General features: G+C 39.3%; 48 protein-coding genes (2 of these 48 cut by a window edge). 25 read left to right on the top strand and 23 right to left on the bottom strand.

Going from position 1 to position 57,671, the window contains the following annotated elements; genetic code table 11:
* Positions 1 to 271, top strand: the end of a protein-coding gene (locus QOL76_RS12945; RefSeq protein WP_283413390.1) for a sulfite exporter TauE/SafE family protein. The gene continues 485 nt to the left of window position 1, outside the view; 271 of the gene's 756 nt are visible here — the last part of the coding sequence; its start codon lies off the left edge, out of view; its stop codon occupies positions 269 to 271.
* Positions 272 to 399: 128 nt separating this feature from the next.
* Here the strand turns inward: QOL76_RS12945 and QOL76_RS12940 are convergent, their stop codons facing one another.
* Positions 400 to 1,233: a prohibitin family protein gene (locus QOL76_RS12940; protein ID WP_283413389.1), complete on the bottom strand. Its 834-nt coding sequence runs from the start codon at positions 1,231 to 1,233 to the stop codon at positions 400 to 402.
* Positions 1,234 to 1,692: 459 nt separating this feature from the next.
* Here QOL76_RS12940 and QOL76_RS12935 point away from each other — a divergent pair, with 459 nt between their 5' ends.
* The 3 genes from QOL76_RS12935 (at position 1,693) to QOL76_RS12925 (ending at position 3,461) form a co-directional block, all read left to right on the top strand.
* A complete protein-coding gene (locus tag QOL76_RS12935; protein WP_283413388.1) occupies positions 1,693 to 2,181 on the top strand; it encodes an Hsp20/alpha crystallin family protein in 489 nt (162 codons plus the stop codon).
* A 126-nt stretch (positions 2,182 to 2,307) separates the two neighbouring features.
* Positions 2,308 to 2,523 carry a hypothetical protein gene (locus QOL76_RS12930; RefSeq protein ID WP_283413387.1) on the top strand — a complete coding sequence of 72 codons (216 nt, stop codon included), beginning with the start codon at positions 2,308 to 2,310 and terminating at the stop codon, positions 2,521 to 2,523.
* 272 nt (positions 2,524 to 2,795) lie between these two features.
* On the top strand, positions 2,796 to 3,461 hold the full coding sequence (locus QOL76_RS12925; RefSeq protein WP_283413386.1) for a M48 family metalloprotease: 666 nt from the start codon (positions 2,796 to 2,798) through the stop codon (positions 3,459 to 3,461).
* Here the strand turns inward: QOL76_RS12925 and QOL76_RS12920 are convergent.
* Positions 3,445 to 4,965, bottom strand: a complete 1,521-nt coding sequence (locus tag QOL76_RS12920; RefSeq protein WP_283413385.1) for a GH3 family acyl-acid amido synthetase — start codon at positions 4,963 to 4,965, stop codon at positions 3,445 to 3,447. The genes QOL76_RS12925 and QOL76_RS12920 overlap by 17 nt on opposite strands.
* Positions 4,966 to 5,218: 253 nt before the next feature.
* On the opposite strand from QOL76_RS12920, the gene QOL76_RS12915 reads away from it, so the two are divergent.
* A complete protein-coding gene (locus QOL76_RS12915) occupies positions 5,219 to 7,264 on the top strand; it encodes a glutamine--tRNA ligase/YqeY domain fusion protein (RefSeq protein ID WP_283413384.1) in 2,046 nt (681 codons plus the stop codon).
* 134 nt (positions 7,265 to 7,398) lie between these two features.
* Here QOL76_RS12915 and QOL76_RS12910 read toward each other — a convergent pair whose 3' ends face one another.
* Positions 7,399 to 10,242, bottom strand: coding sequence for a M16 family metallopeptidase (locus QOL76_RS12910; RefSeq protein WP_283413383.1), 2,844 nt, complete (start codon positions 10,240 to 10,242; stop codon positions 7,399 to 7,401).
* Positions 10,243 to 10,363: 121 nt separating this feature from the next.
* On the bottom strand, positions 10,364 to 10,618 hold the full coding sequence (locus QOL76_RS12905) for a hypothetical protein (protein ID WP_283413382.1): 255 nt from the start codon (positions 10,616 to 10,618) through the stop codon (positions 10,364 to 10,366).
* 196 nt (positions 10,619 to 10,814) lie between these two features.
* On the opposite strand from QOL76_RS12905, the gene QOL76_RS12900 reads away from it, so the two are divergent.
* Entirely contained in the window at positions 10,815 to 12,257 is a 1,443-nt protein-coding gene (locus QOL76_RS12900; protein ID WP_283413381.1) for a M20 family peptidase, read from the top strand.
* A gap of 264 nt (positions 12,258 to 12,521) precedes the next feature.
* Here QOL76_RS12900 and QOL76_RS12895 read toward each other — a convergent pair whose 3' ends face one another.
* A complete protein-coding gene (locus QOL76_RS12895) occupies positions 12,522 to 15,344 on the bottom strand; it encodes an RlpA-like double-psi beta-barrel domain-containing protein (RefSeq protein ID WP_283413380.1) in 2,823 nt (940 codons plus the stop codon).
* A gap of 219 nt (positions 15,345 to 15,563) precedes the next feature.
* On the bottom strand, positions 15,564 to 17,591 hold the full coding sequence (locus QOL76_RS12890) for a M13 family metallopeptidase (RefSeq protein WP_283413379.1): 2,028 nt from the start codon (positions 17,589 to 17,591) through the stop codon (positions 15,564 to 15,566).
* A gap of 166 nt (positions 17,592 to 17,757) precedes the next feature.
* Between QOL76_RS12890 and QOL76_RS12885 the strand changes: the two genes are divergently transcribed.
* Positions 17,758 to 18,669: an oxidoreductase gene (locus QOL76_RS12885; protein ID WP_283413378.1), complete on the top strand. Its 912-nt coding sequence runs from the start codon at positions 17,758 to 17,760 to the stop codon at positions 18,667 to 18,669.
* A gap of 25 nt (positions 18,670 to 18,694) precedes the next feature.
* Here the strand turns inward: QOL76_RS12885 and QOL76_RS12880 are convergent, their stop codons facing one another.
* The 5 genes from QOL76_RS12880 to QOL76_RS12860 form a co-directional block, all read right to left on the bottom strand.
* Complete coding sequence (locus QOL76_RS12880) at positions 18,695 to 19,912, bottom strand: ChbG/HpnK family deacetylase (RefSeq protein ID WP_283413377.1); 1,218 nt, start codon at positions 19,910 to 19,912, stop codon at positions 18,695 to 18,697.
* Entirely contained in the window at positions 19,912 to 21,063 is a 1,152-nt protein-coding gene (locus QOL76_RS12875; protein WP_283413376.1) for a hypothetical protein, read from the bottom strand. Before QOL76_RS12875 ends, QOL76_RS12880 begins: the two co-directional genes overlap by 1 nt.
* Before the next feature lie 298 nt (positions 21,064 to 21,361).
* Positions 21,362 to 22,894 carry a glucuronyl esterase domain-containing protein gene (locus QOL76_RS12870; RefSeq protein WP_283413375.1) on the bottom strand — a complete coding sequence of 511 codons (1,533 nt, stop codon included), beginning with the start codon at positions 22,892 to 22,894 and terminating at the stop codon, positions 21,362 to 21,364.
* A gap of 26 nt (positions 22,895 to 22,920) precedes the next feature.
* Complete coding sequence (locus QOL76_RS12865; RefSeq protein WP_283413374.1) at positions 22,921 to 23,727, bottom strand: polysaccharide deacetylase family protein; 807 nt, start codon at positions 23,725 to 23,727, stop codon at positions 22,921 to 22,923.
* A gap of 178 nt (positions 23,728 to 23,905) precedes the next feature.
* Complete coding sequence (locus tag QOL76_RS12860) at positions 23,906 to 24,379, bottom strand: hypothetical protein (protein ID WP_283413373.1); 474 nt, start codon at positions 24,377 to 24,379, stop codon at positions 23,906 to 23,908.
* Between the two features lie 198 nt (positions 24,380 to 24,577).
* On the opposite strand from QOL76_RS12860, the gene QOL76_RS12855 reads away from it, so the two are divergent.
* The 3 genes from QOL76_RS12855 (at position 24,578) to QOL76_RS12845 (ending at position 26,983) form a co-directional block, all read left to right on the top strand.
* On the top strand, positions 24,578 to 25,687 hold the full coding sequence (locus QOL76_RS12855; protein ID WP_283413372.1) for an XdhC family protein: 1,110 nt from the start codon (positions 24,578 to 24,580) through the stop codon (positions 25,685 to 25,687).
* A 4-nt stretch (positions 25,688 to 25,691) separates the two neighbouring features.
* Entirely contained in the window at positions 25,692 to 26,273 is a 582-nt protein-coding gene (locus QOL76_RS12850; RefSeq protein ID WP_283413371.1) for a nucleotidyltransferase family protein, read from the top strand.
* A gap of 170 nt (positions 26,274 to 26,443) precedes the next feature.
* A complete protein-coding gene (locus tag QOL76_RS12845; protein ID WP_283413370.1) occupies positions 26,444 to 26,983 on the top strand; it encodes a hypothetical protein in 540 nt (179 codons plus the stop codon).
* Between the two features lie 115 nt (positions 26,984 to 27,098).
* On the opposite strand, the gene QOL76_RS12840 is transcribed toward QOL76_RS12845, so the two are convergent.
* Positions 27,099 to 28,241, bottom strand: coding sequence for a cysteine desulfurase family protein (locus tag QOL76_RS12840; protein ID WP_283413369.1), 1,143 nt, complete (start codon positions 28,239 to 28,241; stop codon positions 27,099 to 27,101).
* Between the two features lie 105 nt (positions 28,242 to 28,346).
* Between QOL76_RS12840 and QOL76_RS12835 the strand changes: the two genes are divergently transcribed.
* Positions 28,347 to 28,691, top strand: a complete 345-nt coding sequence (locus QOL76_RS12835; RefSeq protein WP_283413368.1) for a hypothetical protein — start codon at positions 28,347 to 28,349, stop codon at positions 28,689 to 28,691.
* 238 nt (positions 28,692 to 28,929) lie between these two features.
* Here the strand turns inward: QOL76_RS12835 and QOL76_RS12830 are convergent, their stop codons facing one another.
* Complete coding sequence (locus QOL76_RS12830) at positions 28,930 to 31,095, bottom strand: xanthine dehydrogenase family protein molybdopterin-binding subunit (RefSeq protein WP_283413367.1); 2,166 nt, start codon at positions 31,093 to 31,095, stop codon at positions 28,930 to 28,932.
* Positions 31,096 to 31,097: 2 nt separating this feature from the next.
* Positions 31,098 to 31,556, bottom strand: coding sequence for a (2Fe-2S)-binding protein (locus QOL76_RS12825; protein ID WP_283413366.1), 459 nt, complete (start codon positions 31,554 to 31,556; stop codon positions 31,098 to 31,100).
* A gap of 285 nt (positions 31,557 to 31,841) precedes the next feature.
* Here QOL76_RS12825 and QOL76_RS12820 point away from each other — a divergent pair, with 285 nt between their 5' ends.
* From QOL76_RS12820 to QOL76_RS12805, 4 genes are all read left to right on the top strand, one after another.
* Entirely contained in the window at positions 31,842 to 32,978 is a 1,137-nt protein-coding gene (locus QOL76_RS12820) for an MBL fold metallo-hydrolase (RefSeq protein WP_283413365.1), read from the top strand.
* A 146-nt stretch (positions 32,979 to 33,124) separates the two neighbouring features.
* Complete coding sequence (locus tag QOL76_RS12815; RefSeq protein ID WP_283413364.1) at positions 33,125 to 34,273, top strand: Gfo/Idh/MocA family protein; 1,149 nt, start codon at positions 33,125 to 33,127, stop codon at positions 34,271 to 34,273.
* A 164-nt stretch (positions 34,274 to 34,437) separates the two neighbouring features.
* Complete coding sequence (locus QOL76_RS12810) at positions 34,438 to 34,944, top strand: DUF2911 domain-containing protein (protein WP_283413363.1); 507 nt, start codon at positions 34,438 to 34,440, stop codon at positions 34,942 to 34,944.
* A 517-nt stretch (positions 34,945 to 35,461) separates the two neighbouring features.
* On the top strand, positions 35,462 to 36,178 hold the full coding sequence (locus QOL76_RS12805; protein ID WP_283413362.1) for a spheroidene monooxygenase: 717 nt from the start codon (positions 35,462 to 35,464) through the stop codon (positions 36,176 to 36,178).
* Positions 36,179 to 36,218: 40 nt separating this feature from the next.
* Here the strand turns inward: QOL76_RS12805 and QOL76_RS12800 are convergent, their stop codons facing one another.
* The gene (locus tag QOL76_RS12800; protein WP_283413361.1) at positions 36,219 to 37,841 is read right to left on the bottom strand and encodes a M28 family metallopeptidase; all 1,623 of its coding nucleotides are present in this window, start codon (positions 37,839 to 37,841) and stop codon (positions 36,219 to 36,221) included.
* Between the two features lie 175 nt (positions 37,842 to 38,016).
* On the opposite strand from QOL76_RS12800, the gene hrpB reads away from it, so the two are divergent.
* Complete coding sequence (hrpB, locus tag QOL76_RS12795) at positions 38,017 to 40,503, top strand: ATP-dependent helicase HrpB (RefSeq protein ID WP_283413360.1); 2,487 nt, start codon at positions 38,017 to 38,019, stop codon at positions 40,501 to 40,503.
* A 2-nt stretch (positions 40,504 to 40,505) separates the two neighbouring features.
* Here the strand turns inward: hrpB and QOL76_RS12790 are convergent, their stop codons facing one another.
* Both QOL76_RS12790 and QOL76_RS12785 read right to left on the bottom strand, forming a co-directional pair.
* Positions 40,506 to 41,138 carry a hypothetical protein gene (locus tag QOL76_RS12790; RefSeq protein ID WP_283413359.1) on the bottom strand — a complete coding sequence of 211 codons (633 nt, stop codon included), beginning with the start codon at positions 41,136 to 41,138 and terminating at the stop codon, positions 40,506 to 40,508.
* 51 nt (positions 41,139 to 41,189) lie between these two features.
* The gene (locus tag QOL76_RS12785) at positions 41,190 to 41,717 is read right to left on the bottom strand and encodes a HEAT repeat domain-containing protein (protein WP_283413358.1); all 528 of its coding nucleotides are present in this window, start codon (positions 41,715 to 41,717) and stop codon (positions 41,190 to 41,192) included.
* Positions 41,718 to 41,765: 48 nt separating this feature from the next.
* Between QOL76_RS12785 and QOL76_RS12780 the strand changes: the two genes are divergently transcribed.
* The 4 genes from QOL76_RS12780 to QOL76_RS12765 all read left to right on the top strand — a co-directional run bounded on the left by QOL76_RS12780 (position 41,766) and on the right by QOL76_RS12765 (position 45,586).
* Complete coding sequence (locus tag QOL76_RS12780) at positions 41,766 to 42,476, top strand: hypothetical protein (protein ID WP_283413357.1); 711 nt, start codon at positions 41,766 to 41,768, stop codon at positions 42,474 to 42,476.
* Positions 42,477 to 42,723: 247 nt separating this feature from the next.
* Positions 42,724 to 44,172, top strand: a complete 1,449-nt coding sequence (locus QOL76_RS12775) for an alpha-L-fucosidase (RefSeq protein ID WP_283413356.1) — start codon at positions 42,724 to 42,726, stop codon at positions 44,170 to 44,172.
* Between the two features lies 1 nt (position 44,173).
* A complete protein-coding gene (locus QOL76_RS12770; RefSeq protein WP_283413355.1) occupies positions 44,174 to 44,668 on the top strand; it encodes a GNAT family N-acetyltransferase in 495 nt (164 codons plus the stop codon).
* Positions 44,669 to 44,734: 66 nt separating this feature from the next.
* Entirely contained in the window at positions 44,735 to 45,586 is an 852-nt protein-coding gene (locus QOL76_RS12765) for an alpha/beta hydrolase (RefSeq protein ID WP_283413354.1), read from the top strand.
* Positions 45,587 to 45,847: 261 nt separating this feature from the next.
* On the opposite strand, the gene QOL76_RS12760 is transcribed toward QOL76_RS12765, so the two are convergent.
* The 3 genes from QOL76_RS12760 to QOL76_RS12750 form a co-directional block, all read right to left on the bottom strand.
* Entirely contained in the window at positions 45,848 to 46,228 is a 381-nt protein-coding gene (locus tag QOL76_RS12760; RefSeq protein WP_283413353.1) for a TM2 domain-containing protein, read from the bottom strand.
* Positions 46,221 to 46,526: a DUF2752 domain-containing protein gene (locus QOL76_RS12755; RefSeq protein WP_283413352.1), complete on the bottom strand. Its 306-nt coding sequence runs from the start codon at positions 46,524 to 46,526 to the stop codon at positions 46,221 to 46,223. Before QOL76_RS12755 ends, QOL76_RS12760 begins: the two co-directional genes overlap by 8 nt.
* 109 nt (positions 46,527 to 46,635) lie before the next feature.
* Complete coding sequence (locus QOL76_RS12750; protein WP_283413351.1) at positions 46,636 to 47,715, bottom strand: oxygenase MpaB family protein; 1,080 nt, start codon at positions 47,713 to 47,715, stop codon at positions 46,636 to 46,638.
* A 50-nt stretch (positions 47,716 to 47,765) separates the two neighbouring features.
* On the opposite strand from QOL76_RS12750, the gene QOL76_RS12745 reads away from it, so the two are divergent.
* Both QOL76_RS12745 and QOL76_RS12740 read left to right on the top strand, forming a co-directional pair.
* Positions 47,766 to 48,644, top strand: coding sequence for a TolB-like translocation protein (locus QOL76_RS12745; protein ID WP_283413350.1), 879 nt, complete (start codon positions 47,766 to 47,768; stop codon positions 48,642 to 48,644).
* A 9-nt stretch (positions 48,645 to 48,653) separates the two neighbouring features.
* Positions 48,654 to 49,565, top strand: a complete 912-nt coding sequence (locus QOL76_RS12740) for an SMP-30/gluconolactonase/LRE family protein (protein ID WP_283413349.1) — start codon at positions 48,654 to 48,656, stop codon at positions 49,563 to 49,565.
* 113 nt (positions 49,566 to 49,678) lie between these two features.
* Here the strand turns inward: QOL76_RS12740 and QOL76_RS12735 are convergent, their stop codons facing one another.
* The 3 genes from QOL76_RS12735 to QOL76_RS12725 all read right to left on the bottom strand — a co-directional run bounded on the left by QOL76_RS12735 (position 49,679) and on the right by QOL76_RS12725 (position 54,404).
* On the bottom strand, positions 49,679 to 51,016 hold the full coding sequence (locus QOL76_RS12735) for a DUF4374 domain-containing protein (protein ID WP_283413348.1): 1,338 nt from the start codon (positions 51,014 to 51,016) through the stop codon (positions 49,679 to 49,681).
* A 36-nt stretch (positions 51,017 to 51,052) separates the two neighbouring features.
* Positions 51,053 to 53,476, bottom strand: coding sequence for a TonB-dependent receptor (locus QOL76_RS12730; protein WP_283413347.1), 2,424 nt, complete (start codon positions 53,474 to 53,476; stop codon positions 51,053 to 51,055).
* 220 nt (positions 53,477 to 53,696) lie between these two features.
* A complete protein-coding gene (locus QOL76_RS12725; protein ID WP_283413346.1) occupies positions 53,697 to 54,404 on the bottom strand; it encodes a DsbA family oxidoreductase in 708 nt (235 codons plus the stop codon).
* Between the two features lie 244 nt (positions 54,405 to 54,648).
* On the opposite strand from QOL76_RS12725, the gene QOL76_RS12720 reads away from it, so the two are divergent.
* The 3 genes from QOL76_RS12720 to QOL76_RS12710 all read left to right on the top strand — a co-directional run.
* Positions 54,649 to 55,908, top strand: a complete 1,260-nt coding sequence (locus QOL76_RS12720) for an aminotransferase class V-fold PLP-dependent enzyme (protein WP_283413345.1) — start codon at positions 54,649 to 54,651, stop codon at positions 55,906 to 55,908.
* 418 nt (positions 55,909 to 56,326) lie between these two features.
* Entirely contained in the window at positions 56,327 to 57,010 is a 684-nt protein-coding gene (locus tag QOL76_RS12715) for a GNAT family N-acetyltransferase (RefSeq protein WP_283413464.1), read from the top strand.
* Positions 57,011 to 57,047: 37 nt separating this feature from the next.
* A protein-coding gene (locus tag QOL76_RS12710; RefSeq protein ID WP_283413344.1) for an argininosuccinate synthase crosses the window boundary here: on the top strand, positions 57,048 to 57,671 show its 5' portion. 570 nt of this gene lie beyond the right edge of the window; only the first 624 of its 1,194 coding nucleotides appear in the window; the start codon lies at positions 57,048 to 57,050; its stop codon lies beyond the right edge, outside the window.

The following is a 57,671-nucleotide window of genomic DNA, read 5'->3' as shown; positions in this document are numbered from 1 at the left end:
CTTTTTGGCTATGCGTCTGCCAAAAAACCATTTTATAGGTACAGCAGCTTGGCTTTTTCTGATTATCAATGTGTTCAAATTGCCTTTTCATATTTTCTTCTGGGATACTATTTCAGAGGCAACTCTACTCCTGGATCTGAAATTGATACCGGCAATTATCCTAGGATTTGTACTGGGAATAAAACTAATAAAGATGATCGATGAAGCCTTTTTCAGAAAGATGATACTGATTTTAACAGCTTTGGGCGCGGTTATTATATTGTTTAAATAAATTGGATTTAACTCAGCCTTGGATAAAAAAACTACCGAATGAAACCACCCGGTAGCCTTGAGTAACTATTCACCACAACTGGTTAAATCTATAAACTTCTCATCAGTCCTCTTTTTCCAATTTTTTATTTAGTTTCTTTTCGCTGCCTCTCCTACTCCAATTAATGGAATAGCACCAGCTCCGGTAACCTCAGGCAGGATACCATTCCACTTTTCAATTGCTTTAAGATTGGCCTCTATCTTTCTCAACTCAATCAAATCAGGGGATATATTCATTTTCTGCAATCTTAAAGCCTCCGCCTCTGCAGTAGCTGCAGCAATGGTTTGCTCTGCTTCTACCTTGATTCTGTCTAAGTCCCGCTTAGCTTTCAAGGCATTTTGCTCTGCTGTCTGCTTTGCCTCTATTGCATCGGTAAATGTCTGGCTAAAGCTGAAATTAATTATTGAGAATGCATCTACGGCTATTTTAGATTCTAGTAAACGAGTAGTCAAAGCCTCTCTCATTTCTGAGCTAACCGCTGGCCTTTTTGTAATTAATTCTTCGGCAGTATAACGGGCTGAGACCGCTTTCATTACCTCTTGAATGGCAGGATCTATGATTCTATCTTTGAATTGAACTCCAATTGTCTGATAAACTAAATTTGCCTCCTCAGGAATTACATGGTAATTCAAAGCTACCGACATATCTACATCCTGAAGGTCTGAGGAAGAGGAAGCGGCATCAGTTGTTGCTTTTTGGATTTTGACATCCATAATCTCTATAGTCTGAACCACAGGGATTTTAAAGTGAATACCCTCACTTAATACTTGGTCTTGTACTGCTCCAAAGTTCAAAACTATTCCACGCTCTCCAGCACCAATCTGCACCCACGGTTTTAAAATAAATAGTATGATCACCACTATTCCAGCAATAACTAATTTCCTAATGGGTCTTTTTTCAATTACACTGTTAAATTCACTCATATTTTGATTATTTAAGTTTTATTCCTTTTCTCACACACACAAAGAATAACCTATTCCTTACTTGGCTCCTTAATATCCACCCATTCTTCCAGATTTTAGAATTAAACTTGATAAGATTCATATTCTTGGATATAAATAAAATTCCGTTCAACTATTTCCGGTATTCTGGATTGATTATTCCCTTATAAAATACTTAACTACATTCTTTCTTGTGTCCTCTACCTCTATGGTAAAAGAAAAATGTCAGAATGAAGGATTGCAGAATGAAAAACTGACATTATATACTACCATATAATCGCTATTTCTGACATTTTTTCGGGAAAAGTGACAACGTTCATCCTTCAAAACGCTTGGCATTTAACTTGTTTTTATGTGCTCGAATCGCGATTCAATTTGTTAATTTCTTGATTCTGCATCTTGTTGTAAAACTCAACAGGATCAGCCATCAAGTAAGTGTATTTGTTAAACCTTAAAAACGTAAAAGCAATGAACACATTAATGAAAAGAAACGGTTATAGCCCTGTTACTAGTATTTTTGATGACTTTCCTTCTAGAGGGCTTTTTGATTGGCTAGATGCAGCTGGTATTGGAAGAGATACCCGACAAAATACGCTCCCTAGTGTAAATATCATCGAAACCGGAAATGATTTCAAAGTTGAAATGGCTGTTCCAGGAATGAAAAAAGAAGATTTCAAGGTTGAGCTGGATAATAATACCTTGAGCATTCAGGCTGAAATTTCTTCGGAATCGGAGGATAACTTTAACGAACCGGCACGGTATGCACGCAAAGAGTTCAGTTATCAATCTTTTAGACGAACATTTTATTTGCCAAATACGGTAGAAAATGAAAAGATTGAAGCTACCTACCAAGACGGGATTCTTTGCTTAATTATCCCTAAACGTGAAGAAGCGAAAAAGAAGCCGGTTAAAACAATACAGATATCTTAAATGGGGATTGGGCAACCTTAATCGAGATTGCCCTACCCTAGTTTACCGGACTCGGTAGTCTAATAAAAATTAAATATTCCTCTGTTATAACTAACATGTTGTTTTAATTTCAAAAATTAGTCTAAGATGAAAAAAGGATCATTTCTTAACTACTATAAGACCATCCTTGAAAAAGTAAGCTTTGATGTCCATCTGTTGGAAAAGGAATATAAAAAAGCACAGTCTATTCTTGATGGATCTGAATCCAAAGAGTTGGATTATTGGCTAATCACTAGTGGGTTAGAGCATAAAATCAAAGGCTATCCACTTCACAATAGGAAAACTGATCGAGTTGTAGATTAGAATGATGGTTATTATACAGGTCCTGTCAGATATAATCAGGACATAAAACCCAATTATCATAATTACTAATTTCTGGGATTCGGTTTCCCTCTTGGCTTTCTCGGCCTGTGCTGCTGCAGGCCGAAGCTAATGAGGCTCATTTTATGGAAGCTCATTTTTTCGCTAGAATATCCATGCGACTGAGACGGGTTTGTTACCATAACAAAAATTAGTATAAAAAACCATTACAATTGATAATCCTCCTCTGGAACGTTCTTTGATGCACCTTTGCTATGCAACACAAAAAGAAAGTTTTAGCAGGAGCATTAGCTATTATAGTTTTGGGTGTAATTACCTTCAAATCTCTTCAAACCCCTACCCTTCAATCAGACACTCCCAATTTTTCTCCAGGCATTCATGCTAATATCAAGAATGTTTTTCTTGATGTATGGCAGGAATACAAAGAACTCCACAACTATGGTTTTGATGTGATCCAGAGCAGTCTTAGTAGCTCTACTATGCAGGCTCAGCCAGTGATTAATCTCAGTGATATTTTTGGAAAAAATCGACAGTATAAGTTAGATGTAGCCGAAAAAGTACTTGATTCAGACGATCTCTACATTGCAGATTTACCTGAGAATGTTTTACGTGGTTGGTTTGCGCATGAGCTTGGCCATATAGTCGATTATGAAAATCACTCTAACGCTGGTATGATCGCATATGGTATCCGATATGTTTTGTCAGACAAATATAAACGTGAGCGTGAACATGAAGCGGATAGCATAGCTATTCGACATGGCTTCCGAAAAGATGTGATTGCAGCTAAGAAATATATTCTTGAGAATGATTTTATTTCCCCAGATTATCAAGACCAGATCAAAAGGTATTATATGTCAATCCGTGGTGCCGAACTTTGTCCAGATGAGCTTGTGCCTGTATTGCCTAAGGTTGAGATATAAACTCAAGTAAGGAATTCATTTTTTCGCTTGTCATTACTTTCGGAGTTTTGGTTTGTCCACCTTTCTTACTCGTAGATGCTAAATAATTGGTGTATTGATCTTTTGATATCACTTTTACATTGATTCCCTTAAGCGCTTTGGAACGGGCTACAGCATAATTTTTATTAGCTGCTTTCAATATCTCATCCAATTTCTCAGCTAACGCATCCGATTTCACCTCACCTACTAGCACCCACTGATGAATGTATTCACCATCTTCATTTTTAACAGCAGCCACCATGTACTCGTTTATAGAGGTCTTATTTTTTTCAGCTAATTCTAAAATAGCTTTGTCCATTTTTTCTTCCGAAAGCTGAGATCCAACTACATTTAGAAAGAATTTCGTTCTTCCTGTGATTTTAATTTGTGGTGGAGTTAGGCTTTCAAATCGGATCACATCTCCTATAGCATATCGCCAGGCTCCAGCACAGGAACTCAAAATCAACACGTATTCTTTTCCGATTTCTACCTCATCTATCCCCAATACTAATGGGTCGCTCAATAGATCCCCCGTCTCGTTTATTCCTCGTTCATCGAAGGGGATAAATTCAAAAAAGTAGCCGTGAGTTAAAGCCAATTTCATCGCCATTGTCTCTGGCTTACATGTGTAGGCGATAAATCCCTCTGATGCCAAGTAGGTATCCAAAACCTTAATTGGTGTTTTGCAAACCGCTTCAAAGTCTTCTCTGTAAGTCTCGAATGCAACTCCTCCGGAGGCATACACTTGAAAGTTTGGCCAGATCTCATGTATGGTATTTAGTTGATGTCGCTCTATAATCCGCTGTAGCATCAGTAATACCCAGGATGGAATTCCAGCAATTGCTCCAATATTCCATTCGGGAGCTTGTTCAGCAATTGCATTTACGCGTTGATCCCAATCAGAAATAGCTGCTATGTCTTTTCCCGGTCTGTAGAAAATGTCGTACCAATCGGGGAAATTACTCACATTGATTCCAGAGATTTCTCCCTCTTTGAAACCCTTTTCATTTTCATCCAAATTTGCAGAACTACTCAACATTAAGACTTCAGATTCGAAAAGCGATTCGGGGAAATCAAATTCATGAAGAGAGTTGATCATAGAAGATCCTACTGACCTCATGGAGGACATGAATTCCTTGGTTATAGGTATTCTCTTGCTACTTTTCCCAGTAGTGCCACTGCTACGTGCAAAGAAATCTGGTTTGCCTGGCCAAGTGATATCATTCAATCGCTCTTGCCTCACCCACCATTGCTCATGCATTGTCTGATAATTGAATATTGGGACTTCTTTTCTAAATGCTGAGACTGGATCATCTGATTTCAGAATATCTTCAAATCCATAATACTTCCCAAAGGCAGTATTTTTAGCTTGGTTTAAGAGTTCTTTCAGCTGCTTCTCTTGAGAAATCCTTGGACTATCCTCTCCTAAAGTAAGTTTTGATGTTATTTCTAATCCGGCTTTTACAAGCTTTCCTATGATGGCCATGTTCGTTTATTTTTCAGAGGAAATAAACAAACAGTATGCCTCGGTTGCTAATGAAAAATAAGCAGGCACATCATAGTTCATTTAAGTATTACGATTTTTGTTTTACGGATTCTGGTCATATAGGGCCTGCTATTTACATTTTGTAATCTTTCAAATTTAAATTCATTAGAACTTTACCACTTTCCCACCTCTCTCGTTTTCATTAATTGCTTTTCAAGTCATTTGCCTTAATTTTGAAATTCAATTTTCACCCATGACAGAAGAAAAAGAATCACTCAATTTCATAGAACAACTCATTGCTGACGATCTAGCAGCAGGCTTTTCTCCGGAGAAACTTCGTTTTCGCTTTCCACCTGAGCCGAATGGGTATTTACATATAGGCCATGCTGCTTCTATTTGCCTGAATTTTGGATTGGGAGAAATGCATAATGCTCCTGTTAATCTTCGGTTTGATGATACTAATCCAAGTAAGGAAGAACAGGAATATGTAGATGCAATCAAGCGTGATATTCAATGGCTTGGATTTCAATGGGCTACAGAATGTTATTCTTCAGACTACTTTCAACAGCTATATGACTGGGCGGTTCAACTGATCAAAGAAGGGAAAGCCTATGTGGATCAACAGTCTGCAGAAGCTATGGCCGAGCAAAAAGGAACGCCTACAACTCCAGGAGTGGCTGGTCCTTTTCGTGATCGATCAGTTGAGGAAAATCTAGATTTATTTGAAAGAATGAAGGCTGGAGAATTTGAGCAAGGTAGCTATGTTCTTCGTGCGAAAATTGATATGGCCTCTTCCAATATGTTGATGCGGGACCCTATTCTTTATAGGATTGTGAGGAAAGCGCACCATCGTACTGGCACTGAATGGTGTATTTATCCAATGTATGATTGGGCTCACGGTGAGTCTGATTACGTAGAGCAGATTTCCCACTCTCTTTGTACGTTGGAATTCAAAATGCACCGGGAGCTGTACGACTGGTTCTTGGATCAAATCTATGACCCTACCAAACTGAGACCAAAGCAGAGAGAATTTGCCCGAAGAAATCTCAGTTATACAGTCATGAGCAAGAGAAAGCTTCTTGAATTGGTTCAAACCAAAACTGTAACCGGATGGGATGACCCTCGTATGCCGACTATCTCTGGTCTACGAAGAAGAGGCTATACGCCTGAATCTATCCGTAAATTCTCTGATGTTTCCGGAATTTCCAAGCGTGATTCTGTAACAGATGTTTCTCTGTTGGAATTTTGCATTCGAGAGGATTTGAATAAAACTGCAACTCGAGTGATGGGGGTTTTAGATCCCGTGAAGTTAGTAATCACCAATTATCCAGCTGGGAAAACTGAAATACTTTCCGCTGAAAATAATCCGGAAAATCCAAATTCAGGAACTCATGATTTACCATTTAGTGGTGAATTATATATAGAAAGAGAAGATTTCAAAGAAGAAGCAGGAAGTAAGTTTTTCCGCTTGACTTTGGGAAATGAGGTACGATTGAAAAGTGCCTACATCATCAAAGGTGAGTCAGTAGTTAAAGATGCTGCGGGCAATATTACTGAGATTCATTGTACTGCTGACTTGGATTCAAGATCTGGATCTGGAACTGAAGCTAGCACGAGAAAAGTAAAAGGGACGCTTCACTGGGTATCTATACAGCATGCAATAAAAGCGGAAGTTAGAGAATACGATAGACTGTTTTTGGACGAAGCTCCAGACAGTCATGAGGACAGGAATTTTATGGAATTCGTAAATCCAGACTCTCTCAAAGTAATCAAAGAGGCCTATCTAGAACCTTTTCTTAAGGATGCAAACCTTGATGATAAGTTTCAGTTTCAGAGACTTGGTTACTTTACTTTGGATAAGGAATCTTCTTCAGAAAGCCTTGTTTTTAATAAAACGGTAGGTTTGAGGGATTCATGGGCAAAACAGGCTCCGGTAGCTGCTGCACCGCCAAATCAACCCGTAAAACAGCAGAACAATGCAGGCGGACAGGCTCAAGGGCAGCGCTCTGCTATCAATGAGATTCAGAAAATCTCCAAGAAATACACGAATCTATCCGGTGATAAGCTTGCCGCAGCTAGAGCAGATATTGCGAAATTGGCTGAGGAAGTGAGCTATGAAGAATTGGCTCCCCTATTCAACACAGCTGCTAAGAAAGTTGGGACTCGAATAGGAGCAATGATTACATTGGGTGTCCTGTTAGCCCATGGACAGGAGAGAAATGCTGAAATTGATGCTTTTATAGAAGCCGGCTTGTCAGATGGAAATGAAGAATTGGTTGCTGAAGCGAAGAAAATTTAAAATTAATTTCTGATAGACTTTGCAGTGTCGAAGTGTAGGTAAAAAAATCGCTCGTCGTGAAAATTCGACGAGCGATTTTTTTGTTAATCTACAGGTGAAGAATGGTCAGGTTTGCAACCATGGCAACTACGTTCCTACTTATCCACGCCCATTGACACCTTCTCTGCATTAATAAGAATTGGCTTCCCAAAGCCTAGTTTTTCAAGACCAGCAAATTGTGTTTTGGCATCGCCTACGATCAGCCAAATCATCTTGTTTGGGTCAAGGTACATTTCTGATAATTCCTGAATTCTCTCCACAGTCAGTTCATTCACTATTTTCTCTCTATCCTTCATGTAGCCTGGATCCCATCCAAACTCACTGATATTCTCTAGCATATTCAGTTTTGCCCCAGTCGTCTCAAAAGCTCGAGCATTGCTTTTGATCATAAAGCTTTGAGTAGTTTCCAGATCTTGAGAAGTGTAAGTTGAAGGATAATCTGATAGTATATCTTTTACTAATTGAGCAGACTCATACGTAACGTTGCTTCGCACACCGCTAGTAATAGTAAATGGAGCGGCCACTTTTCCACCGGAAAATGAAGATCTAATTCCATAAGTATATCCTTTGCCTTCACGTAGTTCCTGAGTTAGTCTGGAAGCAAATCCTCCTCCTCCCAAGATGTAATTCATTACCACCGCAGGGTAATAATCTGGATGGGTTGAAGTCATCGCTGGATACCCGAACTGTAGCATTGATTGCTTTGCATCAGGGATGTCATAAAAATAAACCTGTGCATTTTCTGGCCTTGAGGGAGCATCATAAGCAGGAATACTCACGTCCTTACTTTCCCAGGCAGTTATCATATCCTGAAGTGATGCAATGATTTTCACTTTCCCTAAATCACCAACAACATGCATTCGGGTTACGGATGGAGAAATATAGTTATCATAATAGGTTTTCAGATCATTTAGAGTTATCGACTCCACAGATTTAATGTTTCCTAAAATGTTTTGAGAACGAATATTACCCTCTCCATAGATCAACTTATTAAATTCATTTTGGGCTACCATGTTGGGGCTTGCCTCCAGCTGTCGGATACGGCTGATGGTAGATTGTTTTGCCAATTCAAATTCCAGTGAGTCCCATCTTGGTTCCAGAATGATTTCCTTTACTAATTCCATCACCTGATCGTAGTTTCTACTTAATGTATTTACGGCTATAGTTGTATTCTCTGTAGTTGCATATACATTCACTGAGGCTCCTAATTGATCTATCGCGTCTTCCAATTCAGCAGTTGTCTTGGTTTGGGTACCCTTTGTCATCAACTGTGCCAAAAGATTGGCCACTCCTACTTGATTAGGATCGTCCAATAATTGCCCTCCATCAATTATCATATTAAATTGAACCAATGGAACTTCATGGTTTTCAATACCATATACCTGTAAGCCATTAGCAAGTGAATCCTCCCAAACTGAAGGAATGGTCACCTCAGGTGTTTTGCCATATGGAGGCTCAACTGACCTATCAAAAGTGGATGGTGCACGCTCGTATTCAGCTTGAATCGACGGATCAAAGCTTTCTTCTGCACCCTGTACGATTTGCTCTTCTACTACTTCAGCTTTCTTAGATCCTTGGAGTCCAGCTTCTAAGTTTCCTTTGGGCACAAAGCTGGTAGCTATGTAATTCTTACCGTAAATGTATTTTTTGAAAACCCGCGTCACGTCTTCTGTATTCACCGATAAAATGTTTTGAATATCCTGATTGATAAAGCCAGGATCTTTAGCGAAAATATTGTATTGAGTCAACTGTACTCCTTTACCTAAAACACTTGAAAGTCCATTGTAGAACCGTGTTTCCTGTCCAGCTTTTATTCGTGCTAGGTCTTTTTCTGAGATGCCCTCTTTTTCAAATTTGGCGAAAGCCATTTCTATGGCGGCAGCTACTTCATCCAAATCTTTGTCAGCATATGCGCGAACAGCAAGTTGCGCTTGTCCAGCCAATTCTGAAGTTCTATTGTACATCCTGACATTAGATGTTAGTTTTTTATCATCTACCAAAACTACATTGAGTGGAGCCTCTTTTCCATTGGATAGATAATCAGTAAGCACATCCAGAGCATAGGAGTCTGCATGATATTGCTCCACTGTAGGCCAAGTCATGGTCAGTTCAGGAAGGCGGGCAAAATTATCTTCATGGTAAAGTTTTTGGATGGTCTCTACTTTCCCTGGTCTTGGTGTAAGTGGGGCTATATCTTCACCAGCGGCTATTTCATCAAAATATTTTTTCACCCATTCTTTCGCTTGTTTTGGGTCAAAATCACCAGCAATTGTAAGCGTAACGTTATTTGGAACGTACCATCTTCTAAAAAACTCTTTTACGTCTTCCAATTTCGCATTCTGCAAATCTTCTAATGAGCCGATTACCTGCCAATTGTAAGGGTGATCTTCAGGATATAGATTCTTGTCAATCACATAAGAAGTATGGCCGTAGGGTTGGTTGTCCACGCCCTGCCTTTTTTCATTTTTCACCACCTGCTTCTCTTTGGCCAAAACAGGATCAGTTACAGTATTGATAAACCAACCTAGTTTGTCTGCTTCTGCCCATATCATTTTTTCCAATGCATCATTCGGAACAGTCTGAAGGTAATTCGTTCTGTCTCGACTCGTTGAACCGTTTGCTCCAGAGCCTCCTATTCTAGCTGTCATTTTATCCAATCCACCTTTACCTAAGTTTTCTGATTCTAGAAAAAGCAGGTGCTCGAAAAGATGCGCAAAGCCAGTTCGACCCTCTTTTTCACGAGCGGACCCCACGTGAGCAGTGAGTGAAACAGCCACCACTGGATCTGATTTATCAATGTGAAAAATCACCTCGAGACCATTGTCTAGCTTGAATTTTTCAAATTCTACATTAAACTCCTGAGGAGCTTTTTCAGACTTTTTGCTACAGGCAGTGCTAAGGATAACAAGTAGAACAAGTGAGGTGATTCTTTTTAACATAGATAGGGAGGTTTTCTTACAGCTAAATAATAGAAATATTAACTCGAATCCACTAGTTGTGTGTTGATCGGCAAAATTCACCTAAAACATATATTAGTTATATGGTATTTTACAGCTAATCTTAGAGACCAACTCTACTTTCAGAATAGAGATCATAGACTGCTATCAATCCTTCGGAACCTCTAGCATCGGGGTATAATTCATAATTTCCTATTTCATCTCTAGTTTCCACAAAGACGGGATTGTACTTTTCATCATATACATTCCATACAATCAGCAAAAAATGGTAGCTGATTTTACTAGTTCTACCCTCTTCCAACCAGGATTCAAACTCTTCTTCAGTGATTGATTTGGGATAATCAGGACCGTCAAACATAAGTGTAATTCAAATGATTTCTGTGTTCAGTTTTGCTGTGCAAGTAGGCTAAAGATCTTAAAATATCCAGAATAGATTCTGATTATCTGAATGTGAGATTGTAACCCCGTGCATTTTAGGATTAAATTCAATTTAAGAGAATTCAGTCTACTTTCTTATATTCAACCTATTATCCCAAATCTCAACACTATTTCACATGAAGAAAATCGGAAAAATATTTTTAGGACTATTTGTATTGGTAATCCTTCTCGGTGCCATTTTGATTTTTAATGCACTTAGGATGGAGTCTAAACAGGTAGAACCACAGCCTATTCAGGTAGTCGAAATTTCAGAAAATGTTTTTCAAAATTTATCGAAGGCCATACGATTTAAGACGATATCTTTCAGTGAAGAGGCCATCCCTGATTCTGCAGCATTTAGCGGTTTTCATGCTTTTTTGGCGGAAACTTTCCCATTGGTGCATGAGGCAATGTCGCTTACTAAAATCAGTGAATACAGCCTCCTTTATACTTGGGAAGGTGCTGACCCTACAAAAAAACCAATTATTTTGATGTCACATCAAGATGTAGTACCGGTAGATGTGCCTACATTAAATATGTGGGAAGCGGGACCATTTGAAGGTAAAATCACGGAAGATCATATTATTGGCCGTGGTACTATGGACGACAAATCATCTCTTATTGCTTTATTAGAAAGCGCCGAGATACTTATTAAAGAAGGTTTTGTCCCAAACCAAACGATTTATTTTGCTTTTGGTCACGATGAGGAAGTTGGTGGAACAAATGGTGCAGCTAAAATTGCCGATTATTTAGAAGAGAAAGGAATTCGTGCTGCCTTCACCCTAGATGAAGGAGGAATGATAGCTGAAGGAATGGTTCCGGGAATTGATCAGCCTGTATCTATGATCAATGTTGCAGAAAAGGGATTTGCATCTTTTCGATTAATTGTCGAGACAAATGGAGGTCATAGTTCTGCTCCGCCACGAGAGAACACGATTGGTATGCTTGCTCAAGCTATTGTAGACTTAGAAAATAATCAACGACCATACAGATTAGTAGATCCTGTTCGATACCAACTCGAATATTTAGGCCCTGAGATGCCATTTGCTCAGAAAGTTGCCTTTGCTAATCTATGGCTATTGAAAGGGCCTATTTTGGAAGCGCTAAATTCACATACCACCACAGCTGCCACTATCATCGATGGAGGAGTTAAAAATAATGTGATTCCAACAGTTGCAGAGGCTACTATCAATTTTAGAATTCTTCAGGGAGAAACAATTGAGTCGGTTCAGAAACATATAGAGAGTACCATCAGTGATAAAGTTCGAGTAGAGAAATCAGGCTTTTTAACTAATCCATCCCCTTCTTCGCGAATTGATTCAGATTCCTATAAACTTTTGGAAGCTACAGTTCGGTCTGTCTTTCCTGAAACGGTGGTGGTACCTGGTTTAATTGGTGGTGGAACTGACGCTCGATATTTTTATAAGATTTCTGAGGATGTGTACAGATATTACCCGCTCCGTATTACTTCAGAGTCTATGACAAGATTTCATGGAATTGATGAGAAAATATCAAAAGAGAACTACAAAGAAATTATTCAGTTTACCTATCAATTGATGAAAAAGTTCAATGAGAGCTAATTATACAATGAATATACGCGATAGTGCCATTCACCTTAGATTCTTTGCTTATATGGCCGGAAGAACGATAACCGATGGCTCCCGCACTGGTGGGAGAGGCTGAAGCGGCCCCAATTCTTAAGTTTAAGATATCCTTTTTTGCTTTTGACTCCATACTGGCACAATAGCGGATATACATATAATATAAAACTAGAATAGGGAAGTTTGAAATTATAGTTGGTCTCTTTAAACCGTTCAACTCTATTTTAAAGGAGTTTACTACTATTATTGAAAAATTACCCAAGCATCTCCATTTGCTGGGACAATTACTTCAACTTCAACTTCGTATTCTCTGTTCAGAGTTAGTTCTTTTACAGAACCATCACTACCAGTTATTTTGGTTTTATCACTCAAGCCAGCGTAGTATAGGGGTACTGTAATCTTCTTTGTGATTTCATGATCTGTAGGGTTATATACTGCCAACATTCCTTTTTCCTCCCCAGAGGGATTTACATTTAGCCAATAATCCAGGTCGATACCATTTGCTCTTTTCAAATGAATAATATCCCCTTCTAATACAGCGCGATGCTTTTTATACCATTCCACTCTCTTTTTCACCATCATTTTGGTTTCCTCGGTATCATAAAGCCTAGGTCCTCGGTAGCATGCTTGTACACCAGCTCCAAGATTTGATGCTATCATCATTTCATAATGTGCCAAATGCTCATTTAAAGGTTCGATAGTGGCAGCTGCTCCTCCGCCTTGGTATTCTGTCAAGGGTACAAACATCCATCCCATTGTTGACGTTTTCTCCCAAGTGCCGTCAAAGATATTCTGACGGGCATGAATCAACTGTTCGTTTCTCGGCAGGCTCCAATTCACCTCCCGATATCCCATGGCAATTTTACTACCACCAGTCATGAAATAATAATCCGGAATATTGAGATAAATTCCTTTTCCACGGCTCCATTTATAGAAGTCGGAAATGACTTGATATTGATTCCATCTACTATCTGCCAGTCCTTTATGTCCGGGATGATCTTCAGATATACAAATATCTCCAGGATAGGAGCCGTCATGTTCCAAAAGTGTGAAGCCCGATTTCTCATAAAAATTGTAGAGTTTTTGGAAATATTCCTGTCCCCAATCACTTCCTATGCATGGGGAATTCCCAAAAGTTGGGCGCTTTCCTTCAGGCATAACCACATCAGTTTCTGCACCTATGCTTCGTGAAGCAAATAAAGAATAACCACCAATCTCCACGCCTTTTCCCTTGGCGTAATCCGCATACCTCTTCATTTCCGCAAGGTATTCATCACTATCGTCTTCAATGTTAAAGCCACTACCGAATGTCAGAATTACCATTTCAAAACCTACCTCTGAAGCTTGGTCAATCGCATTTTTAACTCCTTCCCAATCCGCAAACCTGGCATGCATCATCAATGGGTTTTCGGTAGTCCAAGGCGCCAGCGTTTTATACATTTTGCGCAGCGCCAAACCTTGCCTCTCTCTTTCATAGCTGTCATGAGGCAATACAAAAGTTCGGAAGGAGGTGAATTCATCTCCTGACTTTAAGTCTTGATCTGGACCAAATTCAGGGCTTACCTTTAGCAATGCTGGAGTCTGCCTGAGGTAATTTACCTGACTACTGTATTCTGGGTCTGGTAGCCATTTTACTACATGAGAATTGGCGTCTCTGGCCGTCATACTAGAAAAAGCAAAGTCAGTTTCCACATGGATATTAGGCTCGTGGAAAACGGTGTTTTCACGCATTTCCACTAGGGATTCGTACTCCACAGCTGCAATTATTTCGCTGGTAAAATCTCCAATATTTATTGTTTTTCCACTCGAATTTTTGACTGAAATCCATTTCCCAAAAACCGGAATACCATCATATAACTCATAATGTACCGAAACTGTCAAATCTCCAGGTTGTAATTTAGGTACAATAGTGGTGTCAATGTCCCCATACAAAGCGAAGTCAACCACCTGCAGTCGAACTAATTCGCCTAATTCTTTATCATCCTTCCCTTCACCACTTCCATTGGTTTTTCCAATACGCACACTCATCGGTGAGGTAGAGAAAGCAGGTAATTCCCCTATAGTTAACCAATCGCCTTTTTTGGGTTTAGCTTCGCAAAAAACCGCTTCATCAGTTATTCTAAAGCGAAGTGACCAAGCAGTAGATATACCTTGTTTAGATCTTCCTCCAGCAGCTTGGATATGCTTTTCTCCATCCCAAAGCCCAAACATCGGAATCCCATCGTCATATGAATTATCGCCTGGCCTTAAATAAAATTTGATGGTTTTATCGGCCCAAACTAAGCTGATTCCTGGTCCAAATTCCTCTGCTTGATCAGTTCCTGTATTGAAAGTCGCCTCTATAATTCTTGTACTTTGGTCTATTTTTCGTTCTACATAGACAGATGAATTTTGTAGCGTATAGATCTCTCCTAATTTTCCTTCATTTTCGAAGGAGGATCTAGCATGAGAAGTAGATTCATACCTAGTCCAGCCTTTATCCAAACTATTGAAATTAGTTTCATAAATAGTTTTCCTCCCCAAATCACTTGGTAAAGGGCTGCCGGAAAGTAACAGTTGATTGGTTTCTGGTAGATCAAAATCCAATCGAAGGTGAATACCCTTTGGAGGCCAAGGAGCATTATGATCCCCATATCTAATTTTCGCCCATTCAAATGGCATTTCAGTATCTAAAATCTCGTATCCAGAGAATTGCATTGCAGTAGAATTATTGCTGAGATCAGCTATCCATTCTTTCTTTAGAAATGCATAATTAGGCTGTCCCTTTAAGCCACCTACTTCATAGTTAACTCCGTCTATTGTTATTTCAGCTTCGGGCTTTACCCCTCTTAAAAATGACTCTCCACTGTATAAATTGTCCAAGCTTATAGTTGCTGCGTTTGGGGAGATTTTGATCACACGCTTCACCAAACCATTAGAAAGCTCAAGCCTATCACCTGACTCAATTAGTTTGGCTGTATAAGAGCTATTATCTATTAGCCAGTCAGTTTGAGCCACTGAACAAAACGAAAAAAGTAAAGCTTGAAGTAGGAAAATACTTTGGAGAATTTTGGTTTTAATATTCATCTGAAAACAATAGTGTTTAGGCAAATAAAGTAAGGCCTTCTGAATTCCAATAGAATTTGTTAGAAAGATATCCATGAAAATAAAAATTTTACAAAAGTATTCTGTCTAACGGTTCTTCTAGGTTCTTTAATCTTGAGTCATATTTATATCCCTAAAAAAATAGAACCCATACGAGATATGGGTTCTATAGGTATTCTGCCAAACGTTCTTTTAGGTCATTTACCAGATTTTAATTCTTTCTGCTTCTGATTTATAATTCAAATCACCTGGTTGAATATTAAATGCAGTGTAGAACGGATCAAAATTCATCAACGGTCCATTTACGCGCCAAACAGCAGGCGAGTGCGAATTTGTATTAACATAAGTTCTCAAAAACTCATCCCTAGTCTTCACTCTCCAGATTCTGGCGATGGAAAGGCAAAATCGCTGATCAGGAGTATATCCATCGATTTTAGTAGTATCCTGACCTTGTTCTGTCAACTTAAAGGCTTCATAAGCAATGTATAAAGCCCCGTTATCAGCGGTATTTTCTCCAATAGTCATTGCACCTTTCACATGTATAGAATCCAAGACGGTGAACGTGTCATAGCGCTCGATCAATTGCTGCGTTTTGCCTTTGAACTTCTCATAATCCTCCGCAGTCCACCAGTTTTTCACATTGCCATCCTTATCATATTGCGCTCCCTGATCATCAAAAGCATGGGTTAGCTCATGTCCAATTACCATTCCGATTCCACCGTAGTTAATCGCATCATCAGCATACAGATCAAAGTAGGGATATTGTAAGATTCCTGCCGGAAAAACGATTTCATTCAAAGAAGGATTGTAATACGCTGTTACAGTAGAAGGAGTCGTACCCCACTCGAGCTTATTTGGAGCCTTGCCGAATTTATCCAATTGATAACGACTCTGATCCTTACGAAGAGCAAGTACATTTTCAAAATATTTGGATGGATCTATGGTCACATCATATTCTCTCCATTCGTCTGGATAGCCTATTTTTTTAGTGATCGCATACAGCTTTTCTTTCGCCTGAGTTTTGGTGCTGTCACTCATCCAGTCCAATTGATTAATTCTACTTTCAAAAGCCTTTTGAAGATTATTGACCAAATCAAGAACCCGCTTTTTGGCATCTTCATTGAAATAACGTTTCACATACAGTTGGCCTAATGCAAACCCTAATTGTCTATCCACTTTTTGTACCATTTGCTGAGCTCTGGTCAATTGGGTTGACTGACCATTGATTACTTTTTGATAATCAAATGAAGCATCTTCAAATGGCTTACTTAACACCTCGGCAAAGGAATCCAGAGTATGAGCTTTGACATAAATCTTCCAATCCGAAAGAGGAACTGCTTTTAGCATTTTATCCAAAGTCGCATAGTAAACTGGCTGACGAACATCTACCGAATCTGCATCTAGTCCTAGCTGCTCAAGCATGGTACTCCACCCAATTGTCGGTTGTTTTTGATTCAGTTCAGTTACGGACATTTTATGGTAATTTTCTTTTACAATTCTTCGTTCGATTCGTGTTTTGTGAGATTGAGCCAACTGTTTTTCAATTTCATACACCTTTTCCGCATTCCTCTGAGCTTCAGTCGTTTCACTTCCAGTTAATTCGAAAAGTGTCGAAACATAATCCAAATAAGCTTTTTGGATAGCAATCGTAGAAGAATCTGTATTGAAGTAATAGTCCCGATCGGGTAAACCCAGTCCAGTTTGGCTAAAATGTGCTATGTTAATACTGCTATTTTCGGCATCCGGAGAAATTCCAAGACTAATGATAGATTCGCTGTTTGATTTGATTTCATCAGTTACAAAACTTAACAAAGAAGGCAAGTCTGAAATTGCCTCAATTTCATCAAGAATAGGATTTATAGGTTCAAAACCCCGCTGATTTATCGCCGCAGTATCCATACCTGAAGCGTAAAAATCACCAACCTTCTGTTCTATACTTCCAGCTGGATTTTTGGATTTGGACACTTCTTCCAATATGTTTTCAAGAAGTTTTTTTTGAGGAATATTCAAAAAAGAATACGAACCTACACCAGATTGGTCATCAGCAATTTTGGCAGAATCGTACCAGATCCCATTTACGTGCATAAAGAAATTATCTCCTGGCTTTATAGAAGGATCTATTCCAGCTACGCTCACAAATTCACGTTTAGGGGGATTCTCAACAGCTTCTTGCTGGGAGCATGCTGCTAATAGCATCAAAAATGCTGAGGCATAAAGTAAATTTTTCATATTTTGTTTGGTGGTGTTTTTGAAAAGATAAATGAAAAAACTGAGTTGGCAAATCTGAACTGTTATGACCCTAGCCTCCCTTCCACAAGAGGTAGGATTACTAAAAGATAATATTAGGTTTCGATATTTCCTTCTTACATTCAACCACTTATAGTTCTTGATCTACATGGAAAACTTTTCTTTAGAATCTATTTCATCTCAAAAAGGCAAGGTAGCTATTGTCACAGGAGCCAATAATGGAATAGGATTCGAAACTGCCCTGGCATTGGCTAAAAAGAAAGCTACAGTGATTTTAGCATGTCGCTCCCTTGCAAAAGCACAGAAAGCGATGAGCGAAATTCTACCAAAAGTACCGGATGCTGATCTTGAAATTTTGTTGGTTGACTTAATGAGCCTGGAATCTGTGCGGGCTTTTGCAAAAGAATTCTCTAAAAAATACGATAGACTTGACTTTCTAATAGCAAATGCTGGAATAATGATGCCTCCCTTCCAAATCACTAAGGATGGGTTTGAAAGTCAATTTGGAGTGAATTTCCTAGCCCACTTTGTATTGGTTAAGCGTTTATTTCCTATTCTTAAAACTACCTTAGGATCGAGAGTGGTGATGCTAAGTAGTCTTGCGCATAAAAATGCAAAGATAGATTTTACTAATCTAAATGCAGAGAAGAACTATTCGACTTGGAAAGTATATGGCCAAAGCAAGCTGGCATGTCTGATTTTTGCATATGAACTTCAAAGAAGAATAGAAGATAATGGATTAAAACTAAAATCTCTTGCTGCACATCCTGGTTTTTCAAGCACTAATTTAGGCCACTTACTTCCAAGTGTCGGCGCTAAATTATTTGCCCCATTTGCATCATTTATAGGACAAGATGCCAAAGCAGGTGCACTTCCTATTTTACAAGCTGCCTTAGATCCCTCGGCTAACGGTGGAGAATACTTTGGGCCTTCTGGTTTCAAAGAAATCAAAGGTCTGCCAAAAGTGGTGAGTTCTTCCTCAAGATCACATGATCTTCTAGTCGCCTCTAAATTATGGACAGCGGCAGAAGAAATGACTCACGAAAAATTCGAGATTTAATTCCTACGATCTGTTCAACTCGTATTTATACTGGCCTTATTTCAGGAATAATGAAATCAAATGGAATAAAGTAACTGTTAGTTCTTCCTTCTAAAGCAAGACTCCTGCTCTGTAGGGAGCGAAATTCTGCAACACGTCCGGCAAAATATCTAGTATCTACTCCAGGGTATTCTCTCACGAATGGTTTGTAGTGATCTTTAAATTCCCTTTTTTTTGTGAAATCCGACTTTATGATATGAACCATGATTTCCCTCGATTGGTCAGTGCTAGCCAAAAAATCATAGATCCCAGCATCTAAAGTTTTATGCTTCTTCCTAATTACACTGGTGTAACTAATCAATGGAAGAAAAGGGGCCGGACCATAATGGCCAACCATAGTATGGTCTGAAGATGATTGACAACCTAGTTTTATAGACCAGGAATCCATTGTATCAATTGATGGCAAATTCAGTTTAACGCCCAAATCATAAAATTCCCTTCTTATAGGAGGCAGGAAACTATGTGAACGAATTGGAATCTTTTTGTTAATCGCCCAGCTATGAATAGAATTGAAGAGAGGATAAGTAAATGTATGGACATCATGATGAGAAGTCAGGTGGGCAGGTTCTCTCTTGAAAACTCTTTTAAATTTGATGTATTGGGATTCTAATTCATGCATGGCTTGTGTTACATAGGCATCAGTACCATAGTTACTATCCAAACCCTTATATTCAGGAAAGTACCCATTTTCGTCAACAAGATTTTTAACTTCTTCAATTGGAGAAACAGGTTTGCCTGATGTAATAGTATAGTGCAGCCCTACGTGAGTTGTATTGGCTAAGGGCGTAGAAGATCCGATACTATGTGTTTCATTGAGAAATTTATTCAGACTTTCTAACTGCTCATCATCAGCATTTTCCATACGGTTAATCAAGACAGCTATTGAATTTATCCATCCGTTTTTTAAGGCAAGTTTTGCTCCAAGATCTATCTCTTTATTTACTCCTATATCGTCGGCAGTCACTAGATATTGTTTAGCCAATATTGGGATATTTTGGCTTGAAAAAATAGCTCCACTCCATACAAAAGTACGGTTAGTCAATACATACCAAATATCGATCCCCCGATGAACTTCACCACGAATAGCATGCGAAATTTCTACATCCCATCTAGGTTGAAGTTCCTGAGATTTAGGAGCGTTTACAGATGGTTTGAAAATTCTGGTATTCACCAACTTAGTTACAATTCCTTTATAAGTAGCCATTATCCTACTGCTTTGGTGTTTTTAGTCTCTGTGGAAGTAGAAGTGCCTGAGGATGATGGATCCGCAGGCTGTAGTGAAGTTCTTACGCGCATCAGCTTACTGAGCAGATCAAACCAAAAAGGTGCTCCCAAGGATATCGCAAAAGCTGTGATTAAGAACCCTATCCAATTCAAGAATTTTATGTCTTTAAAACTGATGTCTGTGACAGAAAAAACAAGATTATTTTCTTGTAGCTTTTTATCAAAATATTGCCTGTTATTATCAAGTTTCACACTATCCAAGGTTTCATTGTTAGCTATTAATTCTTTAGCACCTTCCACATAAATTGCTCTCAAATCTTCATTTTTTGACAATTCCATAGCTAATTGGATGGTATCAACTTTAAATGAACAAGCTATTATAAAACCCAGGATAAAAGTAAGAAGTGATAACTTCCGCTTATACCAACCCGAAATTCTATCCATTTGCTCATTATACCATTGCTCAAGTAGTCCCTTGAATTTTTCTATGTCGTCACCTGCCTCATTCCAAAGTAGATTAAATTGATATTTGGTATCTGCTCCTATGCTAAAGTCTTTCGGGAGAAACGGATTCTTGGTCTTGGTACGGTTCTCCAATTCCAATTGAAGGTAAGAAAGCTCTTGTTTTGCTGATTCAATTTCAAATTCGTCTACAGATTCAAGCCCTTTTAGAACCTTGATTTCTTCTTTTAATTCCCTGATATCAGCTTCTAGCTCTTCCAATTCAAACTTTGGAATTATTCCCAATGCTGCATTAATATTCTCGACTTGATTGCTATTAGTACCTTTTTGTAATAAATCAACCAAGGTTGAACTGAAACAATCTGAACTTATATAGGAAGGCTTACTATTGATTCCTTTTGGCCCTAGGTACCTAATGGAGGGATGACTGTAAAAGGCTTTTGTAAGACCACTGTTGGTCTTGGCCCAAAATAAATTTACAATGGTATGGTTTGCTTTATTGGATTCATTTTCGTCTGCCAATAAGCGCTCAATTCCAGCCATCAAATTTTTAGCTCTTGAACTAAAAATTGAAGTAAGGGATTCTATCAAAGTCATTGTAAAGAGGCTGTACAAAAGAAAGATGAAAACCAAACTGATAAAAGTATCCAATACTATCAATCCTGTCATATTCGGTAAAGTTTAAAAATTTTCAGAAAAAGTATTCAAATCAAAGGATCTACAAATTAGCTATTTTTGAGAAAAGAATCATATAACTAGTTGTTTTTCAACATCCTTAAAATTGATATACCTAGTTGGGATTTAGAATAATCTAGTTGTTCGTTTAATATTGCTAATCATCATTTAAAAAAGTTTTGGAACTCCTTTAAGCGTATGTTAGTCAATTTTAATTAGCTAAAAATCACAATGAAAATTCATTAACCTATATAAAATGGATTTTCAAAATCAGGTGTTAAACATAGTTCAACTACTTCTCATAATCCAACACCCGATTAGCCCAAGGAATAAAATGCTGCATATTCGGTCCATCGGTATGTCCTCCATCGTGCTGTCTCCACGCTAAATCTCCGTCCAACATATCAGTATTATAAGGCGGCATTTTTTCTTTCATATAATCATTTGATACGCCGAGATCAGTTGCTCCTAATAGTTTGTAAGCTACCCCAGCAGCCACAACAGCCATGTAACTCCCCTTTTGATCCAGCCATTTTGCATCTCCACTCTCAGGAATGCCATAACTCACAAAAACTGGCCTAGGAGCACATAATGCTAACATATCATGAGAATCAACTGTAAGATCACAACCATCCATTCTTCCAAAAACCGACTCTTCAGCACCATATTTCATGTAGTTCCCAGCCATCCAATAGTTTTCTCCACCTGTAAGGCTTTCTACTGCTTCACCAAAAACACGTCTATGTAGAGTGGTGCCGCCTTTTCCAGATGACCCGATTAAAGCTGTCGCAAAACGGGGCTCAAATGCCATCGTTACTAAAGCTGCTTTTCCATATCGGGAAACACCTTCAATTCCAACTTTTTTAGCATCAACCAAAGGTTCTGTTTCCAAGAAATCCAAGGCTCTGGCTGCACCCCAAGCCCAAGCCCGAAGTGCTCCCCAATCTTCCGGAGATCTAGGTTGACCTTTGTTCACCAAACCAATTATTCCTCTAGTAATCCCTGCGTGATTGTCCGCCTGTATAGTGCTCGGGTCAATAGTTACATAGCCCCATCCAGCAGCCAGCAATTGCTCTGTGGATGGAGAATCTCCATTTGGAGCTGGCGCAAAGAAGTTTGGACCAGGCAAACGAGTCACTGGATTGTAAGCAGGATATTTATCAAAAAGTGCTTGCAAGGAAGGATCGTTCTTAATCATCATCTCCTTAAAAGATGTGTTCAAAGTTTCCATATCCTCTCCGTTCGGTTGTGCCGGTGCGGGAAAAGATGGACGACCAAACATCATCAGAACAGGAACAGGACCTTTAGCATTCGCAGGAACGACGAGCATCATATTAATATCCACTTCAATCAGAGGATATGAGCTATTATCTACATGGCCGATAATCTGCTTAGCGATCACAGGGGTCCTTGCCACAAATTCCCGATCAGTGATTTTCACTTCCCAGTTCACATCAGGAATATTTTCTGGAAGTTTGCCGTAAACTTCACGTTCTAAAGCATCCACCAATTCAGGTCTTCGAGTTTTCCACCACATTTCTTGGGATGTCACTTTTTGATCTGCGTTTGTTATCAAAATATCCGGTAGTTCTGGGCATGGGTTTGCTTTTGCCTCATCGTAATTTGCCGCATTTGGAGCAGATTCATTTCCGCTTGGCCCGGGTCGAAGCACTTTGATACCCAACTGCTGCTGCATATTGGCGTGATCCTGTTCATTGGTAAAAGTAACAGGTGCGGGATATTTGCTTGCGTCAATTTTGGTCGTTTGAGCATTGGCAAAGCCGCCAATTCCAAGCATTAAGGTTATAATAATTGTCTTTTTCATAATAGGTTTCGGGTATATTGAGCGTATTAGTTCTGGTGTTCCTTCACATGTTTTGCTGCTTCCAGCATGGTTGTGGTCCAGATGGTTTCCTCATTTTCTGCCAAATAGTCAATAAGCATCTGGTGCGCTTCCAATGACACATTTAAGTTATGCTCACCTCCTACTCCATGAAAAAGGAAGGTTATCAGTGCATTTTTTTCTTGCGCTTCTTTTACCAATTGAATCAATTCTGCACCTGATTCTCCATTGATTCCATAGCTATCTACATTGAGAAGATTTATATTTCCAATCAAATTCAATGCTCCTCGAACTCCTCTGGAAGCTACAAAATCACCTTTGATATCCTCCATGAATGAACCTTCGCCAGTTGCTGTATCTCCACAGGTATAGGCAAAAGTCCGCTCCTTTTTACCATCAAGTGTTTCCAAAAACACATTGGTCATTCGGATTTCCTTCAGAATTTGGGCTGTCGTGTAGTTATGCAAATCGTTATCTGGACTTACCCAGGATCTTCCAGGTAATGAAGCATCACAAGGATGATATAGTGTGTGATTGCCTAATTCATGTCCTAATTCGGCTGCTTTTCTCCAATCATTTATTCGATTCTTACTTCCATCAAAGAATGCTGAGAGGTAAAATGTACCCTTGAGCCCATGAGCTTCTAGGGCAGGAACTACATTGTCTAAATGTACATTCAGCGCATCATCGTATGTGAGGACTACAGCAGCTTGTCTACCTTGCCAAAGTTCATTTGAAGTGGATGCTTGTTGTGCAAAACTGTGATAGGATACACAGATTAATCCCAGTGATAGGATTTTAAAAATTGATTTCATTCTACAGGTTTTAGGTTGGGCTCATTGAAATTAAACCTAAGTTGGACACATAGCTTGTTGAACTACAATCTGCTAGTATTATCTAGGTTTATTATCAATTTAGATACAAAGTATCTTTTGCCTTGCTTCCATGCAAACCAACCAACACTTTTCTTGAAGTCAACTAAGAGGCTTAAGCTTAGGTCAACTCCTCAATTCTGCCCTCGTAATCAAATTGCAAATCCTCATGCAATCCAGAGATTAGTTTAACTGCTTTTGCTAATTGCATTTGATAGATATTATCCAACACCTGATTTCTATGGCGCAAAAAGCCATATTCCTTAAGCTTTTCGCAGAAAAACAACAACACTTCTATTTGATCAGTTTTGACTTTACTGAGCTTAAGTAGCTTGTTCATCTTTCGGCGAAGCTTTTGAGCTGACTTTTTTGCATAATAGGAATGATCACCTCTTGCAGTTTGAAAATCGAGCTCCAACTCTTCCTGCACCATTTCTACATACAGTTGTGGTTGGTCTTTCTCGTTAAGTTTAAAAAATAGGTAAGACTTATTATCTCTACTGAATTTACTAAGATCTGCCACCAATTCGATCAATTCCTTCTCATTGAGAAAGCTGAGTTCTTTTTTGAGTTGTGCTAGACTTGGGATTTTCATTGGTCAATGGTGTGATTAATAACTTCAAATTTTAACATAATATATTGATCAAGCTTCATTCATCGCAAAATTCCATGCTTCGTAAAACAAATAAATATTTACGAATTTCAAACCTTAGCCTCCGTTCACATTTATTCTTTTGATATTGAAAAAACAGAAGCCTAACTTAAATCACGAAAGCTTACAGATTATCTATCTATGAAAGAATTTAAAGCCATCATTGAGGCTTATGAGCAATATAAAGTAGCTGGAAAGAATACTGCGCTGGCAACAGTAGTCCAGGTGGATGGCTCTGCCTACCGACGACCTGGGGCGAGAATGTTAGTGTCCGAAGATGGTGAATTGACAGGCGCTATAAGCGGTGGCTGTCTGGAGGGGGACGCGCTACGCAAAGCTCAAACTGTAATTTTCCAGCAGAAATCGATGTTGGTTACGTACGACACTACAGACGAAGATGACCAAAAGTTTGGAGTTGGACTAGGCTGTAATGGAATTATTCATGTATTGATAGAACCCATTGATTATCAAAATACTATAAATCCAATAGAGTTGTTGAAAATCGCTCTCCAAGATCGGGTTTTCAGTAGATTACTTACAGTCTTTTCTGTCAAATATTCTAAGCAAGAACAGATTGGAACAAAGATACTTTTTAAGGAAGATCAAACTTTTGGAGATGCTGAGTCTATCGAAAACTCTGTCTGGCTTCGAATAGAAGAAGAGGTAAATTCTTTTAATTCAACCACACATATAATCCGAAAATATGAGGAACTGGATGACATTCAAGTATTTTATGAAGTAATAAAGCCTGGGATTAGAATCTTGCTTTTCGGCGCTGGAAATGATACAATTCCACTTTCCAAAATTGCCAATGTCTTAGGTTTTGAAGTAACTCTTGTTGATGGAAGAAAGAATTTAGCCGCTACTCATCGCTTTCCTAACGCAAACAGGATTGTGACCGGATCAGGAGATGAAGTAGTCCATGAATTGGAAACAGACGCATACACTGCCGCGCTTTTGATGACCCACAATTTTGAATATGAAGCTCAGGTGCTAAAAGACCTTTTGCCTTTAGACCTGCCATATATTGGAATATTGGGTCCAAAGAAGAAATCTGAAAAGTTGATTGAGCGTTTGGAAAAAGATGGACCAGCTGTAAATCAGAATGCTATCTATTCTCCCATGGGTTTGGATATTGGGGCTGAGGGTTCGGAAGAGATTGCTTTGTCCATTTTAGCAGAAGTGAAAGCGGTTTTGGCAAAAAAACAAGGTACCTTTCTGCGAAATAAGAAAGGCCCAATACACGATTAAACTCATGAAAACAGGAATTATCATACTAGCAGCAGGAGAATCAACCAGACTTGGCTATCCAAAACAGATAGCAAAATATAAGGAAAAGACCTTGCTTCAACTCGCTATTGATGCTGCAAATGATGCTAAAGTGGATAAAAGAGTTTTGGTGCTGGGTGCAAACCGTGACGAAATCAAGAAGACTTTCCCAGGAGCAAGCATTCCTAATATTCCTAATCAACACTTCGAAAAAGGCATGTCATCCAGCATAAAAGTTGGACTTGAATACATGTTGAAGTTCGACAAGCCTGATCAAGTGATTATAATGCTTTGCGATCAGCCTTTTGTGGATGCGAAGATCCTAAATAAGCTTATTGCGACTCAGAAGAAGGAAGAAAAGGGCATTGTAGCCTGTGCATATTCCAAGACATTTGGCGTTCCTATTCTATTTGGAAAGGCTTATTTCAAAGAATTGATGGAGCTTAAAGGTGATGAAGGTGCAAAGAAAATTGCAATGGCGCACGAAGATGATATGATTACTGTAGCCTTCCCAAAAGGCAAAGTTGATATAGATACTGAAGAGGACTTGAGGGACTTGAATTTGTAATGTAGTATCCCGCTAAGGCGCAACGGCGCAGTTTTTTTTCTCGCGGCGGCGCAACGGCGCAGCGTTCTTTTAACCTTTGAGGTGTCATTACGAATGAGGAACGTAGGAGAAATCTCCTCGAAGGTTTTGAAATAAATTATGGTCACTATAATTAAACGAATTACATAAAATTGAGCGATAAAAGCATTTCAGGGTATCATGCTATCGAATCTAAAATTAGAAACTACTTTAATTTTAAATATCCAGTATTTTACCACCTACAATTTATTGTTTATCCTATTACTTTTATTCTCTGGCTGTTAGGTTCTCTGTTTGGATTATACATCTACATAAGCGAAAAGAATTTTGGGAGCATAATTTGGTTAATTTTTTGGAGTATTGGTGGATGCTTTTCTTTCTATTGGGGTATATGGTACAAAGGAGGGAAACAAATAATCAAAATAGATATTCAAGGTATCGTGGTTTCAAAAAAGTTTTTGTTCTATCATCGTTCAAAATTGGTTCCTAAAGAAAATATTTTAACAATTGATTATAGAGAGCTTAAACCTTACAATATTTTTACTGGGAGGGATATTGAAATTAAAGAAAGATTAGGTTGGCTAGTAATTAATGGTGATTCTAATTATGCTAGCAATTCCTATTTATATCAAATTGAAGATTTAGAAGACCTGATCAACGTTTATTTATCAGTCTATAAAACAGATAAGTAGGTCAGTGTAAAACCAGATTGACTTTTTCTTCTTTGATTCGACAAAATTATAAACTTCGTGCCTTTGCAACTTTGCGGGAAAATAATTCGCCGTGCCGTTGCGTCGCCGCGAGAGATTATATCCCTCTTAAATCCCCAACAACTTTCTCCACCCATTCTACAGTATCCAACACATCCTTCTCAGTAGTATTCCTTCCTAAGCTAAAACGAATAGAGGCTCTTCCTAGGTCTGAATCTAAACCCATCGCTTGTAGAACGTGAGATGGTTTTGGAGAAATGCTGGTACAGGCAGAACCTGAGCTTACCGCGACTTTCTGGCAAACTTTGCGGAGCAAATCCTCCCCTTCTACTCCACCGAAAGCAATATTTGTTACATGAGAAAATCTATTCTGACTTCCATTCAAAAAAGTGTCTTCTAGTGATAATAGTTTGCTTTCCAGCAGATCACGAAGCTTTTCCAGTCGATTTGATTCCGCTTTCATTTCCGACATTATTAACTCAGCAGCTTTACCCAAACCCACAATTCCGGGGACATTCAATGTTCCACTTCTAAAACCTTTCTCATGCCCGCCTCCATGAATCTGTGCTAGGGGCTTAGGCAATGAATGGTTATGTCTGACGTATAGTGCTCCTATCCCTTTCGGGCCATAAAGTTTATGTGCTGAAATAGCCATCAGGTGCACACCCTCAACAGAGATTGGGATTTTGCCTGCTGCTTGCACTGCATCAGTAAAGAAGACTATTCCCTTTTCTTCTGCCAATTCTGCTATTTCGGTGATTGGATGAATGATACCAGTTTCATTATTTGCCCACATCAGGCAAATCATTTTGGTGTTCGGAAGGATGCTTGCTCTCAGATCAGCTAAGCTGATATTTCCCTGTTTATCTACAGACAAATATGTAACCTCTGCCCCTGCTTCCTCAATGGATTTCATGCAGTCTAATACTGCTTTATGTTCTGTCTGGCAAGTAATGTAGTGTTGCTTTTCACCGTTGAAAATCTCGAAAGTTCCTTTGATTGCAAGGTTAATTGCTTCAGTAGCGCCAGAAGTAAAAATGATTTCCTTGGCCTGTGCCCCAATCAGATTTGCCACATTTTCCCTAGCTTCATCTACAGCATTTTCAGCCATCCAACCAAAAGCATGTGACTTGCTCGCTGCATTGCCAAAATGTTCTCCAAACCATGGAATCATAGCTTCAATTACTTCTGGAACACAAGGAGTGGTAGCGTTGTAATCAAGGTAAATCGGGTAATTCATGAGTGCAAAATAGGGATTTTTTAAGCGTGAGGAATTACATATATCAATCATAATTCACCTTGTCAGTTAAATGATGAACAAACAATAATTGACTAATTTTAGCCCATGCAAGAATCATGGACCTTAACACTCCCCTCATCGGAAAAGCCAACTTCAGAAGAACTCAAGAAGGTTTTAAGAGAAAACCAAAAAGATTTGGGAATCTTTCTCTCCTATTATTTCAGGAAAGAAGGTGCTCATACCGAGAAGGTGGATTTGGCTTCTGATATTAATTTCCAGGATGAAATCTCAGGTGATTTTGAATTGGAATTTGACCTCATCCACTACAATGCTTGCCTAGCGATCCATGATCAAAAGCGGGAAAGTATGAAAATTACCTTTGAAATTGAAGGAGTCAATATGAATCTCAAAGGACCTTATTGGCCCGAGAGAGAGATGGATGAGATTTAGAGTTAGTATCAAGTAGCAAGACATAAGTATTTAGACTTAAGACATAAGAAGTGAGAGGCAAGAGTAAAGATTACAGTCTCATTGATAAACTACTTGCGGCATTAAAATCAAATAAAAAGCACTTCCAAAAATTTATGGAAGTGCTTTTCTTTTAGTTCTTGAATCTATTTTCTTGATTCTTTAATCCTGTTACTTGATTCTAGCATCTAGATACTTATATCTAACGTCTTGATACTTTTTAAGCTCTTTTTATACCTAACTTAAGGTCAGTGAATTCCTTTTGCTCGATAAAAGGCTGACTTCTCAATCTCCTTTCAGTGGCACTAAAGATAGCATTTGCGATAGCTCCACCTGTTGGCGGCAAGCAAGGCTCACCTAGTCCAGTTGGGTCAAAGCCACTGTCTACGTAATAGGTATCCACTGCAGGAACTTCCTTCATTCTGATCAATCGGTATTTATCAAAGTTCGTTTGTGTAGGAAGTCCTCCTTCGAAGGTCAGGTTTCCATACATCGCATGCCCCATTCCATCGACCACTCCACCACGAACTTGGTGGTCAGCTCCGGTAGGATTTACCACCATTCCACAGTCGGTAATCACATGAATCTTTTTTAGAGATGGAGTACCGTTTTCCATTTCAATATCAGCTACTTGTGCGACATAAGTTCTGTGTGAAAAATAGACCGAGAAGCCTTGTTTAACATTCGGGTTTTTACCCCAATTTGATTTCTCAGCAGCCATTTTTGTAACTCCAATCATTCGGTCCACATCATAGCGAAGTTCTCCACCTACAGGATTTGCTTTGGCTTTTTGGAACAATTCCATTCTGAATTCCACAGGATCTTTTTTGGCAGCAAAGGCAACTTCATCCAAAAATGACTGATCCGCGTATGCCAAGAAATTGGTAATCGGAGCTCTCCAAGCATTTGTAGTAATGGATGATTCATAATTGACATTCTCGATCAGAAGGTTATCAACTGCCCCAGCCGGAAAATTATGTTCTCTAGTGCTGTTTCCAGCATTCATTCCTACTCCTCTGAGTTTGTAGCCAATCATATTCCCATCTGCATCCAATGCCGCTTCAAATCTATAGCGAACAGCTGGCCGGTAAGCTCCTCCAGTCAGGTCATCTTCTCTGCTCCATGTAAGTTTCACTGGAGCATTCATCATTTTGGAAACGTGAACAGCTTCAGATACATAATCTGCGCGAAGTCTTCTTCCAAATCCACCACCTAATCGGGTGATTTCTACTGAAATATTCTCAGGAGCAATTCCAGTAACTTCTGCAGCAGCCCTTCTGGCACTTTCAGGAGTTTGTGTTGGTCCTATCAATTCCACTTTGTCTGCCTGCACATGCGCAAAGAAATTCATTGGTTCCATAGGCGAATGTGAAAGGAAAGGACACTGATATTCAGCAGTGACAACTTGTGCGGCATTTTTGAAAGCTGCTTGAACATTTCCGTCTTCCCGTTTTACTTCAGCCTTTCCATTTGCAAGTAGATCTTTGAAAATCTGATCGTGATCTGCCGAACTCTCTACTTTTCCATCTGCTTCATACTCCACTTTTAAGAGCTTCTTTGCTTTCATCAGCGGCCAAGTAGACGTTCCGACCACTGCCACACTATTCTCAAAAGTTACCACATCTTTAACACCAGCTACATTTCTAGCTGCGGCATCATCTATGGATTTGATTTTCATGCCAAAAGGTGCCCGCTGAATCATCGCATGTAGCATCCCCTCTCTGTAGATGTCCAATCCGAAAAGTGGCTCTCCAGTGAAAATTGCATCATTTTCAACGTTCTTTACTGGTGTGCCTATGATTTTAAAATCTTTCTTATCCTTTAAGATAATCTCTTCAGGTGCAGTCAACAAAGCTGCATCATTGGCTACTTCTCCATAACCTATTTTCTTTCCGCTGGCTTTGTGGTAAATAATCCCTTCAGACGTACTCAACTCGTCAGCTGAAACCTCCCATTTTTTCGCAGCAGCAGCTACCAAAAGAAATTTAGCTGTAGCCCCGGCTTTGCGAAGCCGCTCCCATGAATGAGGCATAGCTCCGGATCCACCGGTTAATTGACGCTCATACTTATCTGTATCGAGATTTGCCTGAAGCACTCTTACTTTGCTCCAATCCGCATCCAATTCCTCAGCTACAACCATTGGAAAGGAAGTTTTGATGTTTTGTCCTAATTCAGGGTTAGGAGAATAAATCACGATATCTCCACTAGGTGCAATACTCAAGAATGCATTGAAATTCTTGGCATTTGCGAGTACTTCTTCAGTGCTGAGCACATCCATTTTTGGCGAATCGCAGCTCATCCAATTAAAGCCAATAAATAGACCTCCAGCCGTAGTTCCGGCTATTTTAAGGAAGTCTCTTCTGTTTGTTTTTGTCAGTGTAGCCATGATTATTTGGATTTTGCAGCCATTGCAACGGCTTCTCTGATTTTATGATAAGTGCCACATCTGCAGATATTTCTATTCATCGCCTCATCTATTTCATCCATTGAGGGAGCTGGGTTCTTTTTGAGAAAAGCGGAAGCATTCATAATCTGCCCAGCTTGGCAATATCCACATTGAGCCACATCCACTTCAGCCCAGGCTTTTTGTACGGGATGATCACCATTTTTGGAGAGTCCTTCAATCGTGGTGATTTCATCTTCGGTCAAACTAGCGGCAGGTGTGATGCAGGAAAACATTGCCTCTCCATTTCTATGGACCGTACAGGCTCCACATTGAGCGACACCGCAAGAGTATTTTGTTCCGACTAATCCGAGATGATCTCGAAGCACCCATAAAAGAGGGGTATCTTCTTCTACATCAACTGAATGAGCCTTTCCGTTGATTTTGAGGTTTATAATTGCCATTGGGTTTTTAATTAAGTTTTATCCGATTAAGTTATAGAAAATCAGAAGAGTATAGAAACCGATTGTATAAAATTAGTGGCTAAATCTCTCGAGGCGGAGCTGAGTTATTAAGTACACCTCTCTTTATATATTGAAAAAAGCTCCACATTTATTAAAGTTTAAAATCGATAAAAAAATCACTCATCTCGCACCTTTTACAGTTCATTTCAGTTAAAGCCAATAGTTTAATCCCCGCTTTTACGGCTCTATATGCTTAAGTTTTTCCTTAACACACTAAAATATCTAATGATCACCGTCATTTCCCTCATAGTCCTCGTCGTCATTGTCGTTATATTATTTGTAAATCTTAGTCCTCAATTTGGCGCAAATCCTTCCAAAGAAAAGGTTCTTCAGTACGAAAAATTGGACTATTTCGAAAATGGGAAATTCAGTAATCTGATGCCCACCAACATGGACATGGATTTTACTGAAGCTATCAAAATGCTTCCGGAGTTTTTCAAAAATGATCCTTCCAGACGTCCTGATTTTGAATTACCAATTGAGCACCGGGATTCTCTGGAATTGGTAAATAAAGATCATCCCACTCGTCTGGTTTGGTTTGGACACTCTTCTTTTTTGCTTCAAATCGATGGAAAGACCATACTTATAGACCCAATGTTTGGGGAAGTTCCTGCTCCGAATCCGCTCTTAGGTAAGAAACGCTACAGTAAAGAGCTTCCAATACAAGTTGAGAAGTTACCACAGATCGATATGATCATTATGTCCCATGATCACTACGATCACTTAGATTATGAATCTATTCAAAAGTTGAAGGATAAGACCAAGTCTTTTTATATGCCATTGGGCATGGGAGCACATTTCGAGGATTGGGGCGTTGATGCTTCGAAAATCCATGAATTAGGATGGTGGGATGAGATTCAGGCGGATGGCTTGCTTCTAGCTCTCACTCCTGCTCGACATTTCTCTGGCCGAGGTTTGAACAATCGTTTCTCTACCCTTTGGGGATCCTGGGTAATTCAAGGAGAATCTGACAATATTTATTTCAGTGGAGATAGCGGATATGGTCCGCACTTTAAGCAGATTGGTGAGAAATATGGCCCATTCAACTTTGCAATGATGGAGTGTGGTCAATACAATGAGCGCTGGACAGATATTCATATGGTGCCGGAGGAAACAGCTCAAGCAGCTCAGGACATACAAGCAAAAACCTTTATGCCAATACATTGGGCAGCATTTACTCTGGCTATGCACTCTTGGACTGATCCTGTAGAACGGGTTATTGCCAAGGCTAAAGAAATAAATCAGCCGATCTACGTTCCTGAAATTGGAGAATTTATTGAATTGGATAAAAATCTGCAGACCGGAAGAAAATGGTGGTTAGAACCCTCCTCGATTTCTAATACGATGATTTCCAAGCAATAGAATTTTCATTCTTATCCTATTTCTAGGGCTTTTCCAGAAATCAAAGAAAGTCTAACCTGAAATCACTTTCCTGTAATGGGAATGTTTTGAGGCATTTTTCCTAATTTGACATTTTGAAATAAAACAAAAAACAACCTAAAAAACCTATGGCTCAGACTATCAAAGCAGCTATCGTGGGAACCGGATTTATCGGCCCAGCTCATTTAGAAGCACTTAGAAGAATTCCTAACATCGAGGTAACTGGCCTTGTAGAAGTAAATCAGGAAGTGGCAGATGCCAAAGCCGCAGAGCTTGGAATCCCAAATGCTTACACTTTTGATAATATGTTGAAAGATGAAAGCATCGATGTAGTACACATCTGTACTCCTAATTTCCTTCACTTTCCGCAGGCAAAAGCATGTATGCTAGCAGGCAAGCATGTGGTTTGTGAAAAACCTTTGTCGATGACGATTGAAGAAGCTGAAGAGCTTGTGAAGGTGGCGAAAGAAACAGGATTAATCAACGCAGTTCACTTCAATTTGAGATATTATCCGATGGTTCGCCAGATGCGAGTAATGCGTCAAAAAGGTGAATTGGGAGATGTGTACTCAGTAATGGGTTCCTACCTTCAGGATTGGCTGATTCACAAAACTGACTATAGCTGGAGATTAGATCCTAAGCAGTCAGGTGGTTCTAGAGTAGTAGCTGATATAGGTTCTCATTTGTTGGATATGACTGAATATGTGACTGGTTTGAAAATCACTGCTGTTATGGCTGATTTCTCTATCGTCCATCCTACTCGTTTGAAACCATTAAAAGCTGTGGAGTCCTTCTCTGGAAAAGCGCTTGATCCTAAGGATTATGAAGAATATGAAGTAACCTCTGAAGATTACGCTACAATTATGCTTCGCTTTGACAATGGTCGAACTGGATCTATCGTAGTAAGTCAGGTAAATGCAGGCCGTAAAAACCGCTTGAATATTGAGATTTCTGGTTCCAAATCAAATATGGAATTCAATGCTGAGAAGCCAAATGAACTTTGGATTGGTCATCGGGATAAAGCAAATTCAATTTTAATGAAAGATCCAGCTTTGGTGGATGAAGGAGCTCGTTCATTGGTATCCTTCCCAGGAGGTCACCAAGAAGGCTTCCCTGATACTTCAAAGCAACTTTTCAAAGAAGTTTATGCAGCTATCAGAGATGGCAAACAGCCAGAAGCCCCTACTTTCCCAACTTTTGCTGACGGCTTGAGAGAGTTGATTATTGGTGAAGCTATTGTGGAAAGTAATACCAAGGAAGCTTGGGTGAAGATTTAAAAAGAATGTAGGATGTCGGGTGTTGGATGTCCGATGTAGCGCTAGAGTTATTCATAACATCTTTAAAACATCGTACATCCGACATCTGTCGATATTCATAGAATAAGAGACGTTCTATTTTGATAAAAAGTCGTATTTTGAAGGCAAATCTAAAACCAATGACAATGAATTTAAAAAAGACTTTACTTGCAACAGCCCTGATGGCCTTTATCGGTCTTGCGGCATTTGCACAAGAGAAAGCTAGTCCAGCCAAAACCGCAGAAGGTACTGTAGGTGATGCTAAAATCACAATCAATTACTCTTCTCCTGCAGTAAAAGGCCGAATGATCTGGGGAGACTTGGTCCCTCTAGGAGAAGTATGGAGAGCAGGTGCGAATGAAGCTACTACTTTCACTACTACAAAAGACATCATGGTAGAAGGTAAAAAACTACCTGCCGGAACTTATAGTTTCTTCGTGATTCCAGGTGAAGCTTCTTCTACTTTTATCTTCAACAAAGTTGCTAAGCAATGGGGAGCATTTGATTATGATTCCGCTGAAGATGTCTTAAGAGTTTCTGTTCCTTCTGGACAAACTTCTACTCTGGAAGAGCGTTTGGTGTACGAAGTAAAGCCAGCGAGCTTTGAAATCAGATGGGAATACGGAAAAGCTTCTGCGAAGCTAGGATCATAAGATTCTCAATCTTAACGAATTTGAAACCACGGGATTTATCTCGTGGTTTTTTTATGAAAATATTTACCGTGGTAACTCGCTGAGGTTTTGCAAAGTAACTATTGATAGTCTTACAATAAGATCACTTTCAGAAGCAAATACGCTTCAATTAATGGGCTCTTTTTTAAACAATATGCGCTTACGGGGAATTAATACTTTGATTTACATTCAGAAGATTTTTATGGAAGCTGTATTCCCTAGTTAAACTCAATATTTGCTAAAAACATAATGTGATTATCCGCAATGATGCCAGGTGCCTTAGATTCTTTGCTTATCTGGTCGGAAGACCGATGACCGAAGTGAACTCAAATATAATTTTGAACAAATTCTAGGTTGCTTTTCCCTCTTTACTGATAGAAAAAGCGGATATACATAAGACGTAAATATAAGATTCCATTGCTGGCATGTCTTTTTATGTAAATCAGTGGGTAGAAAAAAGTTTTTCTGCTCTACAGAATTGATTTAGGCAATCCAACTTATGAGCGATCAAGCAATCTCCCAAGTCAGTACAGTTACTTTGTTAAGATTTCAAGGATCTAATGCCTTCTGGATTTTTGCTCAGATGCCGAAAGCTCCAAAAAAATTCGAAAAGGTATCCGGACTCAAATTTTTCAAACTAATGGGAAGTGGGGGGAAAAATGGTTTTTCTAAAATGCTGAATGTCAATATCTATGCGCTTCACTGTGTCTGGGATTCAGAAGAGCATGCGAATGATTTTTTTCAGAGATCAACGATGTTTTCAGAATTTAAAAATAGAACAACCGAGCTGTTTACTATCTTCTTGAAGGCCACCAGAGCACATGGCCTTTGGTCAGGATCAAACCCTTATCAAACTCAGAACTTAACCCCTACTGGACCTATTGCAGTAATCACCAGGGCTAGAATAAAATTAAAGTTTCTCCCAAAATTCTGGAGTAAAGTACCCTCTTTGGGAAAAAAAGTCGATGAGGTCAATGGCTCAATTTATTCAATTGGAATAGGCGAATATCCATGGTTTATGCAGGCAACTTTTAGCATTTGGGAATCATATGAAGCTATGCACAACTATGCCTATGGAAATCCACTTCACCTCGAAGTAATCAAAAAAACACGAGAGCTAGGCTGGTACGCAGAAGAACTCTTTGCAAATTTTATCCCCTACAAAACTGAAGGGACTTGGGGTAAACTACATGATCAATTGAACGGTAAATTATAAGCTTATAATAAGTAAGGGTGAGCGATTTTTCACCCTTACACTAAAATTCATCTCTGGCTGCCTTAAACTCACTGCCATCATACCATTTCGGGAAGTAATCCTCATTCGCGATTTTCATTCCTACCTCAAAAAATAGCTGTAAATCCAATTGTACTCCGTTAAGATTGGTAGTTGATGGATCGTATGCGTCAGAGGGTTGATGATATTTATTGATTCGATAGTTATCATTATGCTCTTTTATCTCGGCTATTGTGTAATCAAATCCCTCATAAGAGCCGCTAGCGTATAAAGCTGGAATTCCGATTTTGGCAAAGTTGAAGTGGTCAGATCTGAAGAAATAACCTTTTTCGGCTTCAGGGTCTGGGATGATATACCTTCCTTGTGCCAGAGCAACTTCCTTAGCATATTCATCCATTTCTGATTGACCATAGCCAGTTATCGTAAGGTCCTTCATCTTTCCAGGACTATCAAGTGCATCAATGTTGATATTTGCTACTGTCTTCTTTGGATCAAAAATTGGGTTTTCTGCATAATAAGCTGATCCCAATAAGCCTTGCTCCTCACCTGTCAAGGCGATAAATACTACAGAGCGTTGGGTTGCAATAGTTTTCTTAAATGCCTCTGCAATAGCTAATAAGCCAGCAGTTCCTGAAGCGTTATCTACAGCGCCATTGTAGATGGAGTCACCTTCTATTGCTTTACCAACTCCAAAATGATCCCAATGTGCAGAGTAAATAATCACCTCATCTTTTCTATGAGTACCGGGAATCATAGCCAGCACATTTTTGGAAACATCCCTTTTGATCTCATTCTGAATAGAAACCGATACCTTCAAATCCAATGGAATTGGTTTAAAGTTTTGATCCCGGGAAAGGGTTTTATAGTCCTGACCTTTCATTGACGAAGCTTCAAACATTTTCGCAGCACTTTCCCCACTGATCCATGACTCGACATTTAGCTGTGGTAAAGCGCTTTCTATAATTAATCGGGCTCCTGTCCAACCTGATTCAATAACATTCCAACCGTAAGAAGCAGGTTCGGTATCGTGAATAATAATTAATCCAGCTGCACCTTGTCTTGCCGCCTCCTCATACTTATAAGTCCATCGGCCATAGTAAGTCATTTCATTGCCTTTGAATAAAGTAGAATCTCCTGACTGAAAGCCGGGATCATTTATCAGCACAACAGCTGTTTTGCCTTTCCAATCAATCCCTTCATAGTCATTCCAACCGTATTCCGGAGCCACTATCCCATATCCTGCAAAAACAAGCTCTGAGTTATCAAGACTGACCTTGGACTCTATTCTGTTCGTCGTAGCTACGAAATCCTTTAAAACAGTTAATTCAACGCTCCCTTTATTACCAGAAATCATCATCTTTTCTGAAGGAGTACCTGTGATTTCGACCATAGGCACATCCTGGAAAAAACTATCTCCATTACCTGGCACAAGACCTAATTTCTCGAATTCATCTTTCAGATAATTCACTGTTTTGACTTCTCCTTCTGTAAATGGTTTTCTTCCCAAAAACTCATCGGAAGCTAGACGTGCTATATGATCACTAATGGTAGATTCGTCTACCTCAGTCACCTCTGTGACCTTATTCGGATCTGCATCACAGCTAGCACAAACGACTAGTACTAAAAATAGTAAGTGGCTCTTCATGATTTATCGTTTAAGTAAAAGAACATAGTGCTTATTCCAGCGACAATGGAATCTACTAATGGTGAATAAGTTACTTGAAATAACTGAGAATTGAATAGAAGGATTAGTAACATCGCAACTGCTAGCCCATTTTTCCAATTCCCTTTCTACTGAGAATCCCTTATTTTTGCATCCCATGCTCGAAAATTTTGATTCCCTTTCTTTTGATCTCCCTGTTTCGGAGATTATTCCTCAAGTTAAATCCCAGCTTTCTTCCGCTAATTCTTTGATTATCCAAGCGCCTCCTGGGGCTGGAAAGAGCACGCTGCTTCCGCTGACTTTACTGGATGAGCCTTGGCTAGCTGGTAAGAAGATCATAATGCTGGAGCCAAGAAGACTGGCCACAAAGACGATTGCCCAGCGAATGGCTTCTATGACGGATACCCAATTGGGTGATCTGATAGGTTATAGAATCAGATTTGAATCGGCTATTTCTGCTAATACAAGATTGGAAGTTATTACTGAAGGTATTTTGACGCGCATGTTGCATTCAGATAACGCGTTGGAGGATGTGGGATTGGTGATCTTTGATGAGTTTCATGAGCGCAATCTTCACTCTGAAGTCGCGCTGGCACTTTGCCGGGAAGTGCAGCAAGTCTTGAGACCTGATCTTCGGATTTTGTTAATGTCTGCGACAATCGATGCGAAAGTCCTCTCGGGCATGCTTAAGTCTACAGTAATCGAGAGTAAAGGTCGGCAGTATCCTGTGGAAGTGAATTACATGAATGAGTTGGATGAATATGCTATCGGAGAGGATGCTGCGAGACAGATTATTCCTTTGACCAAAGTTCATGAGGGTGATTTCTTAGTGTTTTTACCTGGTCAAGGGGAAATCCGAAAGGCTCAGGAAATTCTACGAAAAGCGCTTCCAGATGATCTCATATTGCCTCTTTATGGTCAGCTTTCGCCAGGAGATCAGAACAGAGCGATCATGCCTCACCCTTCGGGAAAAAGGAAAATTGTACTTTCTACTGACATTGCTGAGACTTCATTGACTATTGAAGGAGTGAAAGTGGTGGTAGATTCAGGGTTTGCCAAATCATCTAGATTTGATCCAAGGTCTGGTTTATCAAGACTGGTTTTGCATAGAATCAGCAAGGATTCTGCTGATCAAAGGTCCGGCCGAGCAGGACGATTGACTGCTGGTCATTCCTATAGATTATGGACTAAATCCATTCAAAATCAACTGAATGAGTATAGAACTCCAGAATTGATGGAAGCTGACTTGACTGGTTTGGTGCTGGATATGAAAGCTTGGGGCAAACAGGATATTCGCTCCATGACTTGGCTTACACCTCCTCCAGCTGGAACTTTGGCTTTGGCAGAAAAAACATTGGATTCCATAGAAGCTATTGTAGATGGTGAGCTAACACCACACGGTAATGAAATTCATAAGTTACCAACACACCCGCGAATTGCGCACATGCTAATCAATGCAGAAGAGATTGATCAGTTAGGTTTGGCTACAGATATAGCAGCTATTCTGGATGAGCGCGATCCGCTGGGGCCTGATGCTGGGGTGGATTTGAATCTAAGAATTGAAGCACTTCGCCGATATAGGAAACATGATGTAGCTATCCCTCGCATTAAAAAGATTGAAAAGATGGCGGGTTCTTACCGTCGCATGTTCAATATTCAGCCCGACAATAGTCCTGTTGATCCATGGCAAACAGGTCTACTCCTAGCCTATGCTTATCCTGAGCGAATCGCTGCAGCTCGTCCGGGAAATAATGCCCAGTTTCAGCTGGCCAATGGAAAAATAGCCCAAATTGGACATAAGGATGATCTGGCTCATGAGTCTTGGCTTGCTGTGGCTCACGTAGACGCTCGGGAAGGAATGGGGAAAATCTGGATGGCTGCTCCAATTAATCCAAAGGACTTGGCCCCTATGTTGAAAACCAAAGAAGTGCTGAAATGGGATAGAAAAAAAGGTGGATTGCAAGCACATGCTGAGATTCGCATTGGATCGATTATCCTTGGTACTAGACCATTGGCAAAATATTCCGATGGAGACGTGACCGAAGCAATTCTAGAGGCGATCCGCGAGGATGGAGAGTATTTGCTTGATTTCAATGAAGATGTAGAGCAATTGATTTTGCGAGTGCAAAACTTAAAAAGATGGTATCCTGAGCAATCTTGGCCTAGCTGGTCAGTAGCCGAACTATGTGAAAAACCAGAAGTTTGGATCGCTCCATATTTACAGCACATCACGAAAAATGAGGATTTCAAAAAGTTAAACCTGAGTCAAATACTTTTACACTCTCTTGATTTTGAGCAGCAAAAAGAACTCGATAAGCTTGCACCAGCAAGCATTGAGGTGCCATCTGGCAGTAAAATAAAATTGCAATACCGTAAGGATGAAATCCCGCTTCTAGCCGTAAGACTTCAAGAACTTTTCGGTTTGCTAGAAACCCCAACTGTCAATAGTGGCAAAGTAAAGGTGCTGATTGAGATGTTATCACCAGGATATAAGCCAGTTCAACTCACGCAGGATCTTAAAAGCTTTTGGCAAAATGGGTATTATGAAGTGAAGAAAGAACTAAAAAGACGCTATCCAAAGCATGAATGGCCTGAAGACCCAATAGCAGCCGAAGCTGTAAGAGGTGTGAAAAAGAAGTATTGACTTTAGGCAGCAACAGGATTAAAGTTATCCAAATAGTTCAGGAATTGAAGGAAGGCTGCTATAGTAAATGGCGTCATTTCTTCAGAATTGATCTTCTCGAGAAAGGACTGTCTTAGAATAGGGTAATCTTCCGGATTGTAGAGTTTACTTAACGCAGTAGATCTAAAGGCTGACTCTACCATATTGTAATTTTCAAATGAACCTTCCTTATGATTTAAAAATTCCTGCTCGAGTACATAAGGATCAATCATTTGATCTAGCCATCTGAAACCTGTTGTTAGAAAAAAATTTTCTATTGAATAAACTAATTCAGAAAGTTGCTTTTCATTTGATACCCTGATTTTACGTGGGTAAAAATTCCCCAAATTGTTGGCCGTACGCGCCAAGGTAATGGATTGTTCAGCATAGTCATCAGGAGTTGGAAGGTACTTTTTAACCAATTCTTCCACTTCATTTATACGAATTCCCAAATGATATTCAACCCAGCTTTCGTTAGAACCTTCTACAAAATGAACGTAAACTATCTGTTTTCCATGAGGAAAAACCTTTTCAAAGAACAATTGTGATTGATTTAATTCAAATCCATTTTCCTTGAAAAATTCCGAGTGCAGACAAATAACATCCTTTTTCCTCATTACAACATTCCTTTTTTGTATTATAAAAACACAATAATCAGGCAAATGTTGTTAGTCCTCTGTAAATAATTCCCGAATTTCTTCCAAGATGGGTTCTACTTCTAATTTTTTTAATTGAAGACTTCCTTCGTCTTCTGGATTGTGCAGGTAATGGTTCCAATGTTTTTCAGCCTTTCGAAGTGTTCGCGGAGTCATATCGAATTCCACTTCATCCAAATACATCTTAGCCAATGATTGAGCTTTGAAATTGCCAAAGAGAAATACTCTAAAAATATCCACAAAACGGAGGCTTAAATCGAATTCCTCCAAAATTTGAACAAAGGCTCCTTGATGAGCTCTATTTTTTTTGTCTGTAATAGCCTCAAAAATCGCATCAAGAGACTCTTCATTGTATGGAGATTGGGAAAGTGCTCGACAAGCTAAGTAAGAAACCTCCCAGTTGTCCCCTTTAACCAGCTCAATGACCGCGTTCTTTCCGGTTTCGTCAAGTTTTTTTCCCAATTTATCTGCAAAGTAAAAAGCCTCCTTTTCATTAGGATCGCTCATGCGCTTAATCAAGCTTTGGATTTCCTCGTCCATGATTTTTCGGTTTATTTGTGCAAATATAATTGAAAAGCCTCCCCCGCTATGATTTCCGGCAATCCTAAGTTAATTAGTCTTGAAAAGTACCAGTCAATTCTGGATCTCAGCACAAGGCTAGGATTGATTTGCTCTTTTGAAAAAGCCAAGCACCAGTGGATAATATCGGATTCTGAGTCTTGGCTAGCCCGGGTTTCCCTTCCTTGGAATATGTCGCCTAACAAATCCGGCGAACTGGAATTAAAAGATGATTTTCATTTAGGGATAGTAATGATCCGCGCTGGAATAGCAGTTACAGGCTATTTTCATAATGGTGAAATGCTGGATCATAAAGTTTTCCGAGCTTATATGGTTCGGCAAAAACAAGGAAAAAGTCAGATCAAATATTTAAAGACTAAGGGTAAATCGAGAGCAGGATCTCGACTGAGACTGGGAGAATCTGAGCAGTTTTTCGAGGAAATCAATCAGCGACTCCAACAATACGAGAAGAATTATGCGATATCAACGTGGGGTATCAGTTGTGGAAAAACGCTCTGGCCTTATTTCTTTGGAAGTGAAACACCGACCCCGTTTTCCAAGAATGCAGAAAATTTAATAAGTATTCCGTTTCATGTGCAGCAACCTGATTTTGAGACTTTACAAGCAATTCATAAGAAGTTGACTGGAGTTCATTTGTTGCTTTCTGATAAAGGGCAAGAGATCTTTAGTAAGTTGGACGAAATAGATCAAAGCGCTGAAAATGAGGATAATAATTGGTAATTGATAAATAACGTAGGTCATTTATTAATATCCATGAGCCTCTTAGTCAAGTAAATGATCTGATACGTTTTTTGGCCTGAATGGTCCATGCTTTTTCAATTGACTTGGATCCTTGTAAATTTTTAATCTATTCAAACCTATAATTCAATAGAGTGTAATTTGAAATGATTTCCCTTTTGACTCATTGTTAAGCACTTTACTTTAGCGGATCGAAGTAAAAATCTTTAATTCATCTCACCCTTTTCCAATGATCAACAACAGCAATAAATTCAATTGGCTTCTTGTTTTTGTTTTTGCCATTTCACTAAGAACTTCAGCACAGAATACTCTTCATCCTACTTCATCTGAATATGAATACCCCACAGATGTAAAGGTTGCGGAGAAATTGGAACAATGGAGAGATCAGAAATTTGGAATCCTGATTCACTGGGGCATCTATGCCGTACCAGGAATAGTAGAATCATGGAGCATCAATAATGAGGATTGGATCAATAGAAAAGATACAACTCAGAGTTATGAAGACTACAAAAAATGGTATTGGGGCTTAAGTGAAAAGTTCAATCCTCAAGGTTTTGATCCTTCACAATGGGCAGATGCCGCTGAAAAAGCAGGAATGAAATACGTGGTTTTCACTACAAAGCATCACGATGGCTTCAATATGTATGACACCCAATTTGCTGATTACAAGATTTCCAATGGGCCATTCAAAAATCACCCGAAAGCTGACGTTGCTAAGTATGTATTTGATGCATTTCGTGAAAAGGATATGATGATCGGGGCGTACTATTCTAAGCCTGACTGGCATTCCCAGTATTACTGGTGGGATTATCGTGCTACTCCAGACCGAAATGTAAATTATGACATTCGAAAGCATCCTTGGAGATGGAATCAATATGTGCAGTTCACCCATAATCAATTGAATGAAATCACGTCAAACTATGGAGACATTGATATCCTATGGCTAGATGGTGGTTGGGTACGACCAAAATCTACAGTGAACGAGGAAGTACTCAGTTGGGGCGCACCAATTCCTGATTTTGATCAGCAAATCGACATGCCGATAGTGGCTGAAATGGTACGAGAAAACCAAGAAGGAATATTAATAGTGGATCGGACAGTTCATGGACCATTCGAAAACTATAGAACGCCAGAGCAGGGAATACCGTCTGAAATGTCTTCTGATCCATGGGAAAGCTGCATCACCCTTGGCGGTGCTTGGGGCTATGTGCCAAATGATAAGTTCAAACCATCACGAAAAGTAATTCATCTATTAATTGAAATTGTAGCCAAAGGTGGAAACTTATTGTTGGGCGTTGGTCCTACAGCAGATGGACTTTTTGTACCTGAGCAGGTTTCTAGATTAGAGGAGATTGGAAAGTGGCTGGAAGTGAATGGTGATGGGATATATAATACGCGTGCCATTGAAAATTTTCAGGATGGCAAACTTTACTTCACCCAAGGAAAAGCCAAGGAACTATATGCTTTGCTTCCATTGGAGGAGAATGAAGAACTAGAAGACACCATCTCTTGGAGTCTTAATCCGCCAAAAAAAGGAAGTAAAATCATTATTCTTGGTGAGAATAAATCTTTGAAATGGAAAACCGAAGACGGAAAAACTGTAGTTACTGTTCCAAAGAACTTGCGGGAAAAACTAGCAAATTCTCCTGCAATTGTGATACGTTACATTTCAGAATAAAGTGAGTCTTACTGCTAAAATTCAAACAAGAGATCATAAAATGGAATTGACTACAGTTATAAAGACCTTTGAGGAGCTCAGTAGTAAGGAATTATATGCTATCATCAGGCTCCGCAATGATGTGTTTGTTGTAGAGCAAAATTGTGTCTTTCAAGATGCAGATAATAAGGATCAAGTAGCCGATCATGTGATGATCAAGTCAGATGATTATTTAGTAGCTTATTCTAGAATATTGCCAGCAGGAGCTTCCTTTCCTGAAGTTTCCATAGGGAGAGTAGTGAGTGATATAAAAGCACGTGGCATAGGTGCCGGACGAAGGTTGATGCAAGAATCTCTCGCCTTTATAGCAAGAAAACATGGTTCTTGTTCAGTAAGGATTGGAGCTCAAACATATCTTAATGAATTTTATAAGTCCTTTGGATTTGAAAATGCAGGAGAAACATACTTAGAAGATGGCATAGAGCACATAGAAATGACGACTCACGTTGAAGATTAACACATGGTATCACACGAATCTATTTCAAAGCTAACTACCTAAAACGAACAATCCCCACATAGGCTTATGAACAAAACCTACCTTAACCTTCTCAGTTGTCTTGCACTCCTGATATCAACTTTCAGTATTTCTGCTGCTCAAGAATTATTTCCCTTCAAGTCGGTAGATACCACTGAGCTATTTATGGAAGTGTACTATCCCGATAAAATGACTGCAGGTGAAAAATATCCTGCATTAATATTCTTTTATGGTGGCGGTTGGAATTCAGGAAGTAGAGCTCAATTCGAGCCTCAGGCAGCTTATTTTGCCAAAAGGGGGATTGTATGTTTTTTAGCAGATTACAGAATTAAAAATATCCATAAGACAGGTCCACATGAATCATTAAAAGATGCTAAATCTGCTATCCGATACCTAAGAGCACATGCAGAAGATTTTCAAATAGATGGAAATAAACTGATTGCTGCTGGAGGTTCTGCAGGTGGTCATTTAGCTGCTGCCACTGCTTTAATAGAGGGATACAATGAGATCACTGATGACTTGTCTATTAGCCCTGTTCCTAATGCTCTTGTACTATTTAACCCCGTAATAGACAATGGGCCAGGAGGATATGGATATGAGCGAATTAGAGGAGAATACAAAGAATTTTCACCCTTGCATAACGTTGTAGCTGGTGCACCTCCTACCCTGTTCTTGCTTGGCACCAAAGACTCATTAATCCCAGTAGCCACAGGTCATTATTATAAGATGGTGATGGAGAAGGTTGGCAGTAGATGTGATTTGATATTATATGAAGATCAACCACATGGTTTCTTCAATTATTCCCAATTCGAAAATTATAAAAAGACTGTTGAAGCAACGGATATTTTCCTACAATCACTGGGCTATTTGCAAGAAGATTCGATATTGGTTATAGAATAGCTTCTATAGTTTTAAAAAAAATATGATTATCCGCAAAGATGGCAGTCACCTTAAATTCTTTGCTTATCTGGCCGGATGACCGATGATCGAAGCGGCCTCAATGTCTAAGTTTAACCTATTCTTCTTTGCTTTTGACCCCATCCTGGCACAAAAACGGATAATCAAAAAAAAATAGAGAACTGTTGAAGTTTTAAAAACCTCGATGGTTGAAACAATAAAAGCCGAAGTTTCCTCCGGCTTTAGCACTAGTTAAGTTTATAATTAGGTAGTCGTGTTAGTCACATCTCCAGGGTAATTCGCATTCAGCATGTTCATCGTCTCATGAGCCACTTTGATGTTATACTCGTAGGCAAGACTCTTATAGTTTACCAAATCGACGATCGTACCGATAAAACATAGTCCGATGGTCAAAATATAAAGGATACCCAAACCAATTTGACCGAGGATAAATCTATGTAATCCAGCAAAACCAAAGAAACCAAGAAGAGTTAAAATCAGAATCATCTGGGAGTCTTTTCTTCTGGCACGATATACCTGTGCGAAAAGAGATGCTTGATCCTCATCCATGTTTTTCATCAAACCCTGGATGTAACCCAGTTCCATTCCCTCCAATTCTGGAAGGTGTCTTAATACATTAGCCATAATTGTGTGTTGTTTTTAAGTTTTTAATAAGTTGCCAAATTCTGGAGAAAATAACCACATACGCTAGCAATGCCAGTGGATGCATCTCCCAAGAAGCCAAGAAATCTCCTCGAATAAGAAGACTCATAGAGCGTCCTAGTCCACATCCCGGACACCAATCTATACCTAATTGACTCAGCGGACAGAGACTTAAATGACTCCCTCCATGAGGATCTAGGGAAATAATTGCAACTAAACTACCAATCCAGAAGATCAGCTCTAGCGGCAAATTTGATATCCATCGGGTGATTACCTTCATGTCTGCTAGATGTACGAAAAAGATGCCATTGATCAAAAGTGCCTTTGAATGCCTTAATTACCAGTTTAAGCTAAGGTAAGTGAATGCAAACGAACATAAAAGTGTACGGTTATGAACGGTTTAATCTCGGTAATTTAATTTCCAGCTTTTCTCCAAACAGGGCTATTTGATTGGATTCATTTTGCCGGGCTATCTGAGCATATCCTTTGACACTTCCGTAAGTTTTCCAACCTGAGAATTTAAAAACCAAGCCCAGCAATTCTCCATTTATAGGTATGGAGGATTGGATATTCAATGCTTTTGCAGCTTCTTTCCCCAAGAAAAAATATAGTATGGGTTCTACTTGGCTAGAAATCAAAGGATCTGCGATGGAAGATTTATAATAAGAAATCAAAGCTTGGATCAAGAGATGTCCTGCTGTCGTGGATTTTAAATGTCGCTTTCGGATAAGTTTTTCCAATGCAAATGCCTCCTTGGGATTATCTGGCCAGTATTTTTCTTGAATTCCCATCAATCGTCCCACCCATTTCCAATACTGCATAATCAAGGAAACTTCTTCAGAGCTAACGTTAAACCCCATTTTCTTCCATCCTCGAATGACGATCAGGCTGAAAGAAAGATTGGTTCCGATCAGGTCTTCCTGGTTGATGGGTTTACCAAATGCTTCATTCCAGTCATAGGAATAGTGAGAAATAAAATACCGACTGAATGCATGGATCAACCGAACCTTTGCACAGGTTAGAAAAGCTTTCTTCTTGGTGAGAAATGCCCCTGGTTCAAAAATATCCAAAATAAACGTCCCCGTTTCTCCCAATCTACGACCGATATCATTGAGAATGCGCTTTGACCTTACCAGCACCTCCGCCCCATCTCCAAACGCGTAAGCATAAGGAAGCGAGTAAAACCCGAGCATGGCTAGATATAAATCACCTTTTTGATCAAAGAGCCGTTGACCCTGAGCCAGAATTTCTTCCGGTAGTTCCTTTTGCTCCAAATAAAAGTTAAAAAAGGCCTGAAATGCTGGAGGATAAGAATCTTCTATCTCATTGGGGATTTCTGCCCAAGAGTTTACCTGAGTGATTAATTCTGGATATTTTACCAATACCTTAACCAACTGATCTGCAAGCGGATCTTGAAGCGTTCTCAAGTGGTCAAATTCGATATTCTGGTATAGTTTTAGTTTACTCACACCATTCTAACCTTGATTTTGTACTTTGGTTGAAAAATTTATTAAAACCCATGCAAAAGAGTTTTTTCCTTACTGCTAGTTTTTGTCTGTTTTTAGTCTGTTCATGCATTGCCCAAGTGGGTACAGACCTCTGGGTGATCCATACAAGTGGCAAGGGAGGCAACTTGAAATTATTGCCTGAAACGGCAAAAGCTCTCACTGACCGAGTTGAATATGACAATCAGCCGAGTTTCATCAATGACTATCAACTAGTTTTCTCCGCTGCCGATGTAGAAGGAAATCATGATATAATAGTCTATAATTTTGAAGCAGAAAAATTCACCAATCTTTCCAAAACATCCGATAGAAGTGAATTCTCTCCCAGGATTACGGATTGTGGTATGTATATCTCCGCTGTAGTGATGGAGGCAGATGGGACGCAGCGAATATGGCTTTACCCTACCTCATTTGAACCCGCTGAACTACTTTACGACGACATAGAACCTGTTGGCTACTACGACTGGTATGACAATAAAGCAGCGATGTTTGTGCTAGGAAATCCAACTAAACTAATTTATGCCAAAGGGAGAAATGACCTGATTGAAATAGACTCTGCCATCTCCCGCTCCATCCAAAAAAGACCAAACTCCTCTGAAATCACTTATATGACGCAACCAGAGGAGGGCCAAGCTGGAATTATTAAAAGCTACGATATTGAAAATGGAGAAAGAGAAGTATATCTTGGAGGGCTTTTAGGTTCTCAGGATTTTATCTGGCTGGACAAAAAGCACCTCTTGATGGCTTCAGGAAATGAGATTTTCGTAAGAAAATACACTGATTCCGAGTGGAAGTCTCTTGGGGAAATAGAATCTAATACGCATCAAAACATCACCCGAATGGCCTATAGCGCAGATCTTAATGTGCTAGTGGTCGCAATGAATAGAAAATAACATTACACTATGAACCCCATTAAATCATCCTTATTAATAGCTGCAATCTTGGTTGGAACGCAGGGATTTTCTCAAGAAATAGAAGATAAAAAAGGTATTGTTGCCAAAAATGCTGAATTGGTAAAAGTACAAGATGGCTTTGAGTTTACTGAAGGTCCTGCTGTTAATCGATTTGGAGATGTATACTTCACCGATCAGCCTAATAATAGAATCCACAAGTGGAATGCCTTGTCTAATGAAATCAGCGTATTCAAAGAAGATGCTGGTCGTGCAAATGGAATGTATTTTCTTCTTGACGGCACTTTGGTAGCTGCTGCAGACAATAAAAACGAACTCTGGGCTTTCGATACTGAGGGCAATCACGAAGTTTGGATTTCAGCATTTAAAGGGAAAAAGCTCAATGGGCCTAACGACCTATGGGTTAGACCGAAAGGTGGGATTTATTTTACTGATCCCCTTTATCCAAGACCTTATTGGGAACGCAGCAAAGACTCTGAACAGCAAGGGCAAAATGTATATTTTTTGTCAGCAGATAGAACTGAGCTTTTCGCAGTTGCAGAAGACTTGACTCAGCCTAATGGTATCGTAGGAACGCCAGATAGTAAGTTCCTTTATGTGTCTGATATAGGTGCCAAAAAAACTTTTAAATACGAGGTGAGGGAAGATGGCTATCTAATCAATAAGGAGCTTTTCTGTGAAATGGGTTCCGATGGCATGACTATAGACGAGCGTGGCAATGTTTATCTCACTGGAAATGGAGTTACAGTATTTAATCGAAATGGTGAGCAGATCGCACACATTCCTGTTCCATCCCGATGGACAGCCAACGTGGTGTTTGGAGCTTTGGATAGGAAAACGCTATTTATTACCGCTACTGATGCAGTTTACACTTTACAAATGAAAAACAGAGGAGTTTGGTAAGATCATTTAATATTAGATTATGAATGCAAAAAACCCGGAAGAAAATTAATCTCCCGGGTTTTTTATGTTTGGATAGCCTGCTTTTACTAAGCTATGCTAGAAAAAACTGCTGATTAAAAAATACCTATATAGTGATTACCTGGCTGATTAACCAAGGTAGCACCTTTGCTAGCAAGGCCAGTATTGCTATCTAAAATATAAATGTTTCCATTTTTGCCCACTGGAGTAAAAGCCATATAGACATCTGTACCATCTACTACAAAACCTTGATATTGATTGAACTCCAAGTCAGGATCGTAAGGAAGATCAACAATAGAAGCCGTTTTAGCATTTAGATCCATCCAAACTACGAAGCCATTTTCAGCACCATCATGAGAAATAAGTGCGAATGCTTTCCCGTTTTGTGCATACTGCCAAGCTTCAATGGTAACCCCCGTTAAGCCAAGCGCATCATTTAAGCTGAAGACATAAGAATTGTCATATTCATTGTTTTGGTTGATTTTGAGAATATGAGATCCCGCAGGGTCTCTCTCGGTAGCCTGATAGATGTTATTATCATCACCCAAGTAGCTATAATGACTTCTGTAACCACTATTGTCTCCATGCGCAACAGTCGAAGTAATCACTGTCGGATTAGCAAACGATGGATAATCTACTACCACTGATTTAGTACCCAATCTTTCATAATCTCCTTCCGTTTCACCTGTTGCCACATTGTATTTACGCATCCAAGTTCCGATGATCAGCTTATCTTCAGCAGCATTTAGTACTGACCCGTCTAGTCTAAAAATAGTATGACCAGCAGCTTCCTCCTCTTCGGTAAGCGGAATTTCATATTGCACATAGTTTCTAATCAATGACTCCTCTAGATCCAAAGCCAAAATTGTCGCGACACCTCTGTAGTATTCAAATGGAGTTAGTGGATTAGGATCTGCTTCAGTTGGGGCATTGTTCGCTGTAATATTCGCCATGTTTAGGGCAATACCTGTTTTGTCTCCATCATATAATTTCAACCATCGAGGGGAAGTCCCTGCATACTGGGAAATATTCACTGACACGTCAGACTGAACGAAATTTCCACCACCAATAACTGTGTATCTGGAGAATTCACCGCCATTATCACCGGTATATGCGATGTTGAATAAGGTAGAGCCATCCTCTGAAGATTGCAGACGAGCGGTTCTGTTTGATTTCACTCCAAATCCCTCGGTATATACGCTGATCTGGGTATCAGGATCTTTTGCTTCCTCTTTGGTCACTGAATAAACCATCGTTCCACCGTTTCCATCTCCAGGATTTGTTCCCATCAAGGCTCCCGCTACAGTGATAAATCTATCTTCTGTCTCCACAGGAGGTGTGATAGGGTCACCCCCATTATCGCTACAGCTACTAAGTGCTACTGTGCTCATTAAGGCTCCAAGTGTCAAAAAATTTAAGAATTGCTTTTTCATAATTTACTTGTGGTTGGTTAACTATAATAGGTTGATTTAAAATTTATTAATGCTGTAGTTTAGCTTAAGGTAAAAACCTCTACCGGGCTTTTGAACAGCAAAATTGTCGTAGGCCTGCTGGTCAAAAATGTTTTTCAAGTCAGCACTGATCACCAGCTTTTCACTTGGAAAAACATAATTCAAACCGATGTCTTGGATGAATTGTCGGGGAGTCCGGAAGTCTTCTATTTCCAGCCAAGTGGTATAAAATCGATCTACAAATCCGAAGATGTAATAAAGATTCAGTGCGGAGCGATCTTGGATCAAATTCTTAAATCCATACTGAACCGTTGAATTGATTGTGAAAAATGGCTCGTTTGGAAGCTGCTGGTTATAATAATTGTACTCATTCCCGTTTGGATCATATTGAATATTGAATACGGAATTAAATTTCGAGAAATTGAGGAGTACACTGAAGTTCTCATTCCAGGTATAGTTGATCTCTCCCTCAAACCCGATGGATTTTGTTTTCCCCAAATTCTCGAAGGGATCTGTTTGCACTGCATCATTGAGTCTTGGGTTGATTTTTCGTACAATTTTATCCTTTGTATCGCGTAAAAACCCCGAGGCGTAAATAGTGAATTTGCTAGTTGAAGTTAGCTGGTAAGGCCCACTGCGGAATCCAAGATTAAGGTTGTTACTGACTTCTGGTCTGATTCCAATATTTTCTATGATGTTTTCTCCGGGGCTACCAAAAATTTCATTTTCAGAAGGCATTCTCACGGCTTTTTCTGCAGAAAGTAGGATTGTCATGCCTTTATTTAATACATAGGAAGTAGCTAATCCATACCCTGAGGTCGTGTTTTTACTGGCTACCCTATCTTCAGATTTTACAGTTTCTCCATTTTGTGTGACCAAAATCGGGTCCATTCGATCAATTTGCTGCTGATAATATTTTCCAAAAAGGTTTGTTTTAAACTTGGACTCAAACAATGTTGCTTCATATGCCAAAGCAGAAATATTCTTAGTTAAATCTCTAGTACCAATAAACTCTCGTTCTCTGGCAGGCCTCATCAGGTCACGCTGAGTTCTATCTATGGTGTAGTACATATGACTAAAAACCATTCGATGCTTTTCTGAAAAATCATAAGTAGCACCACCTCTGAAAGTTGAAATGTTTCTATTGATGTGATTGATAGTAGGAGCTCCCTGTTGGGCACCATTTGGTCTCAGGATTGGATCACCGTTAAGTCCAATGCTTTGCTCGCCAAACCAGTTGTAATTCCAGCGGACAGTATCATTTACTACCTCTTTACGATCACTGATCATCCCATTGAAATTGATCTCTAGACCTTTTGTAAGGAAATCTGATTTCACATAGTTGACGCTAAAAACTTTGGCTTGAGATTCTGTGAAACGACCTTTATATGGAATAGTCATGTAGGTTCCGTGCTGGATTTCATTGTAATCATCAGAGACATTAACCCCCAGATAGAACTGATCAGCCCACTTTACATTTGTAAAACCAGCTTGAATATTTGCTCCAGCAGATCTATATGCATCATTGAATCGCTTGGCTCGGACATATTCGTATCGACCATTTGCAAGAATATTTCGGACAAATTTGCCCCAAACCTCGTAGTCATTGTCTGAGTAGTTGTAAAATCCAGAAGCTTTTACTGTAAATCCAGAATTTGAATTTCGGTATGATCCACTGACATTGGCTTGCTGGGTATTGAATGAACCGTAGGACAAAGAAGCTGTTAAGTTATTCATAGCTCCTTTTTTCAAGATTACGTTAATAGCTCCACCTAAAGCGTCATCAGCCAAATGGACTGGAATTACGCCTTTGTAAACTTCAATTCGCTCAATTAGTGCAGGAGGAATACTATTAAGACTGAAAGATGCTCCATAAGTGGAAATGGCTACTCCATCAATAAAAATGCGTACCGAATTCCCTGACATTCCATTTAGATTGTAGGAAACTTGAGATCCTAATCCCCCATTTTGACGAACCCTCACTCCTACGGATTTATTCAATAAATCATTGGTTTGAAATGAGTTTAAGGAAGCCTTTTTTGTTTCAATCACGTTCACTGCAAAACCTGCCGCTTCTATTTCACTTTTATGCGACTCCGCCTCAACTATAACCTCTGCTAGTTCACTGTCTGCAGCTCGTTCGAGCATAGTAGAAACCTTTACGCTAGGCTTATCAATGAGGATACTAAAGTCATGCTTTTGAATTTCTATACTACTCACATTGACCTGATGTGATCCAAAAGGGATATCCGTCAGTTCATATCTTCCTCGTTCGTCCGAAAGCGCGTGCTTTTTTATGGTGGAGATAAATACTGTGGCAAAGGCAACAGGTGCACCGTCGTTAAATTTCAATGTTCCTGATACTTTACCGGTTTGGGAAAAAGCATAGCCAGAAAGAAAAATTGCAGATGCAAAAAGTATTAAGGTAAGATTTGTTTTCATGTACCGCCTGATATGAATCTGGAGGCAAATCTAATCTTTAATTATAATTAATCTAAATAGGGATTATAAAAATTCTAACATCTTCACACGAAAAACAAATTATCTGCCTCTTATTCAACATCTTACTATTTATAAAAAATCTAAATAAACATAGATAATAAAGAAAGGGCTATTGAAAATAAATCCAATAGCCCTAAAGTTAACTCATCAACTTGATGCTCTAACACTTATTTCCATCCACATCACAAGCTTCCCCTTCCCCTTTTGACATTTCAAGAACTGGATTTGACTTTGCAAATTCATTCCAAGCTTTTTCCAAAGTCTGGTCAAATACCTCATCAGGCTGTGCACCAGAGATTCCAAACTTTCTATCCAAAACAAAGAATGGTACTCCCCTTACTCCTAGCTGACGCGATTCATAGATGTCCTGATCTACTTCGTTTTCGAATTTGTCTGAATTCAGTACTTCTGTGACAGCATTATCTTCTAAGCCAATTTCTTTTGCTAAGCTTAGTAGAGCCACATTATCATCTATATTGACCGAATCAGTAAAGTATGCTTTGAGTAAGCTTTCCTTCATCTCATCCCCTTTTCCTACGGTTTTAGCCAGATGCAAAAGTCTATGGGCTTTCTTGGTGTTCGCTACTACTGTTTTGTCAAGATGATATTCCAATCCTTCTTGCGCAGCCATATTGGCTACATTGGCAGTGATTTCCTTTGTTTGTTCAAGTGACCATCCTTTTACTTCAGCCAGATATTCCTGGGAACTCTTAGTTGGTTGAGTGACTTGATCTGGATTAAGCAAAAAGCTCTTCCACTCGATCTCTATTTTATCTTTCTGAGGAAACTTTTCAATTGCCTTTTCAATTTTTCTCTTGCCGATGTAACAAAATGGACATGCTACATCTGACCATATTTCTATTTTCATAGCTAAATTCTTTAATTAACTTATGATGAAATAGAAATTAAGCCAAAAGAGTTCATCTGATTTGAAAACCAAAGAATGCCCTTCCTGCGCTATGGAGGTAGATTCCAAAGCAAAGATTTGCCCTATCTGTAAATTCGAATTCCCTCAACGATCCCCTTGGATTACCTGGGTTGCGATCATATTATTAATTGTTTGGATAATAAGCTATATACTTTGACCAATCCAACTTCAATTCCTCTCAGCTATGAACAAACGTAAATTCTTAAAGTCTTTAGCCTTCCTAGGTATTGGATCTGGTTCAATTTTTTCTCCAGAAAAAGCAAAGGCAAAATCAATAGTAGATCTTGATCCTAATGCTGCTGACTTCTGGGATCAAATCCGTACTGCATATAAGCTCAAACCTGATTACATCAACCTTGAAAATGGGTATTACTGCTTTTTGCCCGAAGAGACTTTAGAAAATTATATCAAGCATCTACGAGAAGTGAATTATCAAGCTTCAAGTTACATGCGGACGGTACAATGGGACAATAAAGCCAAAAGTGCTGCGATGGTGGCTGAGCTTGTTGGAGCTTCTCCCGATGAAGTCGTACTGACTAGGAATACAACTGAGTCTATTGATTTGATCATTTCAGGATATCATTGGAAAGCCGGGGATGAAGCCATCGTATCCAATCAGGATTATGGTAGTTTGCTCAATATGTTTGAACTCGCTGAAAGGCGATATGGAATTAAGGTCAAAAGAATTGACATCCCCATGCATCCGGAAAATGACGAGGAGATTGTAGCCACTTATGAAAGAGCAATGACTCCGAACACAAGATTATTAATGGTTCCGCATATTGTAAATATCACAGGTCATATTTTGCCAGTTAGGAAAATTGCTGATATGGCGCACAGTTACGGGGCTGAAGTCATGCTAGATGGTGCGCATGCAGTTGGTCATTTTGATTTCAATATTTCTGAGTTGGATTGTGACTATTACGGTTCTAGCCTTCACAAATGGCTCAGTGTTCCTCTTGGGTGCGGCATGCTTTATGTCAAAAAAGGTAAGAGTGCACAAATCCGACCGCTTCTAGCTCCTTATGAACTGGATCAAAAGACACTTTTAAACCTTAATCATACGGGAACACATCCAGTTTCTACAGATTTATCTGTGATCGATGCGCTCAACTTTCACAATAAAATGGGAAGCAAAAGAAAGGAAGATCGACTGAGATACATTCAGCGCTACTGGTCAGATCAAGTAAGAGATCTTCCAGGAATAAATGTAAATACCCCAAAAGATCCTCATCGCTCCTGTGCTATAGCCAATGTAGGTTTGGATGCAATGACCCCGGCAGAAATGGCCAAGACACTTATGGATAAGTACAAAATTTTTACAGTAGCGATCAATGGAGCTGGAGGTGTGAATGGCTGCAGAATTTCCCCAAATGTTTATACCTCGGAAGCCGAAATGGACAAATTTGTTCAAGCTCTGAAGGAAATGTCTGGAAATGCATAAGTCTTTTGGGCTTCTCTCAATTGTATTTTTGATAATTACCTGCCAAATATTATTCTGTATCAGCTTATTTAAGCGGAATAGACCTTGTCATATTTCGGATTCAATAAAAATTTTGCATTCACTCTAAATTATTCTTTAAAACCCTTGCATTTTCTTTTCTAAGGAATGAATTTTGCCTCCCTATTACGCATGACACAAGTAAATCACATAGCGCCATCTTTCTCTCAAGCTACTCCAGTAGTATTGAAAGTTGATGTTATTGCTTTTTTCACTCCTTTAAGGACGTGTAGATTTTTCTATAGGGTTTAACCCTATGTTGAATTTTTGTATTCCTACGTGGAGTACGTGCTCGCCCTTCTACCCTTTGATTTATTTACCAATTTTCCGATTGCCTCGGAATTAACACATGCAATCCCTAATGGATAACATTTCATTTCAGATTATTGTAGCCAATCCTTCTCACAAGGTTTATTCCACTCAGATTACTGATGAGATGGAAAATTCCGCAAAAGCCCGTGGTACTGGTATTGCCAAGCGTAGCCCTGCCTATGTGGAAACCAAAATGGACGAAGGCAAAGCTGTGATCGCATTGACTTCCGATGGTAAATGGGCAGGTTTCTGCTATATCGAGGCCTGGGGTCATGGAAAATATGTAGCAAACTCTGGTTTGATCGTTTCTCCTGAATACAGAAAATACGGCCTTGCCCGCAAAATCAAAAATGAAGTATTCAAACTTAGCCGTTTGAAATATCCAGAATCCAATATTTTCGGATTGACCACTGGAGCTGCAGTAATGAAAATCAACTCTGAGTTGGGCTATATTCCTGTATCCTATTCAGATCTGACGGATGACAATGAGTTCTGGAAAGGCTGCCAAAGCTGTGTGAACTACGAAATCTTAATGAGTAAAAACAGACAAAACTGTCTTTGCACAGCGATGCTTTACGATCCAAATTCCAAGCGCAATCACACGCAGGAGTTGGCCCTTCGTGAGGATTTCAAAAAAGATCTCAAATTATTTGATCGCTGGGTAAGATTAAAGAAATATGTGATGCTTAAATTGAACAAGTCAAAGGACACTATTTCAAGCATCTTTTTATAAATCAATTCTTCCTTTTTGGAAGCAAAATCCTATAACAATGAAGAAAATAGTATTAGCCTACAGTGGAGGCTTGGATACCACATTTTGTGCCTTGCATCTTTCCAAAGAACTCGGTTATGAAGTGCATGCAGTTTTAGTGAACACTGGCGGATTTTCCGAGGAAGAATTGAAAGATATTGAAGAAAGGGCGAAAGGCTTAGGCGTAGCTTCTTTTAAGATTCTCCATGTAATGGACACCTATTATAATGAGGTGATCAAGTATTTGGTTTATGGTAATGTGCTGAAAAATCAAACTTATCCCCTTTCTGTATCAGCCGAGCGAATTCTTCAGGCAAAATCTCTAGCTGAATATGCCAAGTCGATCGGTGCAAAAGCAGTCGCTCATGGTTCTACAGGAGCAGGAAATGATCAGGTTCGTTTTGATATGATCTTTCAAACGATTGTTCCAGACATAGAGATCATCACTCCAATCCGTGACTTGAAATTGAGCCGCGCTGAGGAAATTGACTATTTGAAAAAGCATGGTGTATCAATGAATTTTGAGAAAGCTGCTTACTCAATCAATAAAGGCATTTGGGGGACTTCTGTAGGAGGAAAAGAGACACTAACCTCTTCAGATTATCTTCCAGAAGAAGCTTGGCCTACTAAAGCTACAGCAATA

The sequence above is a fragment of the Algoriphagus winogradskyi genome (genome assembly GCF_900182815.1).
Lineage (GTDB): Bacteria > Bacteroidota > Bacteroidia > Cytophagales > Cyclobacteriaceae > Algoriphagus > Algoriphagus winogradskyi.
The sequence above is the reverse complement of the archived record's forward strand: the minus strand, read 5'-3'. Positions and strand labels throughout refer to the sequence as shown.

Excerpts from the sequence above, each read along its gene's own strand:
- QOL76_RS12940 (WP_283413389.1), bottom strand. The coding sequence starts at position 1,233 with ATGAGTGAATTTAACAGTGTAATTGAAAAAAGACCCATTAGGAAATTA.
- QOL76_RS12930 (WP_283413387.1), top strand. The coding sequence starts at position 2,308 with ATGAAAAAAGGATCATTTCTTAACTACTATAAGACCATCCTTGAAAAA.
- QOL76_RS12925 (WP_283413386.1), top strand. The coding sequence starts at position 2,796 with ATGCAACACAAAAAGAAAGTTTTAGCAGGAGCATTAGCTATTATAGTT.
- QOL76_RS12920 (WP_283413385.1), bottom strand. The coding sequence starts at position 4,965 with ATGGCCATCATAGGAAAGCTTGTAAAAGCCGGATTAGAAATAACATCA.
- QOL76_RS12915 (WP_283413384.1), top strand. The coding sequence starts at position 5,219 with ATGACAGAAGAAAAAGAATCACTCAATTTCATAGAACAACTCATTGCT.
- QOL76_RS12910 (WP_283413383.1), bottom strand. The coding sequence starts at position 10,242 with ATGTTAAAAAGAATCACCTCACTTGTTCTACTTGTTATCCTTAGCACT.
- QOL76_RS12905 (WP_283413382.1), bottom strand. The coding sequence starts at position 10,618 with ATGTTTGACGGTCCTGATTATCCCAAATCAATCACTGAAGAAGAGTTT.
- QOL76_RS12900 (WP_283413381.1), top strand. The coding sequence starts at position 10,815 with ATGAAGAAAATCGGAAAAATATTTTTAGGACTATTTGTATTGGTAATC.
- QOL76_RS12895 (WP_283413380.1), bottom strand. The coding sequence starts at position 15,344 with ATGAATATTAAAACCAAAATTCTCCAAAGTATTTTCCTACTTCAAGCT.
- QOL76_RS12890 (WP_283413379.1), bottom strand. The coding sequence starts at position 17,591 with ATGAAAAATTTACTTTATGCCTCAGCATTTTTGATGCTATTAGCAGCA.
- QOL76_RS12885 (WP_283413378.1), top strand. The coding sequence starts at position 17,758 with ATGGAAAACTTTTCTTTAGAATCTATTTCATCTCAAAAAGGCAAGGTA.
- QOL76_RS12880 (WP_283413377.1), bottom strand. The coding sequence starts at position 19,912 with ATGGCTACTTATAAAGGAATTGTAACTAAGTTGGTGAATACCAGAATT.
- QOL76_RS12875 (WP_283413376.1), bottom strand. The coding sequence starts at position 21,063 with ATGACAGGATTGATAGTATTGGATACTTTTATCAGTTTGGTTTTCATC.
- QOL76_RS12870 (WP_283413375.1), bottom strand. The coding sequence starts at position 22,894 with ATGAAAAAGACAATTATTATAACCTTAATGCTTGGAATTGGCGGCTTT.
- QOL76_RS12865 (WP_283413374.1), bottom strand. The coding sequence starts at position 23,727 with ATGAAATCAATTTTTAAAATCCTATCACTGGGATTAATCTGTGTATCC.
- QOL76_RS12860 (WP_283413373.1), bottom strand. The coding sequence starts at position 24,379 with ATGAAAATCCCAAGTCTAGCACAACTCAAAAAAGAACTCAGCTTTCTC.
- QOL76_RS12855 (WP_283413372.1), top strand. The coding sequence starts at position 24,578 with ATGAAAGAATTTAAAGCCATCATTGAGGCTTATGAGCAATATAAAGTA.
- QOL76_RS12850 (WP_283413371.1), top strand. The coding sequence starts at position 25,692 with ATGAAAACAGGAATTATCATACTAGCAGCAGGAGAATCAACCAGACTT.
- QOL76_RS12840 (WP_283413369.1), bottom strand. The coding sequence starts at position 28,241 with ATGAATTACCCGATTTACCTTGATTACAACGCTACCACTCCTTGTGTT.
- QOL76_RS12835 (WP_283413368.1), top strand. The coding sequence starts at position 28,347 with ATGCAAGAATCATGGACCTTAACACTCCCCTCATCGGAAAAGCCAACT.
- QOL76_RS12830 (WP_283413367.1), bottom strand. The coding sequence starts at position 31,095 with ATGGCTACACTGACAAAAACAAACAGAAGAGACTTCCTTAAAATAGCC.
- QOL76_RS12825 (WP_283413366.1), bottom strand. The coding sequence starts at position 31,556 with ATGGCAATTATAAACCTCAAAATCAACGGAAAGGCTCATTCAGTTGAT.
- QOL76_RS12820 (WP_283413365.1), top strand. The coding sequence starts at position 31,842 with ATGATCACCGTCATTTCCCTCATAGTCCTCGTCGTCATTGTCGTTATA.
- QOL76_RS12815 (WP_283413364.1), top strand. The coding sequence starts at position 33,125 with ATGGCTCAGACTATCAAAGCAGCTATCGTGGGAACCGGATTTATCGGC.
- QOL76_RS12810 (WP_283413363.1), top strand. The coding sequence starts at position 34,438 with ATGAATTTAAAAAAGACTTTACTTGCAACAGCCCTGATGGCCTTTATC.
- QOL76_RS12805 (WP_283413362.1), top strand. The coding sequence starts at position 35,462 with ATGAGCGATCAAGCAATCTCCCAAGTCAGTACAGTTACTTTGTTAAGA.
- QOL76_RS12800 (WP_283413361.1), bottom strand. The coding sequence starts at position 37,841 with ATGAAGAGCCACTTACTATTTTTAGTACTAGTCGTTTGTGCTAGCTGT.
- hrpB (WP_283413360.1), top strand. The coding sequence starts at position 38,017 with ATGCTCGAAAATTTTGATTCCCTTTCTTTTGATCTCCCTGTTTCGGAG.
- QOL76_RS12790 (WP_283413359.1), bottom strand. The coding sequence starts at position 41,138 with ATGAGGAAAAAGGATGTTATTTGTCTGCACTCGGAATTTTTCAAGGAA.
- QOL76_RS12785 (WP_283413358.1), bottom strand. The coding sequence starts at position 41,717 with ATGGACGAGGAAATCCAAAGCTTGATTAAGCGCATGAGCGATCCTAAT.
- QOL76_RS12780 (WP_283413357.1), top strand. The coding sequence starts at position 41,766 with ATGATTTCCGGCAATCCTAAGTTAATTAGTCTTGAAAAGTACCAGTCA.
- QOL76_RS12775 (WP_283413356.1), top strand. The coding sequence starts at position 42,724 with ATGATCAACAACAGCAATAAATTCAATTGGCTTCTTGTTTTTGTTTTT.
- QOL76_RS12765 (WP_283413354.1), top strand. The coding sequence starts at position 44,735 with ATGAACAAAACCTACCTTAACCTTCTCAGTTGTCTTGCACTCCTGATA.
- QOL76_RS12760 (WP_283413353.1), bottom strand. The coding sequence starts at position 46,228 with ATGGCTAATGTATTAAGACACCTTCCAGAATTGGAGGGAATGGAACTG.
- QOL76_RS12755 (WP_283413352.1), bottom strand. The coding sequence starts at position 46,526 with ATGAAGGTAATCACCCGATGGATATCAAATTTGCCGCTAGAGCTGATC.
- QOL76_RS12745 (WP_283413350.1), top strand. The coding sequence starts at position 47,766 with ATGCAAAAGAGTTTTTTCCTTACTGCTAGTTTTTGTCTGTTTTTAGTC.
- QOL76_RS12740 (WP_283413349.1), top strand. The coding sequence starts at position 48,654 with ATGAACCCCATTAAATCATCCTTATTAATAGCTGCAATCTTGGTTGGA.
- QOL76_RS12735 (WP_283413348.1), bottom strand. The coding sequence starts at position 51,016 with ATGAAAAAGCAATTCTTAAATTTTTTGACACTTGGAGCCTTAATGAGC.
- QOL76_RS12730 (WP_283413347.1), bottom strand. The coding sequence starts at position 53,476 with ATGAAAACAAATCTTACCTTAATACTTTTTGCATCTGCAATTTTTCTT.
- QOL76_RS12725 (WP_283413346.1), bottom strand. The coding sequence starts at position 54,404 with ATGAAAATAGAAATATGGTCAGATGTAGCATGTCCATTTTGTTACATC.
- QOL76_RS12720 (WP_283413345.1), top strand. The coding sequence starts at position 54,649 with ATGAACAAACGTAAATTCTTAAAGTCTTTAGCCTTCCTAGGTATTGGA.
- QOL76_RS12715 (WP_283413464.1), top strand. The coding sequence starts at position 56,327 with ATGGATAACATTTCATTTCAGATTATTGTAGCCAATCCTTCTCACAAG.